At 36.7% G+C, this 57,671-nt stretch carries 53 protein-coding genes (2 of these 53 running past the window's edge); 9 read left to right on the forward strand and 44 right to left on the reverse strand.

Translation table 11 applies throughout. The annotated features are described in order from the left end of the window. The 3 genes from tnpA to MHB39_RS20845 all read right to left on the reverse strand — a co-directional run. Positions 1-240: the 5' portion of an IS200/IS605 family transposase gene (tnpA, locus tag MHB39_RS20835; RefSeq protein WP_036129052.1), read on the reverse strand. The gene continues 234 nt to the left of window position 1, outside the view; the window shows 240 of its 474 coding nt (coding positions 1-240); the start codon lies at positions 238-240; its stop codon lies beyond the left edge, outside the window. A gap of 111 nt (positions 241-351) precedes the next feature. Then, a complete protein-coding gene (locus tag MHB39_RS20840; protein WP_339280866.1) occupies positions 352-2,004 on the reverse strand; it encodes an IS1182 family transposase in 1,653 nt (550 codons plus the stop codon). Positions 2,005-2,294: 290 nt separating this feature from the next. Next, a complete protein-coding gene (locus tag MHB39_RS20845; protein ID WP_054549605.1) occupies positions 2,295-3,221 on the reverse strand; it encodes a manganese-dependent inorganic pyrophosphatase in 927 nt (308 codons plus the stop codon). 465 nt (positions 3,222-3,686) lie between these two features. Between MHB39_RS20845 and MHB39_RS20850 the strand changes: the two genes are divergently transcribed. Continuing rightward, positions 3,687-4,490: a GNAT family N-acetyltransferase gene (locus tag MHB39_RS20850; RefSeq protein ID WP_036079421.1), complete on the forward strand. Its 804-nt coding sequence runs from the start codon at positions 3,687-3,689 to the stop codon at positions 4,488-4,490. 111 nt (positions 4,491-4,601) lie between these two features. On the opposite strand, the gene MHB39_RS20855 is transcribed toward MHB39_RS20850, so the two are convergent. Then, positions 4,602-5,468 carry a MurR/RpiR family transcriptional regulator gene (locus MHB39_RS20855; RefSeq protein ID WP_016992730.1) on the reverse strand — a complete coding sequence of 289 codons (867 nt, stop codon included), beginning with the start codon at positions 5,466-5,468 and terminating at the stop codon, positions 4,602-4,604. Positions 5,469-5,785: 317 nt separating this feature from the next. Further along, positions 5,786-7,015 (reverse strand): MFS transporter, encoded by a 1,230-nt coding sequence (locus tag MHB39_RS20860; RefSeq protein ID WP_052125401.1) that lies wholly within the window; start codon positions 7,013-7,015, stop codon positions 5,786-5,788. A gap of 204 nt (positions 7,016-7,219) precedes the next feature. Here MHB39_RS20860 and thrC point away from each other — a divergent pair, with 204 nt between their 5' ends. From thrC to MHB39_RS20875, 3 genes are all read left to right on the forward strand, one after another. Continuing rightward, positions 7,220-8,272 (forward strand): threonine synthase, encoded by a 1,053-nt coding sequence (thrC, locus tag MHB39_RS20865; protein ID WP_016992731.1) that lies wholly within the window; start codon positions 7,220-7,222, stop codon positions 8,270-8,272. Beyond that, positions 8,269-9,183: a homoserine kinase gene (gene thrB, locus MHB39_RS20870; protein WP_016992732.1), complete on the forward strand. Its 915-nt coding sequence runs from the start codon at positions 8,269-8,271 to the stop codon at positions 9,181-9,183. Before thrC ends, thrB begins: the two co-directional genes overlap by 4 nt. Before the next feature lie 99 nt (positions 9,184-9,282). Beyond that, positions 9,283-9,969, forward strand: coding sequence for a 2-hydroxy-3-keto-5-methylthiopentenyl-1-phosphate phosphatase (locus tag MHB39_RS20875; RefSeq protein WP_342545214.1), 687 nt, complete (start codon positions 9,283-9,285; stop codon positions 9,967-9,969). A gap of 55 nt (positions 9,970-10,024) precedes the next feature. Here the strand turns inward: MHB39_RS20875 and zupT are convergent, their stop codons facing one another. From zupT to MHB39_RS20915, 8 genes are all read right to left on the reverse strand, one after another. Then, a complete protein-coding gene (gene zupT / locus MHB39_RS20880) occupies positions 10,025-10,834 on the reverse strand; it encodes a zinc transporter ZupT (protein WP_016992734.1) in 810 nt (269 codons plus the stop codon). Between the two features lie 159 nt (positions 10,835-10,993). Beyond that, a complete protein-coding gene (locus tag MHB39_RS20885) occupies positions 10,994-11,602 on the reverse strand; it encodes a phosphatase PAP2 family protein (protein ID WP_016992735.1) in 609 nt (202 codons plus the stop codon). 85 nt (positions 11,603-11,687) lie between these two features. After that, positions 11,688-11,819: a hypothetical protein gene (locus MHB39_RS20890; RefSeq protein WP_333006629.1), complete on the reverse strand. Its 132-nt coding sequence runs from the start codon at positions 11,817-11,819 to the stop codon at positions 11,688-11,690. Between the two features lie 39 nt (positions 11,820-11,858). Further along, on the reverse strand, positions 11,859-12,758 hold the full coding sequence (locus MHB39_RS20895) for a hypothetical protein (protein WP_342545216.1): 900 nt from the start codon (positions 12,756-12,758) through the stop codon (positions 11,859-11,861). A gap of 423 nt (positions 12,759-13,181) precedes the next feature. After that, positions 13,182-13,793 (reverse strand): response regulator transcription factor, encoded by a 612-nt coding sequence (locus MHB39_RS20900; RefSeq protein WP_238543007.1) that lies wholly within the window; start codon positions 13,791-13,793, stop codon positions 13,182-13,184. Beyond that, the gene (locus MHB39_RS20905; protein ID WP_342545218.1) at positions 13,777-16,065 is read right to left on the reverse strand and encodes an ATP-binding protein; all 2,289 of its coding nucleotides are present in this window, start codon (positions 16,063-16,065) and stop codon (positions 13,777-13,779) included. The genes MHB39_RS20900 and MHB39_RS20905 overlap by 17 nt, the downstream gene beginning before the upstream one ends. Before the next feature lie 5 nt (positions 16,066-16,070). Beyond that, entirely contained in the window at positions 16,071-16,229 is a 159-nt protein-coding gene (gene comX / locus MHB39_RS20910; RefSeq protein ID WP_016994779.1) for a competence pheromone ComX, read from the reverse strand. Between the two features lie 12 nt (positions 16,230-16,241). After that, positions 16,242-17,144: a polyprenyl synthetase family protein gene (locus MHB39_RS20915; RefSeq protein ID WP_342545221.1), complete on the reverse strand. Its 903-nt coding sequence runs from the start codon at positions 17,142-17,144 to the stop codon at positions 16,242-16,244. Between the two features lie 340 nt (positions 17,145-17,484). Between MHB39_RS20915 and MHB39_RS20920 the strand changes: the two genes are divergently transcribed. After that, positions 17,485-18,030 carry a hypothetical protein gene (locus MHB39_RS20920; RefSeq protein WP_016992693.1) on the forward strand — a complete coding sequence of 182 codons (546 nt, stop codon included), beginning with the start codon at positions 17,485-17,487 and terminating at the stop codon, positions 18,028-18,030. Between the two features lie 653 nt (positions 18,031-18,683). Here MHB39_RS20920 and MHB39_RS20925 read toward each other — a convergent pair. The 12 genes from MHB39_RS20925 to putP all read right to left on the reverse strand — a co-directional run bounded on the left by MHB39_RS20925 (position 18,684) and on the right by putP (position 32,237). Further along, positions 18,684-18,998: an antibiotic biosynthesis monooxygenase gene (locus MHB39_RS20925; protein WP_016995403.1), complete on the reverse strand. Its 315-nt coding sequence runs from the start codon at positions 18,996-18,998 to the stop codon at positions 18,684-18,686. Position 18,999: 1 nt separating this feature from the next. Further along, positions 19,000-20,019: a siderophore ABC transporter substrate-binding protein gene (locus tag MHB39_RS20930; protein WP_036079440.1), complete on the reverse strand. Its 1,020-nt coding sequence runs from the start codon at positions 20,017-20,019 to the stop codon at positions 19,000-19,002. Positions 20,020-20,083: 64 nt separating this feature from the next. Beyond that, the gene (locus tag MHB39_RS20935) at positions 20,084-20,845 is read right to left on the reverse strand and encodes an ABC transporter ATP-binding protein (RefSeq protein WP_016995401.1); all 762 of its coding nucleotides are present in this window, start codon (positions 20,843-20,845) and stop codon (positions 20,084-20,086) included. After that, positions 20,842-21,795, reverse strand: a complete 954-nt coding sequence (locus MHB39_RS20940) for an iron chelate uptake ABC transporter family permease subunit (RefSeq protein WP_342545225.1) — start codon at positions 21,793-21,795, stop codon at positions 20,842-20,844. The genes MHB39_RS20935 and MHB39_RS20940 overlap by 4 nt, the downstream gene beginning before the upstream one ends. Continuing rightward, positions 21,788-22,738, reverse strand: a complete 951-nt coding sequence (locus MHB39_RS20945) for an ABC transporter permease (protein WP_016995399.1) — start codon at positions 22,736-22,738, stop codon at positions 21,788-21,790. Before MHB39_RS20945 ends, MHB39_RS20940 begins: the two co-directional genes overlap by 8 nt. A 285-nt stretch (positions 22,739-23,023) precedes the next feature. Beyond that, entirely contained in the window at positions 23,024-24,076 is a 1,053-nt protein-coding gene (locus MHB39_RS20950) for a hypothetical protein (protein WP_258860746.1), read from the reverse strand. A 51-nt stretch (positions 24,077-24,127) separates the two neighbouring features. After that, positions 24,128-25,234, reverse strand: coding sequence for an o-succinylbenzoate synthase (gene menC, locus MHB39_RS20955; RefSeq protein WP_342545228.1), 1,107 nt, complete (start codon positions 25,232-25,234; stop codon positions 24,128-24,130). A gap of 21 nt (positions 25,235-25,255) precedes the next feature. Next, entirely contained in the window at positions 25,256-26,080 is an 825-nt protein-coding gene (locus MHB39_RS20960) for a GNAT family N-acetyltransferase (protein WP_036079445.1), read from the reverse strand. Next, entirely contained in the window at positions 26,080-27,225 is a 1,146-nt protein-coding gene (locus MHB39_RS20965; protein ID WP_016995394.1) for a M20 peptidase aminoacylase family protein, read from the reverse strand. The genes MHB39_RS20960 and MHB39_RS20965 overlap by 1 nt, the downstream gene beginning before the upstream one ends. 204 nt (positions 27,226-27,429) lie before the next feature. Next, a complete protein-coding gene (locus MHB39_RS20970) occupies positions 27,430-28,917 on the reverse strand; it encodes a peptide MFS transporter (protein WP_036079448.1) in 1,488 nt (495 codons plus the stop codon). Positions 28,918-29,329: 412 nt separating this feature from the next. Continuing rightward, positions 29,330-30,616 (reverse strand): GTPase HflX, encoded by a 1,287-nt coding sequence (gene hflX, locus MHB39_RS20975; protein WP_016995391.1) that lies wholly within the window; start codon positions 30,614-30,616, stop codon positions 29,330-29,332. Between the two features lie 133 nt (positions 30,617-30,749). After that, positions 30,750-32,237 (reverse strand): sodium/proline symporter PutP, encoded by a 1,488-nt coding sequence (gene putP / locus MHB39_RS20980; protein WP_016995390.1) that lies wholly within the window; start codon positions 32,235-32,237, stop codon positions 30,750-30,752. 197 nt (positions 32,238-32,434) lie between these two features. Between putP and MHB39_RS20985 the strand changes: the two genes are divergently transcribed. Continuing rightward, on the forward strand, positions 32,435-33,595 hold the full coding sequence (locus MHB39_RS20985; RefSeq protein ID WP_342545232.1) for an SAM-dependent methyltransferase: 1,161 nt from the start codon (positions 32,435-32,437) through the stop codon (positions 33,593-33,595). Between the two features lie 79 nt (positions 33,596-33,674). On the opposite strand, the gene MHB39_RS20990 is transcribed toward MHB39_RS20985, so the two are convergent. The 3 genes from MHB39_RS20990 to MHB39_RS21000 all read right to left on the reverse strand — a co-directional run bounded on the left by MHB39_RS20990 (position 33,675) and on the right by MHB39_RS21000 (position 37,131). After that, positions 33,675-35,005 (reverse strand): IS3 family transposase gene (locus tag MHB39_RS20990; protein WP_339280167.1). Its coding sequence is split into 2 segments (ribosomal slippage): positions 33,675-34,624 and positions 34,624-35,005, totalling 1,332 coding nucleotides; the frame shifts between segments, so codons are not numbered across the junction. Positions 35,006-35,123: 118 nt separating this feature from the next. Then, positions 35,124-36,443: an FtsX-like permease family protein gene (locus tag MHB39_RS20995; protein ID WP_036079452.1), complete on the reverse strand. Its 1,320-nt coding sequence runs from the start codon at positions 36,441-36,443 to the stop codon at positions 35,124-35,126. Between the two features lies 1 nt (position 36,444). Beyond that, positions 36,445-37,131 carry an ABC transporter ATP-binding protein gene (locus MHB39_RS21000; RefSeq protein WP_004231931.1) on the reverse strand — a complete coding sequence of 229 codons (687 nt, stop codon included), beginning with the start codon at positions 37,129-37,131 and terminating at the stop codon, positions 36,445-36,447. A 425-nt stretch (positions 37,132-37,556) separates the two neighbouring features. On the opposite strand from MHB39_RS21000, the gene MHB39_RS21005 reads away from it, so the two are divergent. The 3 genes from MHB39_RS21005 (at position 37,557) to MHB39_RS21015 (ending at position 41,432) form a co-directional block, all read left to right on the forward strand. Further along, positions 37,557-38,177 (forward strand): DUF47 domain-containing protein, encoded by a 621-nt coding sequence (locus MHB39_RS21005; protein WP_004231927.1) that lies wholly within the window; start codon positions 37,557-37,559, stop codon positions 38,175-38,177. 21 nt (positions 38,178-38,198) lie between these two features. Beyond that, complete coding sequence (locus tag MHB39_RS21010; RefSeq protein ID WP_036079454.1) at positions 38,199-39,215, forward strand: inorganic phosphate transporter; 1,017 nt, start codon at positions 38,199-38,201, stop codon at positions 39,213-39,215. 105 nt (positions 39,216-39,320) lie between these two features. Next, entirely contained in the window at positions 39,321-41,432 is a 2,112-nt protein-coding gene (locus tag MHB39_RS21015) for an MMPL family transporter (RefSeq protein WP_312123946.1), read from the forward strand. A 46-nt stretch (positions 41,433-41,478) separates the two neighbouring features. Here the strand turns inward: MHB39_RS21015 and MHB39_RS21020 are convergent, their stop codons facing one another. The 16 genes from MHB39_RS21020 to MHB39_RS21095 all read right to left on the reverse strand — a co-directional run. Beyond that, the gene (locus MHB39_RS21020) at positions 41,479-42,087 is read right to left on the reverse strand and encodes an alpha/beta hydrolase (RefSeq protein ID WP_312123945.1); all 609 of its coding nucleotides are present in this window, start codon (positions 42,085-42,087) and stop codon (positions 41,479-41,481) included. Between the two features lie 17 nt (positions 42,088-42,104). Next, entirely contained in the window at positions 42,105-42,296 is a 192-nt protein-coding gene (locus tag MHB39_RS21025; protein WP_004231917.1) for a hypothetical protein, read from the reverse strand. A gap of 22 nt (positions 42,297-42,318) precedes the next feature. Further along, complete coding sequence (locus MHB39_RS21030; RefSeq protein WP_036079460.1) at positions 42,319-42,783, reverse strand: hypothetical protein; 465 nt, start codon at positions 42,781-42,783, stop codon at positions 42,319-42,321. Positions 42,784-42,916: 133 nt separating this feature from the next. Continuing rightward, on the reverse strand, positions 42,917-43,540 hold the full coding sequence (locus MHB39_RS21035; protein ID WP_036079462.1) for an NUDIX domain-containing protein: 624 nt from the start codon (positions 43,538-43,540) through the stop codon (positions 42,917-42,919). An 11-nt stretch (positions 43,541-43,551) separates the two neighbouring features. Next, entirely contained in the window at positions 43,552-44,700 is a 1,149-nt protein-coding gene (locus MHB39_RS21040) for an AI-2E family transporter (RefSeq protein WP_312123943.1), read from the reverse strand. A gap of 106 nt (positions 44,701-44,806) precedes the next feature. Then, a complete protein-coding gene (locus tag MHB39_RS21045; protein WP_036079466.1) occupies positions 44,807-46,504 on the reverse strand; it encodes a M3 family oligoendopeptidase in 1,698 nt (565 codons plus the stop codon). A gap of 132 nt (positions 46,505-46,636) precedes the next feature. After that, positions 46,637-47,212, reverse strand: coding sequence for an ElyC/SanA/YdcF family protein (locus tag MHB39_RS21050; protein WP_258859881.1), 576 nt, complete (start codon positions 47,210-47,212; stop codon positions 46,637-46,639). Between the two features lie 77 nt (positions 47,213-47,289). Further along, entirely contained in the window at positions 47,290-49,032 is a 1,743-nt protein-coding gene (locus MHB39_RS21055; RefSeq protein WP_036079470.1) for a methyl-accepting chemotaxis protein, read from the reverse strand. Between the two features lie 224 nt (positions 49,033-49,256). Continuing rightward, positions 49,257-51,005, reverse strand: a complete 1,749-nt coding sequence (locus MHB39_RS21060) for a methyl-accepting chemotaxis protein (protein ID WP_342545239.1) — start codon at positions 51,003-51,005, stop codon at positions 49,257-49,259. Positions 51,006-51,087: 82 nt separating this feature from the next. Beyond that, positions 51,088-52,383, reverse strand: coding sequence for an arsenic transporter (locus MHB39_RS21065; protein ID WP_342545240.1), 1,296 nt, complete (start codon positions 52,381-52,383; stop codon positions 51,088-51,090). A 66-nt stretch (positions 52,384-52,449) separates the two neighbouring features. Then, the gene (locus MHB39_RS21070; protein WP_016992915.1) at positions 52,450-53,169 is read right to left on the reverse strand and encodes a YebC/PmpR family DNA-binding transcriptional regulator; all 720 of its coding nucleotides are present in this window, start codon (positions 53,167-53,169) and stop codon (positions 52,450-52,452) included. 201 nt (positions 53,170-53,370) lie between these two features. Then, positions 53,371-53,832, reverse strand: coding sequence for a low molecular weight protein-tyrosine-phosphatase (locus tag MHB39_RS21075; RefSeq protein WP_016992914.1), 462 nt, complete (start codon positions 53,830-53,832; stop codon positions 53,371-53,373). 60 nt (positions 53,833-53,892) lie between these two features. Next, the gene (locus MHB39_RS21080) at positions 53,893-54,495 is read right to left on the reverse strand and encodes a lysophospholipid acyltransferase family protein (RefSeq protein WP_016992913.1); all 603 of its coding nucleotides are present in this window, start codon (positions 54,493-54,495) and stop codon (positions 53,893-53,895) included. Between the two features lie 79 nt (positions 54,496-54,574). Then, positions 54,575-55,408 carry a putative RNA methyltransferase gene (locus MHB39_RS21085; RefSeq protein WP_016992912.1) on the reverse strand — a complete coding sequence of 278 codons (834 nt, stop codon included), beginning with the start codon at positions 55,406-55,408 and terminating at the stop codon, positions 54,575-54,577. A 2-nt stretch (positions 55,409-55,410) separates the two neighbouring features. Further along, complete coding sequence (locus MHB39_RS21090) at positions 55,411-56,778, reverse strand: MATE family efflux transporter (RefSeq protein ID WP_036079476.1); 1,368 nt, start codon at positions 56,776-56,778, stop codon at positions 55,411-55,413. Between the two features lie 136 nt (positions 56,779-56,914). Continuing rightward, positions 56,915-57,671, reverse strand: the 3' portion of a protein-coding gene (locus tag MHB39_RS21095; RefSeq protein ID WP_342545244.1) for a tyrosine-protein phosphatase. 11 nt of this gene lie beyond the right edge of the window; the window shows 757 of its 768 coding nt (coding positions 12-768); the start codon falls outside the window, past its right edge; it ends in the stop codon at positions 56,915-56,917.

Raw genomic sequence — 57,671 nt, forward strand, 5'->3', positions numbered from 1 at the left:
TAAATAACCCATGAACGCAGATACACTCAATTTCGGTGGAATACTTACCAACATATGAATATGGTCAGGACAGGCTGTTGCCTCTATGATTTCTACATCTTTTCTTTCACATAATTGGCGCAATATTCTTCCAACATCCGCTTTAATTTGACCATAAATAATCTGCCTTCTATACTTTGGCGCAAAGACGATATGATACTTACAATTCCACGTTGTATGTGCTAAACTTTTATTATCCATTTATGGGGGCTCCTTTCGTACGAAGTCGGTTGACTAGACCTGACTTTATTGTACGTTTGGAGTTTTTTTATTGTCCATAGCTAAAAGCTTTCCGGAGAGGCTGGGACAGAACTAGCTTCGAATAAGGAGAAAGGAGAATTTGAGTTCGCTCAAATTCTCCTTTCTCCATTTTTTACTATTTAATTTTATATGTTCTTGTTTGTTGGCCGTGTATTTTCGTAAATTCACGGCCAGTAATGCGAGCCCCATTTCGTTTTCTACCTTCGATTTTCCTCGTACAGAAAATCGAGTGAAACGCAAATTAGCCTTCAAGAATCCAAAAACTGGCTCCACGTCAATTTTGCGTTGACGATAAATGGTACGCGTTTTTTCTTCTGAAAGCTTTGTTCTTATATATTCTTTTTGTTGTTCCCATTTTTCATTCACCATCATTTTTCGATTGGTGCCTTCTTTTGCTTTTGTACATGATGAACGGAATGGACATCCTGAACAGTCCTCGCATTCGTAGATGTTGAACGTATGTTGGAAGCCTGTCCGATCATTCCGTACAGTTTGATTTTTCCATTCGAGACGTTTCTGATTCGGGCATGTATAGGTGTCTGTTTCTTTATCATATGGCCAGTTATCGGTGTTAAATTGGTTTTGTTTGTACTTTTTCTTTTGCTCCTTCTCATACATGGTATAGGGAATCAGTGCTTCTCGTTTTCTGTTCGAAAGGATCTCCTCATAGTTTTGTTCACTACCATAACCTGCATCTGCGACAATGTATTGCGGTAACTCGAAATAATGCTGCTCGATTTCATTTAGAAATGGAATGAACGTACGTGTATCCGTTGGGTTCGGAAAAATGCTGTAGGCAAGCGCATACTGACCTTCTGTTGCGATTTGTACGTTATAGCCTGGTTTTAGTTGTCCATTCTGCATGTAATCGTCTTTCATTCGCATAAACGTCGCATCTTTGTCCGTTTTTGAATAGCTGTTGCGTGTGTCAAAAATCTCAAAATCTTTTTCGTACCTCTGCTTACGAATCAGCCAGTCATGTACTTGTTTTAACAGTTGCTTTGGCGTTTTTCGTTCACTACGCAGCTGTTTCCGCATCCCGACATCATCCGTACTATCGATTTTTTGTGTATAGTCCTCGACCACTTCCTCTAACTTTTCAGCGATTTGCGTGAGTTCTTCCATAGAAAGCTGCTCCTCATCTTCACGTTGCAATGCTGGTATAATTTGTTTTTCAAGTAGCTCATTATACAATTGATTCGATTTTTCAACGAGATTGTGATGATGTTTTTCCACTGCTTTCTTCCAAACGAACGTGAATTTATTGGCATTTGCTTCAATCTTCGTACCATCAATAAAAATGGCCTCTTGATCGATGATTTTTTCTTGGACAAGCTGGACACGGAACTGCACAAAACACTGGCGAATGAGCTCTTTCATATCGGGATGAACACGGAAACGATTGATCGTACGGTAGCTTGGTTCATACCCTTGGGCCAGCCACATCATCCGTATACTGTCTTTGGTTAGGTCTTCTATTTTACGGCCAGAGAAAACCGATTGCGTGTAGCCACATAAAATAATTTTAAGCATCATGCGTGGGTGATAAGATGGGCAACCTGTTTGGCGTTGAAAGGAGTCGAAGGTTCTCTCAGGAATACTTTCGACTAAATGATGGATGGCAAAAGCAATATCATTTTCTTGTAATGGAACTTCTAAATCTAGAGGCAAAACTAATTGATTCATGTTATAATTTTTGAACATAAGGATCCTTCTTTCCTGTAAAATTTTGTGTGGTAACTTTATTTTATCAGAAGTGGTCCTTATTTTTATTCAATAATTATTGAAAGCCGTTGAAATTTTACTCATCGTAAAATTTCAACGGCTTTTTCAGCTCAAAGGTGGGTTTTGTCCCACCCTCTTTCAAAGCACACAAAAAGATGACTCCGGCAAATTACCGAAGTCATCTGATCGCAGCTTAAGAACAACTAAATCCCTTTTTATTAAACTGTCTACAAAATAGGGTTCAGTTCAGACAACCTCTTTTGTATTTTTTATTTTAGAGCTTCTGTTAATACTGGTACAATTTGTTTCTTACGAGAAACAACACCTGGTAATACAACACGGTTATTGATAAGATCAGCACCAAATCCTTTTGCTGCTGCTTCTGCTACTTGCCCAATTGCAACAGCTGTTGAATCATTATTTAAAATGTCAGTCACAACGAAGAAGAATAGATCTAAGCCATTTTCTGCAACATTTTTATTGAGTAGGATTTCTAACTCCTCTTGACGATTAAGAACATCATTAACATCAACTGCATTAACTTGAGCTACAACAGATTTGTACTCACCAAATTGGAACTCTTTTGCATCTAATGATAATAAATCTTCTAATGATTTATCAGATAAATCAGCACCTGCTTTTAGCATTGCTAAGCCATACTCTGCAATTTCCACACCAGCAATTTTTGCTAGCTCTTCACCAGCTTTTACATCTTGCTCTGTGCAAGTCGGTGATTTGAATAATAATGTATCTGAAACAATTGCAGATAACATTAAACCAGCAATGTTCGCAGGAATGTCTAAACCGTTTTCGCTAAAAATTTTCTTAAGAATAGTAGCCGTACAGCCTACTGGTTCTGCACGATAATATAGTGGATCAGCTGTTTGGAAGTTGGCGATGCGGTGGTGATCAATTACCTCTGCAATTTGCACTTCCTCAATACCGTCAGCGGATTGTTGGAATTCATTGTGGTCTACTAGAATAACTTTGTCCGCTTCACCAACTACAGAAGAGATTAAACGAGGCGCTTCAAAGCCAAATTTATCTAATGCAAATTGAGTTTCATTATTAACATCTCCAAGACGTACTGCCTCAGCTTCTTCACCAATTTGCTGTTTTAAATAGGCATATACAATCGCAGACGTGATTGTGTCTGTATCTGGGTTTTTATGTCCAAAAACTAATACTTTACTCATTGAATTAATTCCTCCTAAAATGGCACTTACATTTATATTTTATTTTATCATACCTTAAAGCCTGACAAGTGATAAAGTGAAACTTTGGAATAATTTCGCCACCGTATAAATGCCACTGACCTCACTTCGATATATCATACAGTGCTCAATCACGATCAAAATGTATTACCTAAAATTCAATATACAAATATAATGGCAGTGCTCCCAATACATACTTTTCAAATAAGATATCTACATTATAACTAGCTTGCATTACTCTGTATACTTTTAATAGGACTAATTACTTCTGCAAAATTCTCTATTTTTACCAACCTATTTTTAACATTCAATAGTAAAAATGCCTCTTTTTTATAAAATAATTAGTTTATATAGATATTTAGTTGGGTTTTCATATTTAAGTCATCATAATTTTATGCTATCATCAGATAGTCTATATTTTTGGATATTCAGGAAATGGGGATTACGATGACGAAGAAGATAGAAAAAAAGTACATTCCTTTAGCTAACTATTTTGATGTAGCTTTACAACAAGAAATTACTTTATCCTTTAGTGAATTAGAAAACATTATGGGACAAGCATTACCGAACGCTGCCTACTTAAATAAAAGCTGGTGGAAAAAAACTAAGCCCCCTCTCTCACATTATTTATCTTGGACAAATGCCGGTTATTATGTCATTGATGTTAAACTAGGTACTAGTGTATCTTTCTCACGTACACAAATGAAGTCGAGCGAAACCAACACTTCAAACACTGAGGAAAATTCATCTGCATACATAATACGAGGAATTGAAGCATCTGATGCTAGATCGTTCATTCATTTACAAGAGGAGATATTTCAAGAAACTGACTTCATGTATAATGTTCAAAATGAGCTAGATCTCACTGTCCAACAACTTCGTAAAAATTTAACCTATTGGAAGCAACTAAAAAACCGTACAATACTACTTTGTGTACTCAACGGGATTTTTGCAGGTTATGCAGTTATTCATGGATATAAACAATCGAAGGCTAGACATGTTGCCTCTATTCGTTTAGCTGTGAAAGCAGAGCATCAACAAAAAGGTATTGGCTCCGCACTGATGAAAGCTGTTGAAAGTTGGTCTAAACAACATGATATTTCCCGTTTAGAGTTATCTGTTATGGAGCATAACAATGTAGCTTTACATCTTTTTACAAAGCTAGGATTTCATCAGGAGGGCATTCGAAAAAATGCCATTAAATTAAATAATACTTATATTAATGAATATAGCTTGAGTAAAATTCTATAATTCACTTTTCCTAGATGTCTAAATACTATTTGGACATCTTTTTTATATAGAAAATTCCAAAAAAATACGCATAGATAGTGTGTTTCAACAAACTATCCATGCGTATTTACATTAAAAAACCTGCTTTTCTCTAATTGCATCTAAGAATAACACATTACTTTCTACTTGCTCATACGATTGCTGATATTTTTCATAGTGGTCTTTATCCTGGCTTATCATTTCCTCTATCAAGGCATGCAAAAATGAAATCAAGACTGGGGCGATGTCTAGAGAAGAATGATTTTTGGTGCCGAGGGTAAATAACGCACTGGTATATTCTCGAATAGGCGAAAATGCAGAACCTGTAATGGCAATAATTTTCACTTTCTTTACCTTTGCAATTTCAACGATCGTTTTAATATCCATAATCTGTTTATCAAAAGATAGTACAATTAAAGTTGTATGTTCGCCCATACTGTTTATTTGATTCACTAGATCATCCGAGTCTAAACGAAGCTGCTTAATATTAGCACGAAATGTTTTCAATGTATTAGATAGCCAATTTGCAACAGATGCATTATGACGAGTACCTAGAATATAGATATTGTCTGCTTCATGCATCCATTTTGAGCATTTTTGGATCTGCTGATCGTTAATCAATTGAATTGTTTCTTGAATATTTTGGCTATCTCGTTGCATCACCTTACCAAAGCTAGAATTAGTCAGCTTCTTAGCAGTATATGTAGGCTGTAGATTTGCACCTACATCTTGAGACAAAATATAGCCTCTAATTTCCTCTTGCAGTTCTACATACCCGGACAAATCCATAGCATAACAAAATCGAATCACTGTTGATTCACTTACATTAGCCAATCTGCCAACCTCTGCTGCTCCATTAGCAATTACTGTTGTGGGATTATCCATTACAAATTGTGCTACTTTACGCTGGCCCTTTGACAGCCTTACAAACCTTTTCTTTATATCCTCATGAATACTCATTCCTAACAACCTTTCTTTCAATGACCTTATCACGAACGGGAGATTGTTTCCTATTGACTCAAAATTCGATTAAAAATACAGTATCACGATTACAATTTGAATACAATGACTTTTCTGAAAAATCTTCATCGCATTAACCTGCTAATAAAACAATTTGATTTACTCTATAACCGATTTATATTGATTTGTCATTTTAACAAATAAATTAGTAAAATCGAATAAAAATTAATAAATGCTCATTTTTATGTATAATTTAAGCGAAATGAGACAAAAATGTCCTGGATCAATTCCTCTGATCCAGGACATTCTATTTCATATTATTCTAATTCAAGCTGCTTCGTTTCTTTCCCAAGGAAGATGACACCTACAACACCGATAATAATTGCTCCACAGAAAATGGCGAAAATAAAACCTATATCATAGCCTGCCGTTAATAAAAACCCAACGAGCAACGGGCCGAAAATTCCACCAATTCGTCCAACTGCTGCTGCCATGCCAGCACCTGTTCCACGAATAATCGAAGGATATTGTTCAGGTGTATAAGCATATAATGCTCCCCAAGCCCCTAAGTTAAAGAAAGATAAAAACATTCCTGAAGTTAGCAATACAGCTAAAGTATCTGCATTTCCAAAAATATATGCACTCGCTGCAGTCCCAATTAGATAGGAAACAAGGACAAATTTACGTCCAAACTTTTCTATAAACCATGCAGCTGTAAAGTAACCTGGTAATTGAGCTAAAGTCATAATCAAAACATATTTAAAGCTCGTGATCATGTCAAAGCCCTTCCCTACCATTACACTTGGCAACCATAAAAACATGCCATAATACGAAAATACAACCGTAAACCATAATAACCACAGCATAAACGTAGAACGAGCATACTTTTTCGACCAAACCTCTTTCATATTTTGGCCAATGCTCCGTTTTTTTGCTTCTTCCTTCACAGTAAATTGAGGTGAATCAGGCAAATGCCAACGAAGATAAATAGCATAAAACGCTGGAAGTGCCGTTAGAATAAGTGCTACTCGCCATCCCCATGTAGGAATCACAAAATACGAAATAAGTGCTGCAATTAACCAGCCTGCTGCCCAAAAGCTTTCAAGTAATACAACCACGCGCCCTCTTTCTTTGGCAGCTACACTTTCAGATACAAGCGTTGAAGCTACAGGTAATTCTCCTCCTAGCCCCATCCCTACTAAAAAACGTAAAATTAAAAATGCAGTCAATGTTGTTGTAAAAGCGGACAAACCACTTGCAATAGAAAAAAGGACAAGTGTCCACATAAAAATTTGCTTGCGCCCTACTTTATCAGCAAATACACCGAAAAAGAGAGCTCCTACAGCCATCCCGATAGAATTTATACTACCAATCCAACCAGACTGACTTGGTGAAAGTCCCCACTCAGCAGCCAATGCTGCAATAACAAAGGATAATATACCAACGTCCATTGCATCGAAGAGCCACCCTACCCCCGCCACACCCAATAGCTTATTTCTGGAAATGGATTGCTGAGGTTTATTTGTTACTGCTGTATTTATTGTCATCTCAACCACCTGTCTTTACACATGACTTTACATTACAAGATTACTATACAGTTGTTTCAAGAAAGTGACAAGTACTATTCAAATTACCGAATTGTTTCGACAATTAATGAAATGCTATTGAAATAATAGTGCTATTTGCGTTAAAATGTCTTTTATACAAAAACAACTGTTCTTTCTATAAGAACAAAAGGAGATCGTTACGTTATGTGGAAAGGCCTTATTGAAGAATATAAACAATTTTTACCCGTAACTGAAAATACACCAGCTTTAACTTTAAACGAAGGCAATACGCCTCTTATACATTTAGTGAATTTATCTAAGAAACTAGGCATTGAGCTTTACGGAAAAATTGAAGGTGCAAACCCTACTGGCTCATTTAAAGACCGAGGAATGGTATTTGCTGTTGCAAAGGCTATCGAGGATGGAAGCCAATGCGTTATTTGTGCCTCTACAGGAAACACTTCTGCTGCTGCAGCTGCTTATGCAACGCGTGCAGGTATTCAATCAATCGTTGTTATTCCAAAAGGTAAAGTGGCTCTTGGAAAGCTAGCACAAGCAACAATGTACGGGGCAAAAATCATCGAAATTGACGGAAACTTTGATGATGCTCTTAATATCGTTCGCCAAGTAAGTGAAACAACACCAGTTGCGCTTGTTAACTCTGTGAATCCGTACCGTATCGAAGGTCAAAAAACGGCATCGTTTGAAATTGTAGATGCGTTAGGTTCAGCACCGGATTATCTGTGTATACCTGTTGGTAATGCAGGTAATATTACTGCATATTGGAAAGGGTTTAAAGAATATCACGCTGCTAAAAATTGTGGTCTACCAAAAATGTATGGCTTTGAAGCTGAAGGTGCTGCAGCAATCGTTAAAGGAGAGCCAATTGCGAATCCTGAGACAGTAGCAACTGCCATTCGAATTGGCAATCCTGCGAGCTGGAATTTGGCAGAAGCGGCTCGCGATGAATCTGGTGGTATCATTGATTCCGTGACTGATGAAGAAATTGTAGCAGCCTACAAATTAATCGCAAGTACAGAAGGCATTTTTGTTGAACCAGGCTCTGCTGCTTCTTTAGCAGGTGTTATAAAATCTGTTGAAAACGGAAAAATCCCTCAGGGCGCTAAAGTTGTAACAATCTTTACAGGGAATGGACTAAAAGATCCTGATACAGCCATGAATGTATCCACTGTAGAGGTCGTATCTCTTAAAAACGATGAAGAAGAAATTCGTGCATATATTGAGGGTGTACTATGAGTAAAATTTGGCAAATCTCAGTTCCTGGAAGCACAGCCAATTTAGGTCCAGGCTTTGATTCAATAGGACTTGGCTTGTCTCTTTACTTAAAGCTTTCTGTTACCCTACAAGAACAATGGGAAATTATTCATCTTGATGATAATGGTCCTAAAGAGTTTGAGCTTGAAGAACACTTACTATACGTTATTGCTAAAAAAACTGCAGATCTATATGGTCAACAGCTACCTGCTTGTCGTGTAGAGATGGCTAGTGAACTTCCGTTGGCACGAGGACTTGGCAGCAGTGCAGCAGTTATTGTTGCAGGTATCGAACTTGCAAATCAAGTATGCGAGCTTGGATTAACAATTCAAGATAAACTCAATCTCTCTTCACAAATTGAAGGACATCCAGATAACGCAACTGCTTCAGTTTTAGGAGGATTAACGATTTCTTCAATGGATGACAAAGGCATAGTCGATACATTCCACATCAATGATATCGATGCCTCCTTTGTTGTATATGTACCAGATGTTGAATTAAAAACGAGCGAATCCCGTTCTGTTTTACCAGAGCAATTTAATCGCTCCTATGCTGTTCATGCTTCAGCAAATGCGAATATGTTAGCTGCTTCTTTAATGGCACGTGATTTTGAACGTGCTGGACGTTATATGGAGGCAGATTTATTCCATGAACCGTTTCGTGCAAAGCTAATTCCTGCTTATGAGGAAATTCGTATGGCAGCAAAATCGAACGGTGCATATGGTACTGCTCTAAGTGGCGCTGGACCAACATTGATTTCTATTATTCCTTCTGCTATTGCGCCTGACTTCGTTCAATTAATGACAAAGCAATTCCCTGAGCATCAAATTATTTTAACAAAAGCTGATGAACATGGTATACAAGTCAATGAATGTATGAAACGTCTACTATAATAGTAGGCGTTTTTTCTTGAAAGTAAGTACGTATAAAACTAATAATATAGAAGGATAGAATTAAACTTTTTAAATGTGCTTTTCTAAGGAGGGATTGCCTTGAAACCCATTATATTCTGTGATTTCGATGGCACGATAACAGAAACAGATAACATCTTTTCACTTATGACTGAATTTGTACCAGAAGAATCTGAGAAAATTGCCCAAGCGATGATGGAACAAACCATTTCATTTAAAGATGGGCTATCAGCAATGTTTCATCTACTTTCTACTCACCAAAAAGATGAAATCATTCAATATCTAATGGATTCAGCAGTCATACGTGAGGGATTTGGAGATTTTGCACGCTATGCTCAAAACAACAATATTCCATTTTATATTGTAAGTGGCGGAGTTGATTTTTTCATCGAGCCTTTAGTTGAAAAATTTGGTCCTTTTTCAGGCATCTACTGTAATAGAGCTGATTTTTCTGGTGAACAAATAGAATTAATCTACCCCAATAGCTGTGATGAGGCATGCGCGAAATATAGCACACAAGGTTGCGGCTGCTGTAAGCCAAGCGTGATGCGGAAGCTTGCTAAGGAAGATCATTATAAAATTGTAATTGGTGATTCTCTATCAGATTTTGAAGCAGCTAAACTAGCAGATATTGTTTTAGCTAGAGATCATCTTATCCAACGCTGTGAAGAGCTTCATGTTCCATATAGACCTTTTACCACATTTCATGATTGTCTCAAAATAATACAAGAGCTAGTGGAGTCAAAAAAAGCTGTTCTTACACGTTAATAGAAAAAAGAAAAAGGAGCCACTTTTACAAAGATGTCTCCCTTTTCCTACTTACTTATGCTAATAATACTAGGCTAATGGCCATGACCGCCATTCCCCCTACTAAACCATACATCGATAAATGTGTTTCATCATATCTTTGTGCAGCCGGTAGCAATTCATCTAGTGAAATAAAGACCATTATCCCTGCGACCCCAGCAAAAACGATACCAAACATGACATCCGTTAAAAAGGGCATAAGGAGCAAAAAGGCTACTAATGCACCAACAGGCTCTGCCAATCCTGATAAAAAGGATAATTTAAAGGCTTTCCTTCGATTACCTGTTGCAAAGAAAATAGGAACAGATACAGCAATGCCTTCTGGAATATTGTGAATAGCAACTGCAATGGCAATAGCAATCCCTACATTCGGGTCATTAATAGCTGACATAAATGTAGCGATCCCCTCTGGAAAATTATGAATGCCAATCGCCAGAGCCGTAAAAACGCCCATCTTCATCAAATGTTCTTCATTAACCTGTGGTTTGATAGCATTAACATCCTCTACTAGCTTTACTTCATGAGGATTAGTAGCCTTCGGAATGAATTTATCAATCAAGGCAATAAATAACATCCCACCGAAAAATCCAAGGATTGTCATCCAATAGCCATTTGTTGTACCTAATGCATTGGTTAAAGCATCTTTAGCTTTCACAAATATTTCTACAAGAGATACATAGATCATTACCCCTGCTGAAAAACCCAATGCTAAGGATAAAAATTTTGTATTTGTTCTTGATGTAAAAAATGCTATTAAACTACCTACACCTGTTGCAAGTCCGGCAAAAAGAGTTAATCCTAATGCCAGTAAAACATTTCCGTCCATACCCTTCTTCCTTTGCTCTTTTTCTTATTGTACTCATCTTAGCGTAGAAGTTTCCTTTACGCAATTCTTTTTTATAAGGCAAATATCATTCTTTACAATGTCTCAATTAAACGTAAAAAAAGCAGTATCTATCCTGTGAAATAGATACTGCCTGTCTTTTTATTTATGATTTGATTGAAATAAGCGTTTACGGCGTTCGTACCAGATGACACAGATGATAAACCAAGTATAGCCGATGCTCCAACCAGCAAGTACATCTGTAGCAAAATGTCGAGCTCCTGCAATACGTGATAAACCAATAAGCACCATCAAAATCGTTGCTCCAAGCCATAGAAGGATTTTACGTCCTTTACTACTATTCTCCGCTAAAATATAAGCAAGTGTAAATAAATAAAGAATACCTGTCATCGAATGTCCCGATGGAAAACTAAAGGATGTCAGCTGTTCCTCAATTTCAGGTCGTGGACGTTGCACCCATTTTTTTAGTAATTGGTTCAGAACATTGCCTACTGCAAAAGTTAGTACAACAAATAGCATACCTCGATAATTTTTTACCTTCCAAGCTAAATACGCCATTAAAACTACTGCAACAGCAACAACAAATTTGGGCTCACCAATATAATGAAAGATCTCAATAAAACGATTACCAAAAAGAAGCTCTGCCATCTTTGCATCAAATGTTTTCAGAAACTCACTTTGATAAGTGACTCTTAATACAATAAAGACAATTAACGTTAAAACTGCTAAAGGATATGCCCATTTTTTCATTTTTTCACCTCAAAAAACATTCATGCTATATTCTTCACATCATAACACAAATCGATCTTTTTTGAATGAAAAATAGGCATTCATTTTAAGAAAGGTTTACGCCATTGACCTCTTGATAAATGGTGATAGATTCTTCTTCGTGTTTGTTAAAATAATTGGAAACGGCCAATGCAACAATGAATAATATGGCTACTATAGGTAGTATTCTTCTAAACACCTTAAACACTCCCTTATTCTTTACTATTCCAAATTTGTCCTACTTGATTAGCACTGGATCAAATAGCCAATCTTTTGGACCAAAGTTTGCATCCTTTTCTCCTCTAACTTCACGCGAAATACCATATTTTATAATAGTTTCTCTAAATCGTTTGCTAAACAATGTTTTTCTATATAGATATCTTCCATCATGACTACACTCGGCTGAGTAAAAAACATCGCCTTTTAGATTTTTCAAATCTTCATGGTGATAAATATCAGGTCCATTAATGACTCCGTTTAAGCCACAACTGCATGGAGGTTGCTCAGTTGCAAAGTATAATTTAACTCTGTCCTTACTACACTCAGGTAGCATTTGTACAGGAATAATTTGATAAGCTGGCTGTTTGCCTTCTGCAGGTCCTTGATGGATTACCTCTAAAAGCTCATAGCCTTCTAGCTTTTCTCTTTGCATTAATGATACTAATTCCTCAGAAGCTACCCAATAACCATTTACATGCACTAAATGACGGTCTTTCATCTGCGTAGTATCAATGACTATTGGTGATAACTGCTCTTTATCCATGAGCCCACAACACTTACAATGTGTACTTAAAGAAAATAGTGTCCCCTTATCTTCTAAGAACATTTCTGGTGAATTACCTGTTGAATTTAAAGTAAATAATGGTGCACGTTCATACTCTATATCCGAGAATTCAAAATAAAAACGTTCTCCAATCGAAACGATTCCAAATTCACGCTCTAAAGACTCATATAAAGCTGTTACCTGCTCGTATGTTACACCTTCATTTAATGTAAAGATAGGATTAAATTTTGTTTTTAAGTTTCTTTTTCTCAATTCAGGCGCACCAATAGCAATACCATGACGATTATAAACGTTAATAACTTGATCTTGACTAGTTTCATCTATGGAAAACAAATTTTCAAGTTCTACTTTCACAATACACGCCTACCTTTATAAAGTTTTATGGTGAAGTATATTGACTAGCTAGTAACATTCTACAATCTACTAACGCTACTTTATTCATAGATAGTCAGGCTGCTTATTTTAATAAAATGATTTATATATTACTTACTAAAGCAAATCTACTTAACCACTGTTAATTTAAGCGTACCAGTAGTTATACCGTTATTTCAACTTCGGGTTTACGCCAATTTTCTGGCGTGATTCAGACAAATTTTTGGCGTGATTTGGCGGTTATAAAAAAACACCGCCACTTTTTTGGCGGTGTCTTTTATATTTCATAGGCTATTTAACACAGAAATTTGGATTTATTTAACTGAGGGAAAATATAGGCTATTCAATTCCCATAATGCTCCCTATTAATTGAAAAATATACCAACAGTATAGCATAGAAGTTGTTTAGAGTAAATTCATTCTCTCAGCAAGATTTACAGCTTCTGTTCGTGAGTCTACATTTAACAAAGAAAAGAGTTGAGTTAAATATCTCTCCGTTGTTCGTTGAGGAATATTTAATTCAATAGCGATTGCTTTATTTGTATGGCCCTCTGCAATGAGTCTTAAAATTTTCTTTTCCTTTTCATTTAAGTGAATGTTTTTAGCACCTTGCAGTTTAAATTTATCATCCAGAAAATCTAAGAAATTTTTAGGTAAAACAATTTCGCCGTTTGCAATTGCCCTTACTGTTCTTAATATTTGCTCTTTCGAAGCTGTTTTAGCTAAAATGCCTTCTATTTTTCTTTCTAAAATGAGTGGATAATAATCCGTAATATCATCGCCTGTGTAAAGAATAACAGAAGCATTTGACTGAATAGCTTTGATATTACGGGCTAGGTTAATTCCATTTTCTAATGGCATATTGATATCTATTAGATAGATATCGTACGGTTTATTCTTTATCCTTTGAATGACACAAGTTGCATCACTTTCCGTATCGATGATAATATCTTCATTCTCTTGAAATAAATTTTTAGTTCCCTCTAACACTATAGGGTGATCATCCACTATGAGCATCGTAATCAAGTGTTTCACTCCCTTCTTTCACCATGATTCTAATAAACATCCCTTCATTGATATTCGAGTCAATAGCAAATTGCCCATTAAACGCTTTTACACGCTCCTGCATGCCTTGAATGCCCATCGATTCTGCTACTATAATGTCCTCTACATTACAGCCTACACCATCATCTTTATAAATGATTTCGAAACCATCGTTCATTTCTTTTAAATGAATTTCAACAGAAGCTGCATAGGAATGCTTTAACGCATTATTAAGTAGCTCTTGGAATAAACGATAAATCATTAAATTCATGCGCTCATCCTCTAAATAAAGTCGATCAATTGTGTAAATAAGCGCGAAGTTAGCTCTTTCTTGGACTTTCCGAATCAACTTTTCTAATGCAGCATTTAAACCTAATGTATCTAGTAACGGAGGTTTTAGGTTTTCACAATAAGTACGTAATTCATGTAAGGATGCAACCATTTGTTTATGAATTTTTGCAAGCTTTTCTTGAATATCCGTTGTATTTTTTGCATTTACTAGGACATCCACCTCGCGGGCAATATGAAGTTGCTCCTGTAAATTGGTGTCATGTAACTCTTGAGCTAACTGGTATTTTTCTTCTTCAAACCTTAGCCATAATAGCTTATTTAGCCATGGTAACTGACCATCATCAGCTTGCTTCATATGCTTCAGTTCCTCTAGCAGTTCTTCCACCATCTTGGTATTTTCAATAAAATTATTTACATATAATAAGAGCAATTCAAGCCATAAAAGCTCCTCATCTTTTAATTGAATCGTATTATTATGCCCTAGCACTAAAGCTCTTTTAAAATGTGCATCCTGATGGAGAAATGCTATATAAACTTTGTCAATCTTTCGTATTTCACCTAATCTGATTTCTTCCATTATGTCAGGATCAATCGTAATACTTTCTCCAGCAATTGTTATGAATTCATTTTTGTCATAGTTATATGTTAAGACAAAAACATCCTCTAACTCCAGATGCATGGAAACCTCGTAAGCAAACTTCTCTAAAAGTTCGTTAATTTTAATTGTTTTCCCAATTTTATCTACGGCAGTATATAGCTGATGAATATAGTCACCCTTTGTGGAGAATAATATTTTCCGCTTGCGATAATCAACCTTCTCTTTTACGTAAAAAAGTATAACTAATGAAGCAAATGTAAAGAAAGCTACCCCTGACATGACAGTCATTGTTAAATAATGCCCTGCAATAAGATATAGTCCCACTGTGAACCATACAGTAAAGATTAAAGAGAATATAACATAATAACGTAATCTTGTAATATGGTATTCAATATCAAATAATCTCTCTGCTAATTGCGTAAAAATAAAGCTAAAAGGTATAAGCAATAAAAATAACGAGCTTATCTCAGATGAAAGTATATACGTATGAAAAAGTATTTTTGGGAGTGCATATAAAAAAAGAAATGGAAGAAACGGTATTAGTATACTATTTAATAAAATTTTCAACTGAGGTGAGCTGTACTTAAAATAGCTTATTAATAAAATACTAAGGATGATCACAAGGAGAATAAAGAAAATAGCCAATATAACATTGGAAAGAATATCATTTGAAGCAGGATAAATAGTGCCCACACAGCCTAATATAAAAGCTATGAAAGGAAGTATATAAAAGAGCTTGATATTATTTGTAAACACCCAATTAGTTTTCACAAATGAGTAATAATTTCTCAAAAAATGTAACAGTATAACTAAACATAACAGCATACTACTTCGATTTACGATAATGCCAATCGTATCCATTCTACCAGAGACACCACTGCTTACATAAGCCAAAGAAACCGTTAACATAAAGAGAATTAGTAAATCAGCTAATTTTGTATTTCTTTGTTTAAAATGTAAATAAAATGCAACGAATAATGTTAATAAATAATAACAAGCTGGAATGATTAAAACATAGATAAATTGTTGAGGGATATCCAAATGCTTAATATGTATATTGATTAGATCTCCATCGGGCTTCAGTATTGTTATTTCATTAGCAGATAAAATTTTTGATTTATACCTCAGTTGTTTTAATTCGTTGATGGGTTCAGTATCTACAGTTAAAATTGCATCACCAACAGAAATATTTTGACCCTCTGCCCAGTCTTTATAATATAGTTGAGAAATGACCCATCTGCCATTCTCTTCTTCTAATCCAATCTGTATATAAGGCTCGCTATAATTCACATAATTTAAATAAAAACCAATAATTAAATAGAGAATTATAGCGGGCCAAAACAACTTACTTCGCAACTTTCTTAGTTCCAAATATCACTTTCTGTATTCATTTCACCGTTAAACGCTTCTAAAATTGCTTTTTGTTCTACAGATGAAACTCCAACTAATGAGGCTTTTTGTTCTCTTAATAGTGCAACTAGGCTTGGATTTTGCTCTAAATATTGGATTACATTAATCATTCTTATCTCTCCTCATTTCAATAGTTTTTGTAGGTATTCTCTACCTATCTCATTTATAGCTACATTTTCAAGATAATTCAATGCTTTAAACTTGTAGACGTTTTTTATCGTAATGGCATAACGTATTGCCCCACCATTTGTCAACGCGTCTTCTGTTGCATTATTATCCAAATCTGTAACTATATCATCATTATAATAGCTAGAAACAGATTTTGAAACATCATTTTTCTGTGATAAAAGATAAATAATAGGCAGAGAATACCTTTTATTTAGCAAATCATTTTTAGGACCCCACGCCTTTAAGCTTTGAATATCATTTTTAATTTGTTGGATGATGCCTATGTATTTCCCATATTCCTCTACTTCTTGAGATATTTCTCCTTTTGCAAGTACTTCACCAATCAAGCAACCCATTGCTGTTAATGAGCCAGATTTCAAGGTAATCATTTGTACATAGGAATCTTCATCACGACAACTATTTAGCAAGTCTAATTGCTGTCCATTTATACTTTTTAAAGCGTATTCCTCAAGTAGCTTTATAGCCGCTCTTTTATGGACAAAAGAGGTTTCATCTATTGTTTTAGATGCCATGACCAGCATAGCTAAAGCAACGTTTAATGATAATTCAGGTGTTTTGTTCCAACTATAGTCTGAATCCTTATCCTGCAGATCATCAATAATATCAAAAGATAGTATAAGAAGTTCAATTGCAGCAGCTACCTTGTAGATATCTTGATTTATACTACTTGAAAATGCTTCATAATGCCAAAAACACAATTTACCAAAGGAAAAACCTACTGATGTTTTTTCTTCTTTAAAGCTTTTTAGCATTAACTTGAGCTCAGGGCCAAGTAATAATTCATTTTCTATAAGGATGTCTAATGATTCATCGATATGTGCATCTAAATCCTTCAATAGTCCTCTCTCCCATCTAGTATATTACTAGATATTATATAGATTAGTGGGAATTAATACTAGTAGTATAATTCTATAATACATTAAATACCATTATTTCCTCTATGAAGTGAAAGACCGCCAAAAAATGGCGTTATTCAAGCAAACCACGCCAGAATTTTGTTAATAATTACTAAAAAAATGGCGGTAGAGAACCAAGTACCGCCATTAAAGTGGCGTAAACTTACCATTGAAATGGCGTTCTAACAGATGTTACGCTTAGATTAGCCATAAAATCTTATTTTTAAAGTCAGGATAGATTGATGCACATGAAATCTTTTTGTACTGGGAGTGACTTAAAATGAATGAAACAGTTTTCATACTTACGGCTACTTTTTCATGTAATATCTCTGTCTCAACTGAAGAAATTACAATTAAACAGCCAAGCAATGATCAACGACAAATTGAAAAAATCATTATACAATCGGAATTAAAAGCCTATCAAGAAACATTGGCTGCGTATAAAAACATTTCACCCTACTCAAAATATATTAGTGATATTCCTGGATTTGAGGATACATTTCAACAAAAACGAGATTATTATATTGAGCAATATGGAATTATTAGAATATCAAACGAAAGTATTTCTAGTATGTCATTAGTCAATCCTTTCACTTTTGGATTAAATATAGATTCCCCTATAGTGTATGTAACGCCACACGACACAATTATTAATGCTAGAGGGCTAGCAATGGCGGCCAACGCATCTAATAATAACAATCACCCAGATAGTTTGGATGAACTTTGTAATACAAGTATTTCAGGCTTGTCCATTAATGAGAACACGATATCCTTTAATATGGATTCGACATTTAGTAAATGGAGAAAGCCATCTATTAAACATTAAACCTATCCACTTAGCTAAGCAGGTCACACTGATTGTGACCTGCTTTTTGAGTAATAAAACGACATCTCTACATAGTGTTGATAAACAAAGCAATCAATAGCATTATTATAAAAGATGAAAATGAATTTCCGTTGCAGGCTACTTGCTTTCCCGTAGGCGAGCGCCGATTCGCTTCCTCAGCTACTGCTCCGTTTAAAGTTTTGCCTGTCTCGCTATTCCATGGTAGTCCAGTAGCCCACCACTAAAAACCGCTTTTTAGCAAAGGTTTTCAAATAAAGTGAAGGTGTTCATTACTCTTTATGAAGAGGTGTTGTCACGCATCACTTCTCCACATTGAAAATAAGAGCTTATCCCCTCTAAGAATACAGATAATGGGCTATTTGATTGTTATGCTACTATGAAAAAAGTAAAGACACTTTGCAGAATGGTTGATTGGAGTGGAGCCAGCGTCACTCCTAGGGGATTTAGCGTCACTGAGGAGACCCTGGAGCGAGCGCAAGTGAGTGAAGCGGCTCATCGGACGCCCCCTGGAAAGGACGCTGGCGGAACGGAAATCAACCCCTCACCTTGCTAAAAGGGCTTTTTCTGCTAGTGACATTCTTTTTTCAACAACAAGAAAAGGTGTCTCAATCCCTTGAGACACCCTTAGATGATTAACCTTTTACATAATAAACTTCTTGTCCGCTTTCAATGATATGATCAGGCTTCGGTTTACCTGCGCTTGCCTTATGGCCTGCAATATGCTCAGGACTCTTCTCCCAATTTTTCCATGCTTCTTCTGATTCCCAACGAACCATCACAAGCACTTCTTCATCACCACGGCGAACTTTCTTAACAAGTACCTGTTTATCAATGAAACCAGGTTGTTGTTCAAGTAATGATGGTCCGTTTGGATTAGCACCAAAACGTTCCACCACTTTATCCGAATTCCCTTCCTTCACAACAATACGTTTAATTTGTACAAACATATTAGTTAAACGCCTTTAATACATCTTCAACTTTTAGTGTTTCAGATTGTAAACCGCCACCTGAAAGGTACCAAACTTCTGGATCTAGGTAGAACACTTTACCGTTCTTCACCGCATTAGTTGCACTTACGATTTCGTTTTCAATTGCAGCTTTAGTACCTGACTCACCGTTTTCATTTACTACTGCATCACGGTCAACTACAAATAGAATATCAGGGTTCGTATCACGAACATATTCAAAACTTACATTATCACCATGTGTTCCAACTTTAACTTTCTCATCTGCAGCTTTCACACCAAATACATCATGGATAACACCGAAACGTGAACCAGAACCATATGCTGATAACGCGCCTTCACTACCTAATACGATTAAAGCTTTCTCTTCTGATGCAGTTGCTTTGCCTTTTACTTCTTCAACTTTTGCTTCATATGCAGCGATCGCATCTGCTGCTTCTTTTTCTTTACCAAAAATTTTACCAGCTAATTCTGTATTAGCTTTGAATGATTCTAGGAAGTTTTTGTTATCTACACCAATGTAAACTGTTGGTGCAATTTTAGATAATTCAGCATATGCTGCTGACGCACGACCAGAGATAAAAATAATATCTGGGTTAATTTCAGATAATTTTTCATAATCAGGCTCGAATAATGTACCTGCGTTTACATAAGCACTATCTTTATATTTACTTAAGTAAGATGGTAATGAATCTTGTACTACTGCAGTAGGATTAACACCTAATGCATCTAGAGTATCTAGGAAACCATTATCAAAAACAACAACTTTTTCTGGTATTTTATCAAGTGTTACTTCTTCAAACGTAGTATTACCATCGCGTCCTTCAATTGTGCTACCTGGAATAGTCAGTGGATAGGCTGAAGATGCCTCGTTTTGTTCTTCTGCCGGTTTGTCAGTTGACGTACCTTTATCATCTTCTTTTGCTTCGTCTTTCGAACCACAAGCTGCTAATACTAGTAGCATCATTGCCATTAACACTGTAAGTAATTTCCATTTTTTCATTATGAAATTTCTCCTTTAATTAAGTTATTTGATAGTTAGATGGTCCATCCATCTGTAACTATTTTTACGAATTAAAATAAACACAAATTCGACAACCATCTTGCTCTTGAACAGGTATATCCATATCATAAATTTCCTTCAATGCATGTGAGTTAATAATGTCATTTGTAGGACCATTTTTAACAACACGACCATCTTTTAATGCAACAATATAATCAGAGTAAACAGAGGCAAAATTAATATCATGTAAAACGATAACCACCGTTTTGCCTAGCTCATCAACCAGCTTACGTAAAATCTTCATAATCTGGACAGAATGCTTCATATCTAGGTTGTTTAATGGTTCATCCAGTAAGATATATTCCGTATCCTGGGCAATAACCATTGCAATAAAAGCACGCTGACGTTGACCACCTGAAAGTTCATCTAAATAATTGTGTTGCATATCTTCTAAATTCATATAGCGGATAGCTTCGTCAACTTTTTCTTCGTCTTCTGGCTTTAAGTGCCCTTTTGAGTAAGGGAAACGGCCAAAGGATACAAGCTCGCGGATCGTTAGACGAACATTCATAAAGTTAGATTGCTTTAAAATCGATACGCGTTTAGCAAAATCATCCGATTTCCAGCTACGTACATCTGCCTTATCGAGTAGTACTTCGCCAGTATCTGCATTCAGTAAACGGCTCACCATAGAAAGTAGCGTGGACTTCCCTGCACCATTCGGTCCAATAAACGATGTGATTTTTCCTGAAACAATATCAACACTTACATCTTGAACGACAGGTTTTTTACCAAAAAACTTCGTAATTTCTTTGACTTGTATCATCCTGCTGACCTACTTTCTCTTAATAATAAGTAGATGAAGTAGACCCCACCCACAAAATTAATAATGACACTAAGTGTAGTAGTGAAACTAAATAAACGTTCAACCATCCACTGCCCACCGACTAAAGCCACAATACTCATTACACAGGAGCCAGTAATTAAGATGGAATGCTTGTATGTTCTAAAATACTGATACGATAAATTTGCAACGATTAAACCAAAGAATGTGATTGGACCAACGAGCGCCGTCGAAACCGCAATCAAGATTGAAGCTAAAATTAACATACGTTGCACCAGCTTATCGTAAGGTACACCTAAATTAATTGCTGTGTCTCGTCCAAGGGACATGACGTCTAATTGATTCATATGACGAGCACCGTAGACAAATGTTATTAATATGATAACGCCTGCTAGCCAAACTAAATCTGAATTAACATTATTGAAACTTGCAAACATTTTACTTTGTAAGCCTAAAAATTCATTCGGATCTATTAATACCTGGAAGAACGTAGTAATACTTCCTAAAAACGTACCAACAATCATTCCAACAAGCAGTAAAAAATAAATCGGGCGCTTTCCTTCTTTAAACAATACTCGGTAAAAAATTAAAGCGAATAGAATCATCGCCCCAATTGCAAGCGTAAAATTATAGTAAATATTAATAACTAATATGGATGTAGAGCCAAAGAAAAAGTAGATGCATGTTTGAATTAACATATACAAAGCATCTAAACCCATGACACTTGGCGTTAAAATACGATTATGTGTGATTGTTTGGAAAACTACTGTTGAATAGGCAATCGCTATACCTGTTAATGCCATTGCCACTACCTTTATGACACGGCGCGGAAAAGCATAGTGATAGTTACCATTTAGTTCCCAAAATAAATATAGGACAACTGCTATAACAGCGAGACCTAGTAAAATCAACATTTTTGTACGATTACGCATATGCTCTCCCCCTAAACAACATGAATAGGAAGATGGCACTTCCAATTACACCAACAGTCATACTTATTGGTATTTCATAAGGGAAAATCAGTACTCGTCCTAAAATATCACAGAATAATAAGAATGACATACCAAGTAATGCTGTATGCGGCAAGGTTTTCGCCAAATTATCACCTTTAAACAGGGAAATAATGTTCGGAATAATCAAACCAAGGAACGGAATGATACCGACTGTTAACACCACTGTCGTGGAGATAAGAGCTACCAACACTAAGCCTAAATTGACTACAAATTTATAGGATAGACCAAGATTTTTTGCAAAATCCTCTCCCATCCCAGCCACTGTAAAACGATTTGCGTAAATGTAAGCCAAAATGAGTATTGGTACACTTACGTATAACAGTTCGTAACGGCCTTTCATGATTAATGAGAAATCTCCTTGTAACCATGCGGAAATGTTCTGGATAATATTCGCCTTATACGCAAAGAATGTTGTAACAGAGGACAATATATTCCCAAACATTAAGCCAATAAGCGGTATAAAAATCGCATCTTTAAACTTAATTCGGTTTAATATTTGCATAAATAGTAATGTGCCGGCTAAAGCAAATATGAAAGCGAAGGAAATTTTTTGGAAATACGTAACATTCGTAAAGAACATCATTGAAATCAATACACCCAACCGTGTGGCATCTAATGTACCAGCTGTTGTTGGTGATACGAATTTATTCCTACTTAAGCTTTGCATAATTAAACCAGCAATACTCATACCTGCACCTGCTAGCAAGATGGCAACAAGTCTAGGTACACGACTAATTAAAAATAGTCTAGTTTCTTCTGATTGGAAGTCTAATAGGTCGCTAGGCTTAATATCAACTACTCCGATAAATAGCGACACAATAGACAGCAAAACAGTTGCTGTTAAAAGATATCTTATTTTCATAGTAATCCCCGGTAGATTTCATTTTTGTGCGTAACTCACTTATTAGTGAAAATGATTATCATTACTCACGATTTCCATTATAAGCATGATTTTATTCTCAGTCAACCAACAAATGAGAATTATTCTCGTTTTATTTATGATTAACTAAAAAATATGCCAAATTAACGAAATATCAGCATTATCGCAAATCAATTGAACCGAAATAATTCACTATTTCTACAATGTTTTTATCCAAATAAAAAGGTAATTGAGAATAAAGTCTATCGCTCAATTACCATTTTTATATTAAATAATTTTCTTAGTGCCTCTTAACCATGCAGAAATAATGAATATGATTAATACTAGCCCTACATAGCCCATCACTGCATATAGTTTAGCTACTAGCGTTGTAAATCCTACAAGGCTTGCTAAAAAACCGAGACCACCTATAAATATGACTGCAACCCTAAAGCTTGCTCTACTAGGCTCAAAAAATCTTACCATAAAGGAATATAGCATCCCTACTGCCGTATTATAAATCATTCCCAAAAGAGAAATAGTCATTAATACTCCAACAATCGGATGAATTTCATTAGCTAACGCTAGCATCGGAATGTCTAGTCCAACAATGATATTCATCTTTGCTAAAAGGGAGAAATTCACAAGTAAAATTAAAGCACCTAACAAAATCCCACCAATTATACCACCCATGCCAGCTACCTTATGATTGCGTATAGAACCACACATAACAGTCAATAAAGAGAAGCTAACCCCTACATTGAACGACATGTATAATAAAGCCGTTACCCACCAACTTTTCTCACTTATTTGAGCCTGTTGAGCAATAACAGCTTGCTCTGCAAAGGTAAAATCCATCGTTGCAATAGCATAGATAGCGATGATGGACACAACGGTTAGTAGATACGGTGTAGCAAGTGCAATGATATTAATGATGCTTTTCACATCCATCATGACTGTGGCTACTGTAAGCAAGATCATACAAATACTCCCAAGCCAGATAGGCAGTCCAAACATTTGCTGGAATGTTGCACCAGCCCCAGCAAACATGATGACAGCTACACCAAATAAAAAGAGTGATAAAACTAAATCCAATATAAAGCCCATAGCATTCCCTGAAATTTGATAAATCAAATCCTTATGGGATGCTGTGCGAAGCCTAGAGCTCACTTGAGCAACACACATTCCAACAATTGAGAAACCAACCATAGCTAACAATGCTCCATATATGCCTTTAAAGCCATAGCTTGTAAAATAAAGGACAATCTCCTGCCCTGATGCAAATCCTGCTCCAACGATAATCCCCACATAGGCACCACCGATTTGCAAGCTTTTTTTCAATCAGTTCTCTCCTCATTTTCCTATATACTAAATGATTGACTAAGTACTGCCTTATTGATAGATTTCTTTGCTAATCGTTAATTTATCAATAACAGCCATATTAGGCCTAAAACCAATACCTACCGACTGGGGTACCTCAATATAGCCATCTTTGACGTTTACTTCTGGATCAATGATATCCTCATACCAATAATGACTAGAGCCTGCTGTATCGCCAGGTAATAAAAAATGACTAAGAGATGTTAAGGCAATATTATGTGCTCGTCCAATCCCTGCCTCTAACATTCCTCCACACCAAACTGGAATATGGTTCGCTTTACACAGATCATGAACTCGTTTCGCTTCCGTTAAACCACCTACTCGTCCAATCTTGATATTTATAACACCACAGCTTCCAAGTTCTATTGCTCGTCTGGCATCCTCATATGATGTGATGCTTTCATCTAAGCAAATAGGCGTTTTTAACTTTTTCTGCAATGTTGCATGATCGACAATATCATCAGTAGCTAATGGTTGTTCAATCATTAATAAATTAAAGTCATCAAGCTGCTGTAGTATTTCTATATCATCTAACGTATAAGCAGAGTTTGCATCTACCATCAAGGGTAAATTTGGCAGTTCCGCACGAATTGCCCGTACTACCTCGACATCCTCTCCAGGCTTTATCTTAATCTTCACTCTTTTGTAGCCTTTTTCAATATGATCTATTATTAATGCTATCAACTGCGCGATAGATGGTTGAATACCCACGCTGACTCCCACTTCAATACGTTTTTTTTGACCACCTAACGCCTGTGCAAGTGATTGCTTTGTTTGCTGAGCATAGATATCCCATACAGCACCCTCAATTGAAGCTTTCGCCATGCAGTTTCGACGAATAGGTGCAAATAATGAGGTCACCTCATCTGGATGCCCGATCTCTTTATGTAACAAGATGGGTATCAAAAAATCTTGTAGCATGTGCCAAGTTGTTTTTAATGTCTCTTCTGTATACCATGGTGCTACAAAGGCAACCGTTTCTCCCCATCCTGTGATCCCTGATTTATCTTTTGCCTCAATTAATAGCAGTTCCTTTTCATCAACAGTGCCAAAACTCGTTGTAAATGGTGCTTTCATAGGCATTTTTAAATGCCTTAATGTAATCTTTTCTAATCTCACAATGTTCACTCCCTATCATGATTATAAAGCTAATAAGGAGCGTCTGACTAACAGATAGCTATGAACATATTCTGGATGTTTCTTCATGCGTACAATGGCATAATCTTGGTTAAATAAGGTTGTTAGGATTGTGCGAACTTTATAACGCCAGTCCTCTGCAAGTTTTGGACTTTCCACTTTCATTTTCTGTAATGATTGAGGGATTGGTAAGAGATAGGCGTCCTTATAAAAGGATTGTTCCAACTGAAATGTATTTTCTACATCTAGAACCGGTAATCCGTCGACTGTTAATGTCCAAGGTACAATTTCCTGCGCTACTTCTTCTAATTCATCAAGGCTATCTGCCATTTGATCGTGCTCAATCCACCATTCAACGACTAATCTATCTGAAGGTAGTCCTTCATTAAAGTCATCTCGAAGCGGACCATAATAATCATTTTCATATTGATAACTAGTGGCGTTCAATTTTAGAAATGCTAGATTCGCCAAACGTGCTTCTAACGGTTCAATTAACCAGCGGACAAGTTGAAAACCATGCTCTTTGGCATATTCTTGTTGGGCATGCTTCAATAATTCACCCACACCTTGTTCACGATATGCTTTTTCTACACCAATCATGTGCGAATGTAAGTACATTTCTCTATTCTGATAGCCAACGAAGCAATAGTTAAAGCCAATTAGCTTTTCATCTAAATACGCTCCTAATACGATTCCCCCATTTTGTACAGCAGCTAGTAATTGATGGGAGGGAATTGCTTGGCTGCCCCATATTTCAGCATTTAATTTTTGGATTTCTGCAATTTCTTTCGGTGTCATTACTTTGTGAATACGTACTTGCTCTAACATTATGCTGACGCCTCCTTTTTATGCCCTGTCTCCAAAGCTAATAAAACCGCTCTTGTAAGTATCTCCACTCCTGTGACAAGTCTTGCTTGTTTAAATTTCATTTTCGGATGATGCAACCCTGGTGTTAATCCACAACCCAAGCCTAGCATGGTTGTTTTTAAATGTGGCCGTTGTACAGCATAATGGTGAAAATCCTCTCCACCAGGAGTATGAACGGGCTTTCTTAAATTTGATAATCCAGCAGCCTGTATAATTGCCTGCTCCATCAAATATTGAGCACTTGTATCAACTTCAGCAGCTACGATATTGGCAACCGTACGTAATTCTATTTGTACCTTATGCAATAATTTAGAAGAATCTATCACACGCTTTACACCTTGTGCTAAATCGTCCATCACCTTGTTTTGTTGTGCACGAATATCAATCGTAAATGAGGCATTACCTGGAATAATATTGCCCGAATCTCCCCCTGCATGGAATTTCGTCATCTTTACAGATACAGGAACCATAGGATCTGTATGAATGGTTCGCAAATCTTCGATAATTGTTGCACCTACTTCAATTGCATTAATACCAAGGTGTGGCCTTGCAGCATGGGCATCCTCTCCGATAATCTCGCCTTCAAGTAAACGAGAGGCACCATGATATAAGGCCGCACAATAAGTGCCGTCCTCTAGCTCATGAACAGGTCTTACATGGACACCAAATAAATAATCTAAGTCATCAATAACGCCTTCTTCTATTACGGATAATGCTCCAGTCCCTTTTTCTTCAGCAGGTTGGAAAATAACACGAATTGTACCATTAATAGATAGCTGTAGTTCTTTTAAAAGTAATAGTGTACCAATGGCCATCGTCATATGCCCATCATGTCCACATGAATGATTCGCACGGAAATGGCCATCTACTTCTTGCCATAAAGCATCTATATCTGTTCTTAATCCTACTTTGGGGTCACCGTTGCCTACATCAACATATAATCCTGTGGAATTTTTAAATCGTCTAGGAGAAAAACCTTCTTGCGTTAATAGCTCCACTATATAATTGGTGGTTTCTACCTCATGCCAGCTGATTTCTGGATTCGCATGTAAATACGTAAAAATCTCCATTAATCTTGGCCTCAAATAATCTAACTCTTCCTTCATGGATTCCAACCCCTTAAATTTTCATATTATTAAAATTATTATAACGAAAATGTTAATTTTCTACATAGAAACTTTACCCACATTCAATAAAATAACTACTTACGATAATATATTTCGCTCTCAGTTTCTTAGGTAGACTTTTATTTAGATAGCAAAAAAAGATGCAAGTACAGCTATTAAGAAAACTGTACTTGCATCTTTCATTTAATTAATACCCTTCATCGCTTTTGAAATAATCGGTGAAAGAATTAATATAATAATTCCGACTACAATAGATAAGGTACCTAAGAAACCAAAGTATGTGAATTCGCTTACAACTTCATAGACCTTAACTAATTGTGCATTAATTGCTTGTGCTGCTGCACTTGTTAAAAACCATAAAGACATCGTTTGTGCTGCGAAGGCCTGTGGTGCCAATTTCGTTGTAGCAGATAGACCAACTGGTGATAATAATAACTCACCAACAACTACTAAGAAGAATGACAATACTAACCATAAAGGACTCACTAATGTATTTCCACCAGATAGGTGTGCTGGAATCATCATCACTAAAAATGAGAGACCTGCAAAGAACAATGCATATGAGAACTTACGTGGTGTTGTTGGCTGCTTGTCTCCCCATTTAAGCCATAGCATCGCAAATAATGGTGCCATTGTAATAACAAATAATGGGTTTAACGACTGGAACCAAGAAGATTGAAGCTGAATACCACCAATACTTAGCTGTGTACGCTCATCTGCATAAGTCGCTAAAATTGTTGCGCCCTGTTCTTGAATAGCCCAGAACATTACCGCTGATAAAAATAAGGGAATATAAGCAAGTAAACGAGACTTTTCATCTTTTGTTGTTTTTTTACTGCGATACATATAAATAAAGAATGCAGTTGGAATTAATACACCAAGAGCTGTGATGATAAAACTAAATACATTCATTGTTAATGTACCAGTTTTAATACCAATAGCACCTAAGATGATAATCAGTAAAGCTGCAACTCCGAATTGTGTAAAGACTTTTTTACGTTCTTCAGGCTTTAGTGGGTTATTTACTTGTAAGCCCGCTAAGCCTAAATATTTTTTCTCTGTTAATTTATAAACAATTAAACCAATAAACATACCCAGGCCAGCTAAACCAAAGCCAAGGTGGAAGCTATATTTTTGTCCAATTGTTCCGACAATAAATGGTGCAATGAATGCTCCCATATTAATACCCATATAGAAAATAGAAAAACCTGCATCACGGCGGCTATCTGTTTCAGCATAAATGTCCCCAACAATACTTGAAACGTTTGGCTTTAATAAACCAGTACCCATAACGATAAATGCCATCGAAGCAAATAACATGCTCACACCACCAGGCAATGCTAGCAGTAAGTGACCAATCATTATTAACACGCCACCATAAAAAATGGTTTTTCGTGTTCCTAAAACTCGGTCGGCAATCCATCCACCTATAATACCAGACATATAAACAAGTGAGCCGTAGATGGCCATAATAGAGTTCGCAGTTCCGCGGTCTAGACCTAAGCCACCCTCATGTAATTCGTAATACATAAAGAAGATGAGAATTGCTCGCATACCATAGTACGAGAAACGTTCCCAAAATTCTGTGAAAAACAAAGTAAAGAGCCCTTTAGGGTGTCCAACAAAGCCATTTTGAGGGACAGATTTTACAACTTCATCTTTACTAGACATACAATACCCTCTCCCAATATAAAATTATTCTCCAAAAACATCATTACCCTAAAATAAGGATAAAAAAACTTTGTTTCATCATACTAAAGCGTTTTATAAACTTTATCAAGAGTTTTAAAAAATGTTGAAAATTTGTCATTTTTCTATAAATTCTGATTGATTACTATCTAAATTATTAAATCCTTTGATATATCTAAGTTTTCTCACACTTTATATCCAAAAAATTATTACACATACAATGAATTATTCTAAAATATATAAAATTCAGATTTATTACTTTACTTACAAATTTATACTCTTTTTCTATAACCTTTTAGATACACCCTTCACATTGCTCTAGATTCTACTATTCCCTCTAATGACAAAAAGCATGCCAAAAATCTTTTGGCATGCTTTGGGAAGTCCTTAATTTTTAATTAACAACATAGTGCTGATACTTTGCGTAATCTGCTGCTTTTACTTCAAGAGACAATAATGTCCCACCCTCTTCATAGGATGTATTAAAAACAGAGGCATTTTCATTTAAATAAGAGACAACGTTCCCTTGATCATAAGGTATTAACATGTCAACCGTTACATAATGCGAGAAGATGTGTTGACGAATTAATTGTATTAATTCTTCTAAACCAATCCCCTGCTTTGCTGAAATCCAAATATTATCTCCACTCACTACAGGGTATGGAACAGTTGCTATATCTGCTTTATTGTATACATAGATTGTGGGAATGTCCTCAACACCAACTGCTTTTAGTGTTTCGTTCGTCACATCCATCATAAATCCATGCTCAGCGTTTGAAACATCTACCACATGGAGTAAAAGGTCCGCATCTCGCGCCTCTTCCAAAGTGGAGCGAAATGCCTTCACTAAATGGTGAGGTAATTTACTCACAAAGCCTACAGTGTCTGTCAGTAAAAATGTCTTTTTATCAGGTAGTTCAATCTGACGTACAGAAGTTTCAAGAGTTGCAAAAAGCATATCCTTCTCAAAGACTTGTTTATGCTCTTCTTGTCCTATTTGTGTAAGCAGTTGATTCATAATCGTTGATTTTCCAGCATTTGTATAGCCAACAATCGATACAACTGGAAGAGCGTTTTTACGACGCTGTTTACGCTGCGTTTCTCGCTGCTCCTTCACGTGCTCAAGATCCTTTTTAATTTTAGCAATTTGATCTTCAATTTTTCGTCGATCCAGTTCCAGCTTTGTTTCACCAGCACCACGGTTTTTAAAGCCTCCCCCAGTACCTCCACCCTGACGGCTTAAAGAGGCATGCAAACCCACTAAGCGAGGTAGCATATATTGAAGCTGTGCTAACTCCACCTGCATTTGGGCTTCACGTGTTTTTGCACGTCTTCCAAAAATATCTAAAATCAGCATTGTTCGATCAATGACCTTCGTTGCTAAATCACGCTCTAAATTACGGATTTGCGAAGGAGACAGTTCATCGTTAAATATAACAAGGTTTGCTTGTGCTTCTTCATAAAAATTTTTGATTTCTTCTATTTTACCTGTACCCACATAATGGGAAGGTGTTACACGTTCCAAATTTTGCGTGACCGTCCCAACCACTTCTACCCGCAAAGCCTCAGCTAAATTTTGTAACTCTTCCATAGAATAGTCAAAATGCTCGTCATTTCGTAAATTCACGCCAACTAGGATGGCCTTTTCAATTAATACATCAACTTCCTTAATTCTATCCATTAGAAACCTCCCACCAAAGCCCGGTATCGCTACGATAAATTTTCTTCATCTTACCATAAAATACTCTTTTTCGTATTTGAAGATCATTGTTAACCTTTCTAAAAAATGCGCCTCACAGAAAGGCGCATCTCAACTATTTTCTTTCTTCTTTTAGCAATGCTTCTGAGCGTGTGAACTCTTCTTCAATTTCTTTATTAGGTCTATATGTCAGCATACTGACAACAACCGCAACAATTAAACAAACAAGGAAGCCCGGAACAATTTCGTACAACGCACTTGATAAAGCATCTACTTTACCCCAAATAAACGCAGTTACAGCTCCTGTTACCATCCCACTAAGTGCTCCATAGTTCGTTAACTTTCTCCAATATAAAGAAAGTAAAATAACAGGTCCAAATGCGGCACCGAAACCTGCCCAAGCAAAGCCAACTAAGCTTAAGATGGAACTGTCTGGATTCCATGCTAGGATTGCTGCAATAATCGCAACAACTAATACAGCCATACGTCCCACAAAAACATAATGCTTATCGTCTGCTGTTTTATTAAATAATGCTTTATAAATATCTTCTACAAGTGCTGAAGAAGTTACGATTAATTGGGATGAAATTGTACTCATAACAGCTGCTAAAATAGCCGCCAGCATAATCCCTGCTATAAATGGATGGAATAAAATCTGTCCAAGTACAATAAATACTGTTTCAGCGTCTTTTAGCTCTCCAGCATTTTGCTGATAATAAGCTACACCCACCAAGGCAGTTCCAATAGCTCCAAATAAGCTTAACATCATCCAGCCAATACCAATGCGTCGTGCTTGCTTCGTTTCTTTAACGGAACTAATCGCCATAAAGCGGACAATAATATGAGGCTGTCCAAAATAGCCTAATCCCCAAGCAACCGACGAAATGATCCCTGCTGCTGTCGCAGTGGCCGGTAATAAATTTAGAAGATCTGGATCAACAGATTTAATAGATGAAATGGTTTCACCTATACCACCTGTTACAAATAAACCAAATAGCGGTACAGTAATAAGTGCTAAAAACATGATAAGTCCCTGTAAAAAGTCTGTATAACTTACAGCTAAAAATCCACCAAATAATGTATAGGCAACTGTTACACCTGAAACGATTAATAGCCCTGTGTGATAATCATAGCCAAATGAGCTCTCAAAAAACTTGCCCCCTGCTACCATCCCTGACGATACATAAAATGTAAAGAATATGAGGATGATGATACCTGAAGCAATCCTAATAAGCTTTGTATGATCACGTAATCGATTATCCAAATAACTTGGAATAGTAATGGAATCATTTGTAACCTGTGTATATACCCGTAAACGCGGTGCCACAAGTAGCCAGTTTAGGTAAGCTCCTATTGTTAATCCAATTGCAATCCAAGCTTCCACAAGACCTGATAAAAATATCGCACCTGGTAAGCCCATTAGGAGCCAGCCAGACATATCCGCAGCACCCGCACTTAGCGCAGTAACCGCTGGACCTAAGGAACGACCGCCAAGCATATAATCTGTTAAATTCGAGGTTTTAACAAATGCATACCAGCCAATCGCTAGCATGGCGACCATATAAATAACAATCGCTAATAATTGATACATGTTATCCGACATATTTTCTCCTCCTTATTAATCCTTAGTATCACTAATTCAAAAAGAATTACTATATTTAAGATACCATGAATATACAATTCTACCTATAAATACTCGGAAATTTTATTAAATTAATTCCGAATCCAAAGTATCCATTGTCTATTATAAAATGTGTTAAACTAGTGCCATCTATTACACAATAAAGTAGGCGAAAATGTATGACATTTGAAGAAATGAAAGCTCTGCTCACTGAGCAAATATTGCAACAACAGCTTGTGACAGCTACAATCAGTCAACCACGTATGAAATCAAACGAAATAAAACGTATAAAATTAAAACCATTAATGTTAAAGAATCAGTACCATATACAAATTGAATACCAATATGAACGGATTTTAAAACATGAAAATATTCTATTGGCTCATTTTCCTTCCAAGCTCGACGCGTTTTTTGAAGAGTATCGTCAAGCCCATATTGATTTCGTAGATGAGACGGTACAAGTGCAATTGTCAAAAAAGAACAAAGTCCTTTGGAAATCAGATAAAACGGCTTCACCTAAACAAGTCTATTTAAGCCATAATCGTAAAAAAAATTATTTACTATCTGATGATCAACCCTATCCATTTTTAATAAGACTGGGGGTACAAACAGAAGAAGGAAAGGTTAAAAAACAAAAGTATGATAAATTTAAACAGATTAACCGCTTTATTGAGTTTATTGATGATGCCTTAACATACTTACCTCAGGATCGACAGGTACGGATATTAGATTTTGGCTCAGGTAAATCCTACTTAACCTTTGCTTTGTATCATTATTTAAAAATTGAAAAAGGCTTAGACATTCGTGTTACAGGTTTAGATTTAAAAAAAGAGGTTATTGAAGAATGCTCAAGAATAGCACAGGATCTAGGCTATGATCAGCTAGAATTTCTTGTAGGAGATATCAATGATTATAATGATGAAAGTGCTGTAGACATGGTAGTGACACTCCATGCATGCGATGTAGCAACAGATATGGCCTTGGCTCGTGCTGTGAAATGGGGAGCAAGTGTCATTCTAAGTGTGCCTTGCTGTCAGCATGAGTTAAATCGTCAATTAAATACACCTGCTCTCGATATTATGTTGCAACATGGACTTGTTCGAGAGCGATTTGCGGCACTTGCTACAGATGCTATTCGAGCTGAAATTTTATCGCTTGTTGGCTATGAAGCACAGCTTTTAGAGTTTATCGATATGGAGAATACACCTAAAAACATATTAATTCGAGCATATCAAACAGGTAAAAAACCAACTAAAGAACAACGTGCCAGCTATGAAGCCTTCTTAAATTTATTGAATGCAACGCCATTTTTAGCGAATGAGTTAAAAGAGTATTTATAACATACAGATGTACTTCTTTCCAAATAAAAGGCGATCCAACGTTAAACTGTACCCTTTGTAAAGGACATTTTAAAAAAAGCTAGGTAACTTGTTGAAGCTGCTGTCTGTATTTTGCAGGCGGCAGCTTTTTCAAATGCCATTGCCCTCGATAATGGTTGTAATACATCATATAACTCTTAATTTCTCGTTTGACTTCTTCTAATGTTTCACATTTCTCGATAGTTGTTTCATCTTTAAAATGTCCAAAAAATGATTCTTGTGGCGCATTGTCCCAACAGTTTCCACGGCGAGACATGGATTGTCCTAACCCCATTTTCTTCACAAGTTTTTGGAATTGTGGATTGGTATAATGGAATCCTTGATCCGAATGAATAAAGGCATCTTCCGTTAAATGGCGGTGTTTCTTCAATTGATGAAGCGTATTGAGGGCAATATCTATACTTAATGAAGACGACACTTCATACGCTAAAATTTCATTCGTTTCAGCGTCTTTAATCGTTGATAAATAAGCGCGTTTACTGCTTCCATACGTTAAATAGGTGATATCTGTCAGTAACACTTTTCCGGCCATACCCTGTTTAAAGTTGCGTTGTAATTCATTTGGGCACGTACGATGTTCTTTCGTTGCTTTTGCCATACGTCGAGTTGGATTCGCTTTTCGAATCGGGCAGATAATCTGATATTTTTTCATCACACGGCGAATACGTTTCAGATTGTACGTAATTCCATATTGATTTTCTAACGTCATTTTAATTTGACGTGCTCCTTTTTTTCGCCCTCTGAAATGATACGCTTTTAAAATGATTTCCTTTACCACTTCATCTGCTTGTTCTTGCTCCACACGCTTCTGAGCTGATTTTTCTAAAAAATAATTGTAATAGCCAGACCGAGATATACCCATCACATCACATAAATAGCTGACTAAACGCTTTAATTTATACTTTTTCATCGTGTGATGGATGAGTTCAAATTTTAGTGTCGTAGCGATTTTTATTTCTTCTTCAACATCTGCCTTTCGAGTAGATCGAGCTTTTTTAACAATTCATTCTCTGCTTCAAGTAACCGATTTTTCGCCTCTAAACGCTTCAATTTTTCTTCTAATGTCAATTCGCGTTCGGAAGGTCTACCTGAATTTGTTTTACGTGTATCTTGTAAACCTCCGACACCTGCTTTACGATAAGAAGCTCGCCAGCGTTTGCCTGAAGATTCGATTCGTTTTATACCGATTAATTCAACATCTAAACCCGCATTTTCAAAAATTTCTCTTGGGAATTTACCTTTTTCATTTTCCGCAATAAAATGACGTTTAAATTCGTCAGTATATGTGATCGCTTTCTCGCTAACTGCTTGCACATTTGGATTACATTTTAGTTGTTCTTGTTCCATTTTCGTAAAATATCTTTTGGTCATTTCACTCTACCCCAACATCTTTTTTCTCATTATAAACAAAAGTACCCTATAGGATAGACTTTTTTCAAAGTGTCTATCTTATAGGGTACAGTTTACGTTGATTGGATCGCCTTTTTCATTATAACTCTTGTCGTAAAGCTTGAATAACATCGATTTTAGTTGCTTTGCGTGCTGGGCGATAACCTGAAATCATCGCTACACCAACACTAATGGCCGCTGCAATAATGACTAGTTGCCATGGGATAAGAGAAAATGTTATATCATTTGTTGCAAACGCTTCCTCCCCTGTTGCCGCCTTAAGAATTAATGGTAATGCTGCATTAGCCGCAAAGCTAATAGCATAAGAGATGACAACAGCAATTAGCGTACCAAAAATACCGATAAATGTGCTTTCCATTAAAAATAACCGTTGAATAAGCTTTGGACTTGCCCCAATCGCCTTTAACACACCAATTTCGCGTGTCCGCTCTGTGACAGCCATTGTCATTGTATTAAAAATACCGATAGAAGCAATCAACACAGCAATTGTGCCTACAAAGATTAAGCCAATTTTTAATACAAGGAAAAATACATTCATTTGTTCTAATTGCTCCGTTACTGAAAATACACTATAGCCCTTATCTTTTAACTTCTCTAAAATCGGCTTAACGTTTTCTAAAGTATCCGCATAAATATTAAATTCGGAGTAAAACAGCTCATCCTCTGCCATGTTACTATCTGTAGATAAATTTTCAGCTAATACTGCCTTTTGCTCTTTATCCATATGAATAGCGTTATCAACCATCCAATCATAAGAAGGTTTCTCCATTACGCCAACAATTGTATAACTCATTTTTTGCGTTTCATCATTTGTACCCGTGTGGGGAACTAAGGACAGGTCTATGTTTTTTCCAAGCAAAGACTCTTTATAGCCCTCTTCACTGCCATCATAATACGTGCCCTCAGCTTCAGCCTTTTTACTTTTTTCCGCAATGACGTCACGTTCTGTATCATTCAATAATGTTTGAGCAAAATGATAGCCTACAACAATTTCATTAGATTTTGTTGGATAGCGGCCTTTTGCAAGCTTTCCATTTACCTGTTCAAAGTCCTGCATATCTGACAATATTAAATTAGAAGTTGTATCACGATCCTCAAAAAATGATTGCGCGGAGGCATTGACACTAATTGTTTCAAGCACTGTTTCTACATGTTCCATTTTTTTAATTTCTTGTACTTGTTCTTCAGTTAATTGCTTATCACCATATACTTGAATTTTTGTAACTGTTTCGTTTGAAAGAATTTCATTGCGTAAAGATTCCTGTAATCCAAAACCAACAGATGCTAGCACGATTAGAAAGGCACAGCCCATCGTTGCAGCCAGTATCGTCATAAACACACGCAGCTTATTTTTCTTGATATGTTGTGTTACAAAATCTAATTGATCCTTAAATAACATGTTAAGCTTCCTCCTTTACCAGTTCTCCATCGTACATGCGGAAGCGTCTATGTGCGATAGTAGCCACTTCTTCATCGTGTGTGATAATAACAAAAGTAAGCCCTAATTCACGATTTAAACTTTGAATAAGCAATAAGATATCCTGCTCGGTTTCTGAATCGAGACTCCCTGTCGGCTCATCTGCAAGTAATATGGGAGGATTCGTAATAAGGGCTCGTGCAATGCTGACACGCTGTTGCTGTCCACCTGACAATTCATTGGGATAATGGTCTGCTACTTCTGTCAAACCAACCTTATCCATTAATTTCTTTACTTTTTCTTTGCGCATAGCCTTACGCAAACCCTGTAGCTTTAAAGGTAATTCAATATTTTCGAAAGCCGTTAAACCAGGCATCAATTGAAAGTTTTGAAAAATAAAACCGAATTGACGTAAACGAAAGGCAGCACTTTCTGTTTCAGTTAGATGGGCTGTTTCCTTTCCATTTACTTTAATAGAGCCCTGTTCAGCCTTCATAAAACCAGCTAGAACTTGTAATAAGGTCGATTTTCCTGAGCCACTTTTGCCTACAATAGCAACAATTTCCCCTTTATTGACCTCGAAGTTCACGCCTTTCAATACAGGCACTTGCTTTTCCTTCCCTCGTTTTCCAATTAAAAATGTATGTTGTAAGTTTTCAACTTGAATCATTAGTTAATAAACGCTCCTTTCTTCTTCATTTTCCATTGTAGAAAACAATTCTTAATAAAGAGGGAGGATAAAAATGAAGATATTCTTAAGAATAAGAAGGTACTCTTCTGGTTATCAAACGAATTTACAATACCTTTACAATTCGGATGCGCTATTCATATTATCTTCTATTATTTTTCGTGTCTTAATCTGTACTAATAAGTCATCACGATAGAAGAATTTCCCGTTATCACAAGGTTTTATCTGTACTCATAAAAATAAATACAGCAGGATCATCTCACATTTTGTGAACGAATTGTATATTACAGCAATGTAAATTTTCGTGTCGAATAGTAAATTTTTATGTAGATAAATTAAAGATTTTGTTATGATAGTAAAGTTTAGAGGTCGATTAATTTATTTATATCCAGGAGGATTCGATTCACATGCTTAACTCAAAAAAACAAGACCCTTTCTTTATTGCATTGCATAAAATTGCTGAAAATATGAGAGAGGCTGTACATTACGCAAATGATTTTCGTATTAACAGTGTGGCTGACCTAAAAGAGATTAGCATTACAATGAAAAATTACGAAACTGCTGGTGATAAGCTTATTCATGAACTGATTGTCATGTTAAATAAATCATTCATGACACCAATTGAACGTGAGGATATTTTAGAGCTTGCCATTCGTATGGATGATGTTTTAGATGGAACAGAACACTGTATTGCACACTTTGAAATGTTTTCGCTCACTGAGATTGATGAATCTATGCGCATTTTCTTAGGGTTTATTTCGAAAAGTGCTGATGAAATAGTCAAAGCGACAGAAGAGTTAAAGAAAAAGAATCTAATTGGCATGCGTCCACACGCAATTCTTATTAAAGACTATGAACGTGAATGTGATGAGGTACAACGTACTTCTATTAAGAAGTTATTTTTAAATGAAAAGGATCCAATCCGCCTCATTAAATTTAAGGATATTTATGAACAACTTGAAGATATCGCTGATCATTGTCAAAACGTAGCAAATACTATGGAAACAATTATCATGCGTAACGCATAATTAGGAGATGGGCACTTTACAATGAACACAATCATTATATTAACCGTACTGGTCGTCATCTTTGCCCTAACATTTGACTTTATCAATGGCTTCCATGATACAGCAAATGCTATTGCAACTTCGGTTTCTACTAGAGCATTGCCGCCACGCACGGCAATCATTATGGCCGCAACGATGAACTTTATCGGTGCTATCACCTTTGTAGGAGTGGCAAAAGCTCTAACAAAAGATATTGTAGATCCTTTTGCTTTAAATGCTTTTGAAGGAGACACAACAGGCTCAGTCGTTATTTTAGCAGCATTAATTTCAGCTATAATTTGGAATTTGTTGACATGGTATTTCGGTATTCCCTCAAGCTCTTCACACACATTGATTGGGTCTATCGCTGGTGCTGCTATCGCATCCGCTGGTTTCAATGTGTTAAACTATAGCGGCTTTACTAAAATCATCATGGCGTTAGTGCTTTCACCATTACTTGCTATTTGTGCAGGCTTTATCATGATGACACTTTTTAAATTATGGTTTAAAAATTTAAATTTATATCGAACGAATAAAGGTTTCCGTACAATGCAAATTTTTACTGCTGCCATCCAATCATTCACCCATGGTACAAATGATGCCCAAAAAGCAATGGGGATTATGACAATGGCGTTAATCGCTGGTGGCTTGCATACTGGAGATGAAATTCCTTTCTGGGTACGTGCTGCTGCAGCTACAGCAATGGGGCTAGGTACCTCAATTGGTGGTTATAAAATCATTAAAACGGTTGGCGGTAAGATCATGAAAATCCGCCCTGTGAATGGTGTTGCTGCAGATTTAGCTTCTGCTACTGTTATTTTTGGTGCTACGCTAATCCACTTACCGGTATCAACAACACATGTCATTTCTTCATCCATTATGGGTGTTGGTTCAGCACAGCGTGTACGTGGGGTGAACTGGGGCATGGCTCGAAAGATTGTTACTACTTGGGTGATTACGATGCCAATTTCAGCTGTTATGGCATCTGTTATATATTTTGTATTATCATTATTCTTTTAATAATAAGACTCCTGTCCAAAAAGTGGATGGGAGTCTTTACTTTGTCACACGACAAAATGTGACACATCCTTTACACTAATTGAAAAGGGGGATGTATAAACAACTATGAAAACTTTTTCAGCTTATATTACAGCACATGCGAAAGCAATCGTAGTCATATGGCTAATTATTTTTCTAGCAATGGCGTACTTTGCTTTACAGCTTCCAGGTAAACTTCAAGGTGATGGTTTTTTTGTCGAAGCAGATCATACCTATGTTACCAACGAGCTAGCAGAAAAATTTGATTTACCATCTAATACGATATTGGTTGTCTTTGATCCAGCTGATGATCAGAAAATTGAAGACACTTTAAAAAAATTAGATAGCAAAAAAGAGATTCATTCTATTCAATCACCTTTAGAAGACTCCTCTTTACGGAAAGATGGTATTGCCTATGCTATGGTTCACATAAAGAACGATGTAGAAAACCTTCCGGACATTGTTGAGGAATTCCGCTCATTAATTGAAAAAGACGGTGTTAGTATTACTGGAGGTCCTGTTATTTCTGCTGACATAAATACTGCTAGTCAAAAGGATTTAGCATCAGCTGAAGCCATTGGATTGCCAATTGCCATCGTGGTTCTCTTATTAGCGTTCGGTACAGTTGTTGCCTCTATTCTACCAATCATCATTGGTGTTGTGACAGTGGTTACGGCCTTTGGTATGATGACGTTACTTAGTGCTAATGTAAATCTATCTATTTTCGTCTTAAATATTGTCCCGATGCTTGGGCTGGCTTTAAGTATTGATTTTGCGTTGCTGTTTATTAATCGTTACCGAGAAGAACGCGCACATACTTCTATTGCACAAGCTATTCAAACTGCTATTCAGACAGCAGGCCGTTCTATCATTTTCTCCGCAGTCTGTGTCATGATTGGCTTAGGTGCGATGATTGTCATTGATGTAGAAATTTTTCACAATATTGCGCTAGGAGGCACTATAGTCGTCCTGTTAGCCGTTCTTTCTGGCTTAACATTCCTTCCTGCCACCATGATGCTATTAGGAGATAAACTTAATAAATGGCGCTTAATACGCGTTAAACCAGGTGGAGCAAATCGTTGGCGCGGCTTTGCAGGTTTTGTCATGAAGCATCCAGTAGCTATAGTGATTTCAGCATTATTGTTACTAGGCATTGGCATGATCCCTTTAAAGGATATCCGATTAACCATACCACAGGTGGACTCCCTACCAACAAAATATGATGCACGTGTAGCATACGATAAATTAGATGAAACGTTTGGACTAGGTGAATCCTCTACATTATATTTGTTAGCTGAACGAAAAAATGGCTGGGAGGACACTGAGGGTAGAGAGCTAATTTATACGATTCAAGAAAAGCTATTACAGGACCCATTAGTGACTAATGTTTCAACTATATATACAGCTGCTAACATTCAAACACCAGAGGAGCTCTCTGCTTCTTTAGCTATTCCACAGGTTGCAGAACAATTAAAGCCTGTTATAAGTACTTTTTCAAAGGATACACAGCTATTTGTCCCAATCACAATTGATGCAGCGGGTTCTTCCTCTACAGCTCAAAAATTTGCCCGAACATGGATGGACAAAGACTTAGGCGTAGATTTTAGACTTGGAGGACCAGCTAAATTCAACCAAGAAATTTTTGATGAAATTGCTAATAAAATTGTTTTGGCTATAGCGATTATTATCGTTTCCACATTCTTTATTTTAATGTTGGCGTTCCGTTCTATCTTAATTCCGTTAAAGGCAATAATCATGAACATTATTGGGCTTTCATCCGCATTCGGTATACTCGTTTATATTTTCCAATATGGACATTTTGGTATTGAAGCAGGCTCCATTGTACTGATCATTCCAGTTATTGTTTTTTGTCTTGTATTTGGCTTAAGTATGGATTACGAAGTCTTTTTAATTTCTCGTATCCAAGAGGAATATTTAAAGGGCTCCGACAATACGCGTGCAACAATTGATGGCTTAACCTCTACTAGCCGAATAATTACATCGGCAGCGCTTATTATGATTGTTATTACAGGTGCGTTTGCTTTTACTGATGTGATGCCTGTGAAGCAAATTGGCGTTGGTATCGCCATTGCTGTTGCAATTGATGCAACGATTATTCGTCTTATGCTTGTGCCTAGTCTCATGAAGCTATTTGGCGACTGGAACTGGTGGCTTCCTTTCTCAAAGAAAAGTAAATAACATAATGAAAATCCACCTCCTTTTATAAGTGAGGTGGATTTTTCAATTAAGCATAGATGCTGTTATACCATTCTTTTGCTGCTTGAACTTCAGGCATTGTTAGTTGATGACCAAAATTAAACCATTTCGTCGTTACCGTTGCACCTGCAGTACTTAAAAGGGTTTCTAAATCCTCAGATTCCTGTGCTGTACACATTGGATCATTCGTACCCGCACCGATAAACACAGGTGTTGGAGAGAGCTGCGTTAATTCAATACCACGTCTTGGTACCATTGGATGATGTAAAATAGCTCCTGCTAACGCATCATCGTAGTGGAATAATAAGCTTGCTGCAATATTAGCACCATTCGAATACCCTATTGCTACAATTCGTTGGCGATCAAAGCCATATTGCTGTGCTGACGTCTGTAAAAATTCATAAAGTTCCTTTGTACGAAAGATTAAATCTTCCATATCAAAGACACCCTCCGCTAATCGGCGGAAAAATCGTGGCATTCCATGCTCAAGTACATTCCCACGAACACTTAAAATATTAGCTGTTTCATCTATTTCTTTTGCCAGCCCAATAAGACTTTCCTCATTACCACCTGTACCATGTAGTAATAATAATGTCGGCTTCGTTTCGTCTGTACCTTTATAATAAATATGTTGCACTGACAGTCACCTCTCAATTATCTTGAATTCGAGATAATTGTAGCCTGTGGCAAAATTAAATTCAAGCTCTTTGACTTATTAATTTCACGATTTTCACGATTTGGCTGTTCTTCGTGATTTTTATAAAAATTAGTAATGGTATAAACTGAAAATAAACATGCCGCAATCACAACAACAATAACAATTCCCACTAATTTCTTTCCGTTCATCTATCATGATCCCCCGTATTTCTTATTTCTTTGTACGAAAGCCTTCTTCTAGTAAATATTCCTTTGCTGCCTCATACGTACCAAATGCCTCTTCAAGATTGTCTCCATGATACACGTTCCAAGAACGCTGCTCAAAAGCTAGCTGCAACTGACTACCATCTCGGCTATTCCAAATCTCTACAATTGGCTCCTGCTCTTCTACTTCTTCAGATAAATATTGGATAGCGTCTTCAATAATTTCACGAAGCTGTAGTTCATCATAATCGCGGATATTAACTAATCCTTTATCGTTAGCCTCATTCTCATAGCGCAATAAATCTCCCACAAAGACAAAGCCATTGCCATTTGGATGTAATTTCTCCACTACAATCGTCTTTTCGTAAAGACTGTCCATGTAATGATAATTTAGGCGCTTTAAAGAAATTTCTTTTTTTGTTAGCTCAGAAAACGATTCAATAATCGCTTGTTTTTGTTCAAATGTTAGCATATAAAAAATGCTCCTTTTCTTTACAATCTATCTAACAGTATAACTCATTTTTTCCTATTATATCGTGTTGTTTCTAAATCATTTTGCACAAGAAAATAGGACAAGCTAATTTTATAGCTTATCCTATTTAAACTTATGAGGTTTGATTAAATATTTTTTCACGTGTGAATTTTATCACCTGTGCAACATACAATTCCCGATAAGGAACAAATTGTGCAGTACCAACTGGTCTGACAATTCTCACACGTTGACCATCTGGGAAATATTCATATCCTTCAATATTAAGCGTCGTCGTTTCCCCCAAGAAGAAAGCCTCCGCCTCATTTAGCCTCGCTCTTACTACACCTGATACTTCCTCATACTGCAAAGCAAAGGAATCCCAATCATGCTTGAAAGGATATATGTAGACATGGCAAAATTCATTGTCGATCATATTTTCAGAAACGATACTACAAGAGGTCATGCCCATTTTGACTACCTCATGGACATCAATATTGAGTCCCAATTCTTCTTTTACTTCTCGAATACCTGACTCTACAGTCTCAATCGCTAAAAGATGCCCTGCTGCTGTAATATCAAGCAACCCTGGATAATCCTTTTTCTGTGAACTACGTACTTGAAAATAAATATAGTCTTCATTGACAAGCCAGCAATGAAAAGTCTCATGCCAAAGCCCTTTTTCATGTACTTCCGCTCTCGTAGCTGTCCCAATTTGCTCATGCTGTTCATTAAATACCTTTACAATTTCTTGTTCCATTGTTTCGACTCCTATACTGACTTCGTCGCTTTTTTCTTAATCGCATTACGTTGATCATAAATATTGGATACGATAACCTTTAAGACTGCATAAAATGGTACAGCGATAATAATGCCAATAAAACCTGCTATATTACCTGCCGCTAAAATAATTGTAATAACGGTAAGGGGATGGATATCAAGTGATTTCCCCATGACATTCGGTGTAATAAAGTTGCTGTCTATTTGCTGAGCGACCAGCGTCACAACCGAAACCCACACCACTAAAATTGGATCTTGAATAACTGCCACAATCAGGGCTGGCGCAAAGGCAATCCAAGGCCCAATAAATGGAATCATATTCATAAAGAATGCAAAAATCACTAGTAATAGCGAATAGTCTAATCCGATAATTAAATAGCCTACATACATTATTAGTGCTAATAAAAAGCTAATTTGCAGTTGGCCCTGAATGTAGGTACGTAATACATCATCAATTTCACTTAACGTTTTCTTTACCCATTGCTGACGTTCACCACTGAAGTATTTATAGATGGATGGAGCAAACTTCTCATGATCCTTCAGCATAAAAATAAAGAAGAATGGAATTAAGATGGCTAATAACGACACAGATACAATGGATTGTAAAAAGGACACAAAACCTCTACTCGCCACTACTGCAATATCTTGTACTGAATTCGCCATTTTTTCGATAACATCATTTAATTGCTGAGGGAAGTTATCCTTATTTTGCGTTACATAGTCTGTTAGTTGCTGAATGCTCGTACTAATACTCGTACTAATCATAGGCGCATTCTTCACTAATTTATTGACCTGCTCGGCAATTGGGTTACCAATTATCCAGCCAAAAATACCTACCATTGCTATTAGTCCGAACACAATCGTCAATATACTTCCCCATCGAGGAAATCCACGTTTTTCTAAAAACCTCTGAATTGGCTCAGTTACATAATAGAGAACACCACCAAGTAGTAAAGGCACAAAAATGGCTTTTAAGATGATGACAAGTGGTGAAAAAATCCAATGAATTTCTATAAAATATTTAATGATTAGTAGTGTAAGTAGTACCCCTACTCCTACTTGAAACCAAACTTTCCTCGTCACTTTAAATTCACTTCCTTTAAATGCAGTTACTGAAAATACTACTGATATATTAACCATTTCGCAAGTATCCTAGTATTTTTTTACAGAACCCCTCTGACAAACTAAAAAATTCGCTCACTTCCACACTAGTTATCGTGGAAGTGAAACGAATTTAAGTCATCAATTATAGAGAAGAATCATCTATTGAGTTTAAGAATGTCTCAATTTCTCCTATAACCGATTCAACACAGCCATCCTCAAATGGTGAGATTAAACCTGCCTCTTTTACAAGCTTTGTAAAGGACATCGAGCCACCTAAACTACAAAGATGAATATAGTCTTTCCAAGCCGCTTCAAATTCTTCACGTGAACGCTTCCAGAATTGGAAGGCACAAATTTGCGCTAACGTATAATCAATGTAATAGAACGGACTTGCATAGATGTGGGCCTGACGTTGCCAAATGCCCCCAGCCTCTAGGTAGCTGTTATGATCATAGTCGCGATGTGGTAAATATGTTTCCTCAATTTTTTTCCATGCAGCTTTACGTTCAGCAGGTGTCATTGTAGGATTTTCATAAATAACATGCTGAAACTCATCTACTGCCACACCATATGGTAAGAATAAAAGACCACTACTTAAATGTGTAAATTTATATTTCTCTGTATCACCTTCAAAGAACAGCTCCATCCAAGGCCATGTGAAGAATTCCATACTCATCGAGTGAATTTCACAAGATTCGTAGGTTGGCCATAAATACTCAGGAATGCCTATGTTACGGCTTGAATAAACTTGGAAAGCATGTCCAGCTTCATGTGTTAATACATCGATGTCACCTGAAGTACCATTAAAGTTTGAGAAAATGAAAGGAGAATGATAGTTTTCAATAAACGTACAATAACCGCCACTTTCTTTCCCTTTCTTCGCTACAAGATCCATTAAGTCATGATCAATCATGAAATTGAAGAATTCTCCTGTTTCAGGTGAAAGCTCCTCATACATTTTTTTACCGTTTGCTACAATCCACTCAGGATTCCCTTTTGGCGTAGCATTACCTGATAAGAAGTTAAGTGCTTCATCATAAAATTTAAAATCTTCAATGCCAATTCGCTTTGCCTGACGCTCATATAGCTTCGTTGCAACAGGCACAATTAAATCACGAACCTGATCACGGAATTTTTTAACCATATCAGCATTGTAATCAATACGATTCATACGAATATAGCCTAGTTCAACATAGTTGTTATAGCCCAGTTTAATCGCAATTTCATGGCGTACCTTGACAAGTTCGTCATATAAACGATCGAATTCATCTTCATGCTTTGCAAAGAAGCCAAAACGAGCATCCGTTGCGGCCTTACGTGTTTCTCGATCCGTTGACTCTGCAAACGGACCAAGTTGAGCAAGCGTTAATGTTTCCCCGTTAAAGTCGATTTGTGCAGAAGCAACAAGCTTATTGTACTCAGAAACAAGTCTGTTTTCTTTTTGCATCAAATCAATAACTTCTGGTGAGAAGCCTTTAATTTGATAAGTTGCTAGATCAAATAATTGTTGACCCCATTTTTCTTCTAATTGCTCGCGAAATGGTGAATCAATTAAAGCTTTATAATATTCCGTCGTTACTTCTTCTAGCTCAGGACCTACTTCATCGAAATAATCACGTTCTGCTTGATAAAATTCATCGTTCGTATCGATTGAAGCACGAATATACACTAAATTAGCCATTGTCGCAAAGTCATTACTAATTGCATTGTGCTTTTCTATGATATTACTTTGCTCGTCCATCGATTGTGCTTGTTTAAATTGCTCAATAAGTGCTAATTGCTGCTCTTTCATCGATGCCACATTTGGTCGGCTGTATTGATAATCTTTAAACGTTGTCATTAAAGTCCCCTCTTTCTGTCCTATACCCCGTAATATTTCTATTATATGCCAAATGGAATCTATTAAGAAACAATTATCTCTTTTCTGTTGTGATGATTTTTTGTGAGAAAGAAATGTAAAGGCGTTATTGTTTTAATAGCCCACAATATATGTTTTTAATAAGGCAGCTCTTTCTCTTATTCTTAATTTTGCTTCTACTGATTTTGGTGTTTTTGCTGATAGGACATCTACTTCAAAATCTAACGTTTCAGCAAGATATTTTGCACGTTTCAAATGAAAGTCATTTGAAACGATGGTAATTTTCTTTGTCTCTTCTGGTAATAATTCTTTAGAGAATACTAAATTTTCATAAGTAGACGTAGATTGATCTTCTATGATAATTCTCGTGGCATCGATGCCATGCTGTTCCAAATAGTCTTGCATTACAGATGCCTCTGTACGGTCTTCATCTGGCCCTTGTCCACCTGACACAATGACCTTAACATGTGGGTATTTTGTTAAGTATGGAACAGCCACCTCTAATCTACTTTTTAATGAAAGCGATGGTACACCACCTGGCCTTACTTTTGCTCCCAATATAATCATATAATCAGCTGAACCATTGGCATTTGGTTCTATACCCTGATCAAGTTCTCTTCCCAGCCAAATATAAAGAACGATTCCAATACCGATTAAAATAACACTAACTGTCACCAACCATCTTTTCACAAATCATTCCTCCTTTACCTTTTATTAACGATGGCAAAAAGAAAAGGATGCTTGTTAACCAAGCATCCTGAAAGATATTATCTCAATATAAATCGTTTAATAGACTCCTGTAAAGCAGATATTTCATCGGTTAAATCATTGGATGATTCGCTAACGAGTTGTATTGCGCGTTGTTGCTCATCTACAGATGCTGTTACCTCTTCAGACGCAGCAGCATTCTTTTCACTAATCATCGCAATACTTTCAATCGATTGCATAATATTATTCTTAGAGCTATTTAAATATTCTACACTATCCGTCGTATCGCCTATAATGGCTATGATTTTTTCAACAGCTAATTTAATTTCTTTAAAGGATGATTCTGTAACCATGACAGAATCATTTTGTTGACTTACAATGATATGGGTTTTCTGCATTTCATCATTGACTAAGTTTGTTTCACTTTCAATGCCTTTTAGCGTCGTGCGTACTAGCTCAGTTGCTACAGAGGTTTGATCAGCAAGTTTACGTACCTCTTCCGCGACAACTGCGAATCCTTTACCATGTTCACCCGCTCTTGCTGCTTCAATAGAGGCGTTAAGTGCAAGTAAATTTGTTTGATCTGAAATCTCCGTAATCGTCCCCACGATGCCTTCAATTTCACGTACCTTGACAATTAAGCTACCAAATACAGACTGAATATTCTGAACGAGATTTGAAGACTCCTGCGACTTATCCTTTAAGCTTTCTAGATTAACTAGGCCTTCTTCATTTGATTTTTTCATATGCTGTGAGGCATCTAACATTAATTCATTTTTATCATGCAATCCTTCAATTTGCTGCGCAAACTCGATAGCCGTTCTGTTTGTATCCTCTGCATCAGATGCTTGCTTGACTGCGCCCTTGGATACTTCATTGATTGCTTTGACGATTTCATCACCATAGGCATTTGTCTCCTCAGCTACTGCAGTTAAGTTCGCTGAAGTTGATTGTATTTCTACAATCGCTTCCTCCACATCTGAAATAAGTGTTTTAAGTTGATGTACCATTTCATTAAAGCCATCATTTAACTGTCCTATTTCATCCGAGCGCTGTAAATGCTCAATTTCAACCGTTAAATTCCCTTTTGCTACTTCACGCACACGTTTAGATAATTTTTGAACTGGTAATGCAAGATGTCTTGATACAAGAATGACAACGATTGTCCCAATAATGATGGCACCTACTAATGTCAAACCAATTACTAGCAATAAAGAATTTGCCTCTGCATTAAAATCCTGCATATATGTACCTGATGCAATAATCCATCCCCAATGTGGATCTTTCTCAGAATAAATAATTTTATCCGCTAAGACATTCTGACCTGGTAGTTCAAATTCATATTGTGTAAAGCCACCACCATCAAGTGCCTTTTCAGTTACTTCTCGAATAAAGTAATTGCCACTGCTATCTTGGTCATTCCAAAGATTATCTCCTTCTCGTGTTGGATGTGTTGTTAATGTTCCCTTATCATCCAGCACATAAATATAGCCATATTCCCCTAAATCACCAGGATAATTAATCGGCCGTTTTCCTTCGCTATCTTTCGGACCAAGAAATGCTTCTCGTACTCGTTCCTGTGCAACCTCTAATGGAATGTTACCTTTCTCAACACTTTCGTTTGCGAGCTCGATTAATTGCAAAGCAGATTCAACACTATTGTAAAGTACCTGCTCTCCTATATCCTCCATCCCATTCTTAGCCTTACCATAACTAACTATACCTATTATTAAACTTGGGATAATTAGTAGTGCCAATGATATAATAATCAATTTCCCCTGTATTGAACGTAAAAACTTCATACTTTAGCCCCCTATTTTCTTCGTTCAACAATATATTACTTTATATTATGTTATGGTTTGGAAGTTTTCACAATGGGTAAAGCACAAATTATTTTCTAATTTCCCTTAATATGGTTCGTTTTAATACTTTCATGCTAACCTCTTGATATATTTTAATGGCCAAAAATTTATAAAAACTATTTCTCCACAAGACGTACACTTATAGAGAAATAGTTTTGTGCTTATCATAATTTAAATGTATTAATCGTTTCTATAACCTCTTTCGTTGTTTGATCTAATATGGTTACAACTTCATTTAATTCAGAAACCATCGTTACTTGTAAATCCGAGGCAGTTGCTACTTCCTTTGTTCCTCGCACACTATGCTTCGCAATAGCATTCATCTGCTCGGTAGTAGCTAATACTTCCTCAGAGCCTGCTGACATTTCTTCAATTACAGCAGAGTCATCTTGAATTTTATTATTCACCTCAAGGACAGAATGCAATATTTTCTCTAGACTTACGCCTATGTGTTGCACTGATTTATTGCCTGCCTGTACATCTATTGTACTGCTAGCCATCTCCTGTAATGCTCGATCAGTAATTTTCTTAAAGCTTTCTAAATGCATGTGTATTTCGTCAGCAGATGCTTTAGACATCTCTGCAAGTTTACGAACTTCATCTGCCACGACTGCAAAACCTTTACCAGCCTCTCCTGCTCTTGCTGCTTCAATTGCAGCATTTAAAGCCAGTAAGTTGGTTTGATCCGCTATACTTGTAATGATTTTCACCATCTCTTCAATTGATTGGAACTTATCACCCATTTCCTCGACATGATTAGCCGTACGTAAAACAGAAGATTCTACGTTTTGAATTTGGGATACAACTTCTTGAGAATGATTAACACTTGTTTCCACAAGTCCTGTCATGGCTGATGATGACTCTGCAATCTCTGAAGTTGTATCAGCCAGTCGTTGAATACCAATTGACATCTCATTCATAGTTAATACAACTTCTTGATTATTTTGCTGTTGTTGCTCACTACCAGCAGCAATTTCGATAATTCGATCTGCAATTTGAGCGTTTGATTCTTCCACATGTTGAGAAGTCTCATCAATTTTTTGAACAACATTTTGTAAAGCAAATGTGCGTTGTTGAATCGTATGGAAAGTTTCTTTTAATTTTTGTAGTGATTCTCTGAAGGATTGTGCAAATATTGTAATTTCATTTGCTCCTTTTAACTGAATTTTCTCCACTTCTATCGTTGCCTTAGCAATATCTCCTAGAGCAAAACTTTGTGCTGCAACACCGAGATGCGCTAAAGGTTTTAATGCTCCATTAATATAACGATATAAGATAAACATCACAATACCTGTTAAAGCTAATATGACAACAATTAATGCAGGTAAAATAGCCGTTAATACTGCATTCGTAACATTACTTACCTCTGTTGCTTCTATATCGACCCCTACAAAGGCAACGATATTACCTGCCTCATCCTTTAATGGAACAGTACCTGACAAATAATCTCCAAAATCACTATGTAAAATATCAGAGTAGTAACTTCCAGTATTCTTTACCTTCTCAATATCCTTGTAGTATGTGGAAGTGGACTCATCCCCTATAGCTCCAGCATTTTCTTGATCATCTGCTGGCATACCGTCCACTAAAAAACGTACCTTTTTATCTTCCTGTGGTACTGCGAAGGTATAGGCATAAAGAACACCATTTATTTCACGTAACTCGTTGAGCTCTTCCCGCAGTCGCCAATATAGCTCAGATTCTTTTGGTTCCCTTGATAGCTGCTCATATTCATCTGCATTTAAATGTTTTGCAATATTCTCAGCAACTGCAACTGCCTGTGTTCCCATGGTTTTATTAACAGATGATTTTGCTGTGTAAATTGTTGTTATAACGAAAAAAGATAACAAAGCCACTAACATTACTAATGACATTAACACTATTTTATTGCTTAATTTGCCTGTCGCTCGCATACTTTCCTCCTTTAATATACTGATATACTAATATCTTAATAGTTCCTATTGTACTATTTTTTCAACTATTTCGACAATAAATCTATGATATTAAGCATATCCAAATAATTAATGCAATTAAAGTGGCGAACAGTGTCGGAATGGTAAGAATAACACCGATTTTAAAATATTGTCCCCAGCTAATTTTAATGCCTTTCTGGGCTAATATATGAAGCCATAGCAATGTTGCCAATGAACCAATCGGTGTCATTTTTGGACCTAAATTCGTACCAATTATATTTGCATAAATCAGTCCCTCTTTCATCATGCCCGATGCGCTTGTTTCTGAAATCGCCAAAGCATCTATCATAACAGTAGGTAAATTGTTCATGACAGCAGACAAAATGGCAGCGACAAATCCCATTGTCATCGTTGCTACTACGAAGCCCTGTTGTATAGCTAGTTCAAATAAATTTGCTAACATTCCTGTCATCCCTACATTTTTTAACCCATAGACAACCACATACATGCCAATTGAGAAGAACACAATATTCCATGGCGCTCCTTTTACAACTCTTTTTGTATCTACCACAGAGCTACTCTGTGCTAGCCATAAGAATATTGCAGCGACCCCACATAAAATAAAAGATACAGGGATGTGTAAAACCTCACCAGCTAAGAAGCCCGCTAATAGAATCCCAATTACATACCAAGCGATCGAAAATAATTTGGGATCTCGGATTGCCTGACTTGGTTGCTCAACTGCCTCAAGAGAATAATGTTGTGGTATGGAACGGCGAAAAACAATGTAAAGTACTACTATACTTGCCACTAACGAAAAGAAATTCGGTACAAGCATATGAACTGCATAATCTATAAAGCCTATATCGAAAAAGTCAGCGGATACGATATTCGTTAAATTGCTAATAACGAACGGTAACGAGGTTGTATCTGCTATAAATCCACTTGCAATAATAAATGGAAAGATCATTTTTTCACTCAAGTTCAGTTTTCTCACCATCGCTAAAACGATTGGCGTTAGAATTAAAGCACCCCCATCGTTCGCAAACAAAGCCGATACAACAGCTCCAAGGCAACTAATATAAACAAATAAGCGAATTCCACTTCCCTTTGCAAGTCGTGCCATATGTAGAGCCGCCCATTCGAAAAAGCCAATTTCATCTAAGATGAGTGAAATTAAAATAATACCAATAAATGATAGTGTTGCATTCCAAACAATCCCCGTTACCTCTAACACATCATGCCAGGTTACTACACCTATTAATAGTGCAATAGCTGCTCCTATACAGGCTGACCAGCCAATTGATAGTTTTCGTGGTTGCACTATGACAAAAAATAATGTAACTAAAAATAAAATAATGCCTAAAGCAGTCTGCATCATTTTCCTCCCTAATTAAAAACCAGTAGCGTACATGCTACTGGTTTACTCATTTTGCTAATTGGTTTATTCGCCTAAATCTGCATTGTGGAAGACATTTTGTACATCTTCTAAATCTTCTAATGCATCAATTAGTTTTTCAAACTTCGCTACATCGTCGCCAGTTAAAGTCACTTCTGTTTGAGGAAGCATAGAAAGCTCTGCTACTGTAAATTCTTCTACGCCTGCAGCCTTCAATGCTTCTTGTGTCGCAAAGAATTGATCTGGCTCTGCATAAATAATTACGGCTTCTTCCTCTTCTAGAATATCGCGAGCATCAATATCAGCTTCCATTAAAATCTCTAGTACTTCATCAGCCGTTTTGCCTTCTAAGCCAATAACTGCTGTTGAATCGAACATATAAGCTACAGATCCACTGACACCCATATTCCCGTTATTTTTACCAAATGCTGCACGTACATCAGATGCTGTACGATTTACATTGTTTGTTAAAGCATCCACGATAATCATTGTGCCGGCTGGTCCAAAACCTTCATATCGTAATTCATCAAAGTTTTCATCACCGCCACCTTTTGCTTTGTCGATGGCTTTTTCTATAATATGTTTTGGAACACTGTATGTTTTTGCGCGTTCAAGTACTACTTTAAGTGCACGGTTTGACTCTGGATCTGGTTCGCCCGATTTAGCTGCCACATAAATTTCTCGTCCAAATTTTGCATTAATACGGCTTGTGCTTTGATCTTTAGACGCTTTCTTTTCTTTAATATTGTTCCACTTACGACCCATTGTTTCCACTCTCTTTCAAAAGATAAATTTATAAAAATAATAGATACGCAGTTGCATATCTGTAAATGGTAATTAAATACTTATCGTATCTTTACTCTGCAAATAATAACACAATGATGCTTACAAAGCTAGATATACCAATGTTTAAGGTAGCATTTTTCTGAAGAAATCACTGTTAAAATTTACGTTTTTAGCGCACTCTTACAACAGCTCTTGTTTAATTTTTTCTAGTAATGCCTGACAACCTTCCTGCACCAAATCATAAGTTTCCTGAAAATCACCTGTATAATAAGGATCTGGGACATCCTTACGATGCGGTGTTAAATCTAAAAAGCGAAAAATCTTTGGCGAGTTTGGATTGCCTAGTATTGTGCGGATATTACGAATATTGCTTTCATCCATTCCGATAATATAAGCAAACTTTTCAAAATCTGACTTTTGTAATTGTCGACCTTGCATACCTATTGTGGAAATACCATATTCCCTAAGCTTATCCTGTGTACCCCGATGTGGAGGTTCACCGATATGCCACGAACTAGTAGCAGCAGAATCCACTTCAATTTTATCTTCTAAATGCTCTTTCTTCACCAAGTCGCGCATAATCGCCTCTGCCATGGGGGAGCGACAGATATTACCTAAACACACGAAAAGTACTCGAATCATTTTATTTTCCTCCTACAACAAAGCACTCAAAATCAATTTGATTCTGAGTGCCATTTTCTTTTATTTTACGGGAATACGTTTCTGTAATTCTTCTGTTAGAGCGACTAGCTCATGCTCAAGGTGTTGAGTAAACTGCTCACGGCCTTCTTTTCCCTTACCTGTTACATAAAATGGCTCACCATAAATTAAATAGCCTTTGCCACGCTTCATGACATCTCCAGCATTACGCGCACCAACATAAGCAGCTGGAACAATTTGCGCCTTTGCCAACTGTGCAATGGTAATAGCACCTTGTTTTAAATCTGTTCCGTCTGCACTGCGTGTACCAGAGGGGAAAATCCCTACAATTTTCCCTTCCTTCAATAACTGTGAAGGGATTTTAATCACGCTTGGTCCAGGATTATCACGGTCTACCGGGAAAGCGTTTAAATGCTTAACAAGCCAGCCAAGCCCTTTCATTTCAAATAATTGCTTCTTCGCCATAAAGTGAATTTCACGGGGGTACATGGCTACACCAAGGTTTAAAATATCAACATAGCCTGTATGTGTACAAGCTATAATAAATCCACCCTCTTTTGGCAAGTTTTCTTCTCCATACACACGAGCCTTTGAACCCATTAATTTTAATATTACTTTGACAACATTTGCTGCTAGTTTATACACTGTTACATTCCTACCTTATTCAATAGTTATTCCCATTGTAATCGAAAAGACCAGTATACTGCAATTGCAGGTGACCAACTTAAACCTTCCCTACTAATAGATCCACATCAATCGTAATTTCATTTAATACAATGGCTGTTTCCTCTTTTTTATGCCAGCCCATTGGTGTCATTTCTAATAGCGCAGGTACTAGTTCATCTGCAAGCGGTAAAGTATAAGTTATGCGTTCTACGTTTACCTCACGAAAACTATCTTGAAAACGAGCCACAATTTGTTCATTTGAGTAAGTTTCCTTGCTGGAATCTGCATATAATTGAGCACGCAGTTCTTGCAAATATCCACTTTGTGGAACAACCTTTACAAGACAGCCATTCGGTTTAAGAAGTCGTTTAAACTCCTCATAATTTGCTGGCGATAATATATTTAAAATTGCATCGAAACTTGTCTGAGCAAATGGACTTTTAGCTAAATCCCCTACACACCAAATTTGTTGAGGATAATGACGTGCTGCAGCCAAAATGCCCTCCTTTGCTATGTCAATTCCAACACCAATACCATGATTTCTATCATTCATAATGCGAGCTAAATGTGAGCCTTCTCCACAACCAGTATCAAGCACCGTTTTTGCTGAGCTTATAAGCTCACCGATTCGGGCTTCTACAGCATCATAAATCCCACTATCAATAACAGCCTTGCGGGATTCAAAAAGGCTCTTACTATATTTAGAAGCAGCGCTATGTGTCAACATGTTGACATAGCCTTGTTTCGCAATATCAAAGGAATGGTTAGAAGCACAAACCAATCTCCCTTGCTCATAGACATGCATTGATTGCTGACAGATCGGACAAGCAAAAAGGGTGATATGTTGATCCATTAATGCTGCCCCGATAGCACGTTTCGATAATGCGCCCATTTCTATGCCTCCTTCTTGTCGTTCGGTGATACAAGAGCATAACGCTCCCATTTACGACTTTTCCATCTAAAGTATACAATAATCGCCCGCACCCATTCATCTGCTGAAATGGCTAGCCATACTCCGACCAAGCCCCAATCCAACACAAATACAAATAAATAGCCAAGCGGCAGACTCATGCAAACCATCGATAGGAAACCAATTTTCACTGGGAATCTAGCATCCCCAGAAGCGCGTAAAGAGTTAATGACAACGATATTCATCGTGCGACCAGTCTCTAGTAATATACTTAGAGCTAACACGGACGCTCCAATTTTAATGACCTCTGGATTATCAGTAAAAACCTGCATGAGGGGCTTACGGAAAATCGTAACGACTGCGACCATAATTATCGTAAAAACAAATGCTGCTCGAACACTTTTCCATAGCTGATGATACGCCTCATCTTGCTCGCCTGCACCCACATGACGACCAATAATAATGGCTGTTCCTGTACCAATGGCTATCGCAAATAAATACGTAAACATCGAAATATTCATAGCATACTGTCGTGCTGCTAGCGTTTCTGCTCCTAAGTAAGTCGCATAATATAAAAAGATGATTTGACAAAATTGATAAAGCACCTGCTCAAACGCAGATGGTAAACCAATGTTTAGTATTTTTCTTACATATTCCTTTGAATACTCAAAATAATATTGTAACTTTACGCGTACTTCCATTACCTGATATAGCAACCAGAAAAATACTAGTACGGCTAGTCCGCGACTAATGACTGAGGAAATAGCCGCTCCTTTCACACCAAGCTCTGGTAAACCTAAATTCCCAAAAATAAGACCGTAGTTTAGCACAACATGTAAGACGTTCATGCCAAGTGAAACGTACATAGTTTGTTTTGTCCAACCATGTACACGAATAATTGCAGCAAGTGCATTAATAATAGCCTGCAGGAAAATAAAACTCCCAATGATGACTAAGTAACTTTGTGCATAGTGGAGTACTTCTCCCTGCAGGTTCATCATTGTCATTAAATGTCTCGCAAAGAAGAAAAATAAAATACTCATTAAAAGCCCAACGACCAAATTCATCGTGACCGCTAACGCCGAGATTTTCGCCGCCTCAAAAAAGCGTCTGGAACCTAAATACTGGGAAACAACAATAGATGCACCATTGCCCACTACTTCCAGTATTAAGATGGCAATATGGATATATTGATTGGCTGCACCTACTCCTGATACAGCATTATCTGATAAAGCACTGAGCATAAAAGTATCGGCTAGTCCCATCAACATAAATAGAAAAACTTCTAAGAAGATCGGCCATGTTAAATGGAATAGACTTAACTTATTTGTCTCTTTAATTGTGTCTGCCAATACTTTCACTTCTCCTATATTTTCTTAAAAATCTATTGTATCTTATCACAAATATTTTGACTGTAAAGAGATTTATAGGAAGACAGCGCTTCCACATAAAAAAACCCCTCTCACATAGGAGTGAAGGGGCACATTTTTAAATTAAGCAATAGGATTGCAATTGCTCTCGTTTTTCAATTGTTAGGCCAAATTCCTGCTCTAAAAACCCAGCCTTTGAACCATAGCGACCATCCATAGCATCCAGTGCTGCTTGTAAATAGTCTTCACGGGCGGACATTAAAGCATAAAATTGCTGTAGTTCTTGCTCATTATACTGATGCTGAATAGCCTGAGCCATTCTTTCTACCATTGGACGTAAATACATATTGGTATCTAAATAGTCCTCCATGATAGTCTCCTCAGGTACATCTAAAGCTAGTAAAATAAGGGCTCCCCCAATACCAGTTCGGTCCTTACCAACTGCGCAATGGTGAACAAGACCTAGATTATCAGGATTTTGAATCGTTTGCATTAACTCTTTAAATGAAGGATTGTTAAAAGGCATTTGTGCATAAAAATCCCGGAACATATCAGGGCTTACCTCTTTATAGAAATCTCTACCACCAGCATTGGTCGGCATTTCAAAAGCATGCTTACCCTTCGCTGGGATTTGAATATATTGAGCATTCGAGAACACTGGGTTAGGATTATGATATGCCTCATTGTTATCGCGATAATCAAAAATAGTTTTAATCCCTAGCGTTTCAAATAGTTCTTTATCCGCCAGTGTCATTTTCCCAAGGGCCGCTGAGCGGTAAAATAAACCGTTCTTTACCCTACGGCCATCCCTTGTCTTATATCCACCCATGTCTCGGAAATTATAGACTGCCTCAAATGGAATCACCTTTGTCTCT

This window comes from Lysinibacillus sp. FSL K6-4013, assembly GCF_038630435.1.
GTDB classification, from domain to species: Bacteria; Bacillota; Bacilli; order Bacillales_A; family Planococcaceae; genus Lysinibacillus; species Lysinibacillus boronitolerans.

What these genes read in the sequence shown, in the direction of transcription:
- thrB (WP_016992732.1), top strand. Translation starts at nt 8,269, where the DNA reads ATGAGTAAAATTTGGCAAATCTCAGTTCCTGGAAGCACAGCCAATTTA.
- MHB39_RS20965 (WP_016995394.1), bottom strand. Translation starts at nt 27,225, where the DNA reads ATGAAGGAAGAGTTAGATTATTTGAGGCCAAGATTAATGGAGATTTTT.
- MHB39_RS20945 (WP_016995399.1), bottom strand. Translation starts at nt 22,738, where the DNA reads ATGAAAATAAGATATCTTTTAACAGCAACTGTTTTGCTGTCTATTGTG.
- MHB39_RS20985 (WP_342545232.1), top strand. Translation starts at nt 32,435, where the DNA reads ATGACATTTGAAGAAATGAAAGCTCTGCTCACTGAGCAAATATTGCAA.
- hflX (WP_016995391.1), bottom strand. Translation starts at nt 30,616, where the DNA reads ATGGATAGAATTAAGGAAGTTGATGTATTAATTGAAAAGGCCATCCTA.
- MHB39_RS21035 (WP_036079462.1), bottom strand. Translation starts at nt 43,540, where the DNA reads ATGGAACAAGAAATTGTAAAGGTATTTAATGAACAGCATGAGCAAATT.
- MHB39_RS21025 (WP_004231917.1), bottom strand. Translation starts at nt 42,296, where the DNA reads ATGAACGGAAAGAAATTAGTGGGAATTGTTATTGTTGTTGTGATTGCG.
- MHB39_RS21070 (WP_016992915.1), bottom strand. Translation starts at nt 53,169, where the DNA reads ATGGGTCGTAAGTGGAACAATATTAAAGAAAAGAAAGCGTCTAAAGAT.
- thrC (WP_016992731.1), top strand. Translation starts at nt 7,220, where the DNA reads ATGTGGAAAGGCCTTATTGAAGAATATAAACAATTTTTACCCGTAACT.
- MHB39_RS20940 (WP_342545225.1), bottom strand. Translation starts at nt 21,795, where the DNA reads ATGCGTAATCGTACAAAAATGTTGATTTTACTAGGTCTCGCTGTTATA.
- MHB39_RS20920 (WP_016992693.1), top strand. Translation starts at nt 17,485, where the DNA reads ATGAATGAAACAGTTTTCATACTTACGGCTACTTTTTCATGTAATATC.
- MHB39_RS20855 (WP_016992730.1), bottom strand. Translation starts at nt 5,468, where the DNA reads ATGAGTATTCATGAGGATATAAAGAAAAGGTTTGTAAGGCTGTCAAAG.
- MHB39_RS21010 (WP_036079454.1), top strand. Translation starts at nt 38,199, where the DNA reads ATGAACACAATCATTATATTAACCGTACTGGTCGTCATCTTTGCCCTA.
- MHB39_RS20845 (WP_054549605.1), bottom strand. Translation starts at nt 3,221, where the DNA reads ATGAGTAAAGTATTAGTTTTTGGACATAAAAACCCAGATACAGACACA.
- MHB39_RS21085 (WP_016992912.1), bottom strand. Translation starts at nt 55,408, where the DNA reads ATGGGCGCATTATCGAAACGTGCTATCGGGGCAGCATTAATGGATCAA.
- MHB39_RS21065 (WP_342545240.1), bottom strand. Translation starts at nt 52,383, where the DNA reads ATGCAGACTGCTTTAGGCATTATTTTATTTTTAGTTACATTATTTTTT.
- MHB39_RS21000 (WP_004231931.1), bottom strand. Translation starts at nt 37,131, where the DNA reads ATGATTCAAGTTGAAAACTTACAACATACATTTTTAATTGGAAAACGA.
- MHB39_RS21060 (WP_342545239.1), bottom strand. Translation starts at nt 51,005, where the DNA reads ATGCGAGCGACAGGCAAATTAAGCAATAAAATAGTGTTAATGTCATTA.
- MHB39_RS21030 (WP_036079460.1), bottom strand. Translation starts at nt 42,783, where the DNA reads ATGCTAACATTTGAACAAAAACAAGCGATTATTGAATCGTTTTCTGAG.
- MHB39_RS20970 (WP_036079448.1), bottom strand. Translation starts at nt 28,917, where the DNA reads ATGTCTAGTAAAGATGAAGTTGTAAAATCTGTCCCTCAAAATGGCTTT.
- MHB39_RS20995 (WP_036079452.1), bottom strand. Translation starts at nt 36,443, where the DNA reads ATGTTATTTAAGGATCAATTAGATTTTGTAACACAACATATCAAGAAA.
- MHB39_RS21015 (WP_312123946.1), top strand. Translation starts at nt 39,321, where the DNA reads ATGAAAACTTTTTCAGCTTATATTACAGCACATGCGAAAGCAATCGTA.
- zupT (WP_016992734.1), bottom strand. Translation starts at nt 10,834, where the DNA reads ATGGACGGAAATGTTTTACTGGCATTAGGATTAACTCTTTTTGCCGGA.
- MHB39_RS20860 (WP_052125401.1), bottom strand. Translation starts at nt 7,015, where the DNA reads ATGACAATAAATACAGCAGTAACAAATAAACCTCAGCAATCCATTTCC.
- MHB39_RS20840 (WP_339280866.1), bottom strand. Translation starts at nt 2,004, where the DNA reads ATGTTCAAAAATTATAACATGAATCAATTAGTTTTGCCTCTAGATTTA.
- MHB39_RS20930 (WP_036079440.1), bottom strand. Translation starts at nt 20,019, where the DNA reads ATGAAAAAATGGAAATTACTTACAGTGTTAATGGCAATGATGCTACTA.
- MHB39_RS20935 (WP_016995401.1), bottom strand. Translation starts at nt 20,845, where the DNA reads ATGATACAAGTCAAAGAAATTACGAAGTTTTTTGGTAAAAAACCTGTC.
- putP (WP_016995390.1), bottom strand. Translation starts at nt 32,237, where the DNA reads ATGTCGGATAACATGTATCAATTATTAGCGATTGTTATTTATATGGTC.
- MHB39_RS20885 (WP_016992735.1), bottom strand. Translation starts at nt 11,602, where the DNA reads ATGAAAAAATGGGCATATCCTTTAGCAGTTTTAACGTTAATTGTCTTT.
- comX (WP_016994779.1), bottom strand. Translation starts at nt 16,229, where the DNA reads ATGATTAATGTAATCCAATATTTAGAGCAAAATCCAAGCCTAGTTGCA.
- MHB39_RS21055 (WP_036079470.1), bottom strand. Translation starts at nt 49,032, where the DNA reads ATGAAGTTTTTACGTTCAATACAGGGGAAATTGATTATTATATCATTG.
- MHB39_RS20960 (WP_036079445.1), bottom strand. Translation starts at nt 26,080, where the DNA reads ATGTTAGAGCAAGTACGTATTCACAAAGTAATGACACCGAAAGAAATT.
- MHB39_RS21005 (WP_004231927.1), top strand. Translation starts at nt 37,557, where the DNA reads ATGCTTAACTCAAAAAAACAAGACCCTTTCTTTATTGCATTGCATAAA.
- MHB39_RS21045 (WP_036079466.1), bottom strand. Translation starts at nt 46,504, where the DNA reads ATGACAACGTTTAAAGATTATCAATACAGCCGACCAAATGTGGCATCG.
- MHB39_RS21075 (WP_016992914.1), bottom strand. Translation starts at nt 53,832, where the DNA reads ATGATTCGAGTACTTTTCGTGTGTTTAGGTAATATCTGTCGCTCCCCC.
- MHB39_RS20925 (WP_016995403.1), bottom strand. Translation starts at nt 18,998, where the DNA reads ATGTTTGTACAAATTAAACGTATTGTTGTGAAGGAAGGGAATTCGGAT.
- MHB39_RS21040 (WP_312123943.1), bottom strand. Translation starts at nt 44,700, where the DNA reads ATGGTTAATATATCAGTAGTATTTTCAGTAACTGCATTTAAAGGAAGT.
- MHB39_RS20900 (WP_238543007.1), bottom strand. Translation starts at nt 13,793, where the DNA reads ATGCTCATAGTGGATGATCACCCTATAGTGTTAGAGGGAACTAAAAAT.
- MHB39_RS20850 (WP_036079421.1), top strand. Translation starts at nt 3,687, where the DNA reads ATGACGAAGAAGATAGAAAAAAAGTACATTCCTTTAGCTAACTATTTT.